Origin of the sequence: Paraburkholderia sp. RL17-373-BIF-A, assembly GCF_046030175.1 — a bacterium.
In the GTDB taxonomy this organism is placed as follows: Bacteria; Pseudomonadota; Gammaproteobacteria; order Burkholderiales; family Burkholderiaceae; genus Paraburkholderia.
Map to the genome: position 1 here is coordinate 280910 of NZ_JARESO010000005.1, position 51312 is coordinate 332221.

47 protein-coding genes, 1 tRNA gene and 1 pseudogene (1 of these 49 running past the window's edge) are annotated in these 51312 nt (G+C 63.7%); 22 read left to right on the top strand and 27 right to left on the bottom strand.

The annotated features are described in order from the left end of the window. The 9 genes in view from P0D80_RS08840 to P0D80_RS08880 are tightly spaced (at most 29 nt apart) and all read left to right on the top strand, a layout consistent with a single transcriptional unit that may run on beyond the window. Positions 1-255, top strand: the final stretch of a protein-coding gene (locus P0D80_RS08840; protein WP_408282936.1) for a hypothetical protein. 774 nt of this gene lie to the left of the window's left edge; only the last 255 of its 1029 coding nucleotides appear in the window; the start codon falls outside the window, past its left edge; its stop codon occupies positions 253-255. After that, on the top strand, positions 252-860 hold the full coding sequence (locus P0D80_RS08845) for a hypothetical protein (protein ID WP_408282939.1): 609 nt from the start codon (positions 252-254) through the stop codon (positions 858-860). Before P0D80_RS08840 ends, P0D80_RS08845 begins: the two co-directional genes overlap by 4 nt. Further along, the gene (locus P0D80_RS08850) at positions 826-1644 is read left to right on the top strand and encodes a hypothetical protein (protein WP_408282941.1); all 819 of its coding nucleotides are present in this window, start codon (positions 826-828) and stop codon (positions 1642-1644) included. The genes P0D80_RS08845 and P0D80_RS08850 overlap by 35 nt, the downstream gene beginning before the upstream one ends. Beyond that, positions 1644-2138, top strand: coding sequence for a hypothetical protein (locus P0D80_RS08855; RefSeq protein ID WP_408282943.1), 495 nt, complete (start codon positions 1644-1646; stop codon positions 2136-2138). The genes P0D80_RS08850 and P0D80_RS08855 overlap by 1 nt, the downstream gene beginning before the upstream one ends. Before the next feature lie 29 nt (positions 2139-2167). Further along, a complete protein-coding gene (locus P0D80_RS08860; RefSeq protein WP_408282945.1) occupies positions 2168-2971 on the top strand; it encodes a hypothetical protein in 804 nt (267 codons plus the stop codon). Beyond that, the gene (locus P0D80_RS08865) at positions 2935-3816 is read left to right on the top strand and encodes a hypothetical protein (RefSeq protein ID WP_408282947.1); all 882 of its coding nucleotides are present in this window, start codon (positions 2935-2937) and stop codon (positions 3814-3816) included. The genes P0D80_RS08860 and P0D80_RS08865 overlap by 37 nt, the downstream gene beginning before the upstream one ends. Beyond that, positions 3813-4340, top strand: coding sequence for a hypothetical protein (locus P0D80_RS08870; RefSeq protein WP_408282949.1), 528 nt, complete (start codon positions 3813-3815; stop codon positions 4338-4340). The genes P0D80_RS08865 and P0D80_RS08870 overlap by 4 nt, the downstream gene beginning before the upstream one ends. Continuing rightward, positions 4337-4540 (top strand): hypothetical protein, encoded by a 204-nt coding sequence (locus tag P0D80_RS08875; RefSeq protein ID WP_408282950.1) that lies wholly within the window; start codon positions 4337-4339, stop codon positions 4538-4540. Before P0D80_RS08870 ends, P0D80_RS08875 begins: the two co-directional genes overlap by 4 nt. 5 nt (positions 4541-4545) lie before the next feature. After that, the gene (locus P0D80_RS08880) at positions 4546-4905 is read left to right on the top strand and encodes a hypothetical protein (RefSeq protein WP_408282952.1); all 360 of its coding nucleotides are present in this window, start codon (positions 4546-4548) and stop codon (positions 4903-4905) included. A gap of 7 nt (positions 4906-4912) precedes the next feature. Here P0D80_RS08880 and P0D80_RS08885 read toward each other — a convergent pair whose 3' ends face one another. Further along, positions 4913-5317 (bottom strand): hypothetical protein, encoded by a 405-nt coding sequence (locus P0D80_RS08885; RefSeq protein WP_408282954.1) that lies wholly within the window; start codon positions 5315-5317, stop codon positions 4913-4915. A gap of 30 nt (positions 5318-5347) precedes the next feature. Here P0D80_RS08885 and P0D80_RS08890 point away from each other — a divergent pair, with 30 nt between their 5' ends. Both P0D80_RS08890 and P0D80_RS08895 read left to right on the top strand, forming a co-directional pair. After that, complete coding sequence (locus P0D80_RS08890) at positions 5348-6001, top strand: hypothetical protein (RefSeq protein WP_408282956.1); 654 nt, start codon at positions 5348-5350, stop codon at positions 5999-6001. A gap of 52 nt (positions 6002-6053) precedes the next feature. After that, complete coding sequence (locus P0D80_RS08895) at positions 6054-6239, top strand: helix-turn-helix transcriptional regulator (RefSeq protein WP_408282958.1); 186 nt, start codon at positions 6054-6056, stop codon at positions 6237-6239. A gap of 37 nt (positions 6240-6276) precedes the next feature. Here the strand turns inward: P0D80_RS08895 and P0D80_RS08900 are convergent, their stop codons facing one another. Further along, the gene (locus P0D80_RS08900) at positions 6277-6777 is read right to left on the bottom strand and encodes a hypothetical protein (RefSeq protein ID WP_408282960.1); all 501 of its coding nucleotides are present in this window, start codon (positions 6775-6777) and stop codon (positions 6277-6279) included. Between the two features lie 216 nt (positions 6778-6993). Between P0D80_RS08900 and xth the strand changes: the two genes are divergently transcribed. Beyond that, on the top strand, positions 6994-7770 hold the full coding sequence (gene xth, locus P0D80_RS08905) for an exodeoxyribonuclease III (protein WP_408175836.1): 777 nt from the start codon (positions 6994-6996) through the stop codon (positions 7768-7770). A 15-nt stretch (positions 7771-7785) separates the two neighbouring features. Here the strand turns inward: xth and P0D80_RS08910 are convergent, their stop codons facing one another. The 4 genes from P0D80_RS08910 to glnA all read right to left on the bottom strand — a co-directional run bounded on the left by P0D80_RS08910 (position 7786) and on the right by glnA (position 14377). Continuing rightward, the gene (locus P0D80_RS08910; protein ID WP_408282963.1) at positions 7786-9882 is read right to left on the bottom strand and encodes a prolyl oligopeptidase family serine peptidase; all 2097 of its coding nucleotides are present in this window, start codon (positions 9880-9882) and stop codon (positions 7786-7788) included. 113 nt (positions 9883-9995) lie between these two features. Beyond that, positions 9996-11510 carry a nitrogen regulation protein NR(I) gene (ntrC, locus tag P0D80_RS08915; protein WP_132373809.1) on the bottom strand — a complete coding sequence of 505 codons (1515 nt, stop codon included), beginning with the start codon at positions 11508-11510 and terminating at the stop codon, positions 9996-9998. Positions 11511-11624: 114 nt separating this feature from the next. Beyond that, a complete protein-coding gene (gene glnL, locus P0D80_RS08920) occupies positions 11625-12767 on the bottom strand; it encodes a nitrogen regulation protein NR(II) (protein WP_342960366.1) in 1143 nt (380 codons plus the stop codon). Positions 12768-12961: 194 nt separating this feature from the next. After that, on the bottom strand, positions 12962-14377 hold the full coding sequence (glnA, locus tag P0D80_RS08925; RefSeq protein ID WP_073427532.1) for a type I glutamate--ammonia ligase: 1416 nt from the start codon (positions 14375-14377) through the stop codon (positions 12962-12964). 441 nt (positions 14378-14818) lie between these two features. Between glnA and P0D80_RS08930 the strand changes: the two genes are divergently transcribed. Beyond that, positions 14819-15283 (top strand): rhodanese-like domain-containing protein, encoded by a 465-nt coding sequence (locus P0D80_RS08930; RefSeq protein WP_012433603.1) that lies wholly within the window; start codon positions 14819-14821, stop codon positions 15281-15283. A 283-nt stretch (positions 15284-15566) separates the two neighbouring features. On the opposite strand, the gene P0D80_RS08935 is transcribed toward P0D80_RS08930, so the two are convergent. The 4 genes from P0D80_RS08935 to P0D80_RS08950 all read right to left on the bottom strand — a co-directional run bounded on the left by P0D80_RS08935 (position 15567) and on the right by P0D80_RS08950 (position 19494). Then, on the bottom strand, positions 15567-16403 hold the full coding sequence (locus P0D80_RS08935) for a competence/damage-inducible protein A (protein WP_408175832.1): 837 nt from the start codon (positions 16401-16403) through the stop codon (positions 15567-15569). Positions 16404-16435: 32 nt separating this feature from the next. Further along, on the bottom strand, positions 16436-17269 hold the full coding sequence (locus P0D80_RS08940) for an EI24 domain-containing protein (protein WP_408255895.1): 834 nt from the start codon (positions 17267-17269) through the stop codon (positions 16436-16438). Between the two features lie 147 nt (positions 17270-17416). After that, entirely contained in the window at positions 17417-18415 is a 999-nt protein-coding gene (locus tag P0D80_RS08945) for a sterol desaturase family protein (protein ID WP_132373806.1), read from the bottom strand. A gap of 59 nt (positions 18416-18474) precedes the next feature. Further along, the gene (locus P0D80_RS08950) at positions 18475-19494 is read right to left on the bottom strand and encodes a YVTN family beta-propeller repeat protein (RefSeq protein WP_408282966.1); all 1020 of its coding nucleotides are present in this window, start codon (positions 19492-19494) and stop codon (positions 18475-18477) included. 600 nt (positions 19495-20094) lie between these two features. Here P0D80_RS08950 and P0D80_RS08955 point away from each other — a divergent pair. Further along, positions 20095-22959: a YadA-like family protein gene (locus tag P0D80_RS08955; protein WP_408282969.1), complete on the top strand. Its 2865-nt coding sequence runs from the start codon at positions 20095-20097 to the stop codon at positions 22957-22959. A 240-nt stretch (positions 22960-23199) separates the two neighbouring features. On the opposite strand, the gene hrpA is transcribed toward P0D80_RS08955, so the two are convergent. Then, positions 23200-27726, bottom strand: a complete 4527-nt coding sequence (gene hrpA, locus P0D80_RS08960; RefSeq protein ID WP_408282971.1) for an ATP-dependent RNA helicase HrpA — start codon at positions 27724-27726, stop codon at positions 23200-23202. Between the two features lie 23 nt (positions 27727-27749). Between hrpA and argA the strand changes: the two genes are divergently transcribed. From argA to proP, 3 genes are all read left to right on the top strand, one after another. Continuing rightward, on the top strand, positions 27750-29138 hold the full coding sequence (gene argA / locus P0D80_RS08965; protein WP_132373802.1) for an amino-acid N-acetyltransferase: 1389 nt from the start codon (positions 27750-27752) through the stop codon (positions 29136-29138). Positions 29139-29204: 66 nt separating this feature from the next. Continuing rightward, entirely contained in the window at positions 29205-29477 is a 273-nt protein-coding gene (locus tag P0D80_RS08970) for an oxidative damage protection protein (protein WP_007181244.1), read from the top strand. A 722-nt stretch (positions 29478-30199) separates the two neighbouring features. Further along, a complete protein-coding gene (gene proP / locus P0D80_RS08975) occupies positions 30200-31702 on the top strand; it encodes a glycine betaine/L-proline transporter ProP (RefSeq protein WP_408283004.1) in 1503 nt (500 codons plus the stop codon). A 67-nt stretch (positions 31703-31769) separates the two neighbouring features. Here proP and P0D80_RS08980 read toward each other — a convergent pair whose 3' ends face one another. The 8 genes from P0D80_RS08980 to P0D80_RS09015 form a co-directional block, all read right to left on the bottom strand. Then, positions 31770-32258: a metallophosphoesterase family protein gene (locus P0D80_RS08980; RefSeq protein WP_408282973.1), complete on the bottom strand. Its 489-nt coding sequence runs from the start codon at positions 32256-32258 to the stop codon at positions 31770-31772. Between the two features lie 94 nt (positions 32259-32352). After that, positions 32353-33159, bottom strand: coding sequence for a hypothetical protein (locus P0D80_RS08985; RefSeq protein ID WP_408176171.1), 807 nt, complete (start codon positions 33157-33159; stop codon positions 32353-32355). 5 nt (positions 33160-33164) lie between these two features. After that, a complete protein-coding gene (locus P0D80_RS08990) occupies positions 33165-33740 on the bottom strand; it encodes a TMEM175 family protein (protein WP_408175825.1) in 576 nt (191 codons plus the stop codon). 136 nt (positions 33741-33876) lie between these two features. Beyond that, on the bottom strand, positions 33877-34227 hold the full coding sequence (locus tag P0D80_RS08995) for a cupin domain-containing protein (RefSeq protein ID WP_408282976.1): 351 nt from the start codon (positions 34225-34227) through the stop codon (positions 33877-33879). 27 nt (positions 34228-34254) lie between these two features. Beyond that, on the bottom strand, positions 34255-35655 hold the full coding sequence (locus P0D80_RS09000; protein WP_132373797.1) for an FAD-containing oxidoreductase: 1401 nt from the start codon (positions 35653-35655) through the stop codon (positions 34255-34257). A gap of 126 nt (positions 35656-35781) precedes the next feature. Further along, positions 35782-35970, bottom strand: a complete 189-nt coding sequence (locus P0D80_RS09005; protein WP_012433618.1) for a hypothetical protein — start codon at positions 35968-35970, stop codon at positions 35782-35784. A 222-nt stretch (positions 35971-36192) separates the two neighbouring features. Beyond that, the gene (locus P0D80_RS09010) at positions 36193-38499 is read right to left on the bottom strand and encodes a putative bifunctional diguanylate cyclase/phosphodiesterase (protein ID WP_408282978.1); all 2307 of its coding nucleotides are present in this window, start codon (positions 38497-38499) and stop codon (positions 36193-36195) included. Between the two features lie 277 nt (positions 38500-38776). Then, positions 38777-39610, bottom strand: coding sequence for an SH3 domain-containing protein (locus tag P0D80_RS09015; protein ID WP_408282980.1), 834 nt, complete (start codon positions 39608-39610; stop codon positions 38777-38779). A 309-nt stretch (positions 39611-39919) separates the two neighbouring features. Here P0D80_RS09015 and P0D80_RS09020 point away from each other — a divergent pair, with 309 nt between their 5' ends. Then, the gene (locus P0D80_RS09020; protein WP_408282982.1) at positions 39920-40498 is read left to right on the top strand and encodes a lysozyme inhibitor LprI family protein; all 579 of its coding nucleotides are present in this window, start codon (positions 39920-39922) and stop codon (positions 40496-40498) included. 86 nt (positions 40499-40584) lie between these two features. Here the strand turns inward: P0D80_RS09020 and P0D80_RS09025 are convergent, their stop codons facing one another. Together P0D80_RS09025 and P0D80_RS09030 are read right to left on the bottom strand one after the other, a co-directional pair. Then, complete coding sequence (locus P0D80_RS09025) at positions 40585-41127, bottom strand: nucleoside deaminase (protein ID WP_408175816.1); 543 nt, start codon at positions 41125-41127, stop codon at positions 40585-40587. 43 nt (positions 41128-41170) lie between these two features. Beyond that, a complete protein-coding gene (locus P0D80_RS09030) occupies positions 41171-42310 on the bottom strand; it encodes a BMP family ABC transporter substrate-binding protein (protein WP_408175815.1) in 1140 nt (379 codons plus the stop codon). A 267-nt stretch (positions 42311-42577) separates the two neighbouring features. Between P0D80_RS09030 and P0D80_RS09035 the strand changes: the two genes are divergently transcribed. Continuing rightward, a complete protein-coding gene (locus P0D80_RS09035) occupies positions 42578-43327 on the top strand; it encodes an SDR family oxidoreductase (protein ID WP_132373792.1) in 750 nt (249 codons plus the stop codon). A 65-nt stretch (positions 43328-43392) separates the two neighbouring features. Here P0D80_RS09035 and P0D80_RS09040 read toward each other — a convergent pair whose 3' ends face one another. Both P0D80_RS09040 and P0D80_RS09045 read right to left on the bottom strand, forming a co-directional pair. Further along, on the bottom strand, positions 43393-43701 hold the full coding sequence (locus P0D80_RS09040) for a winged helix-turn-helix domain-containing protein (protein WP_132373791.1): 309 nt from the start codon (positions 43699-43701) through the stop codon (positions 43393-43395). Between the two features lie 21 nt (positions 43702-43722). Further along, positions 43723-45156, bottom strand: a complete 1434-nt coding sequence (locus P0D80_RS09045) for an aminotransferase-like domain-containing protein (protein ID WP_132373790.1) — start codon at positions 45154-45156, stop codon at positions 43723-43725. 170 nt (positions 45157-45326) lie between these two features. On the opposite strand from P0D80_RS09045, the gene P0D80_RS09050 reads away from it, so the two are divergent. Next, entirely contained in the window at positions 45327-47642 is a 2316-nt protein-coding gene (locus tag P0D80_RS09050) for an FdhF/YdeP family oxidoreductase (protein WP_408282987.1), read from the top strand. Between the two features lie 10 nt (positions 47643-47652). On the opposite strand, the gene P0D80_RS09055 is transcribed toward P0D80_RS09050, so the two are convergent. The 3 genes from P0D80_RS09055 to P0D80_RS09065 are packed head-to-tail and all read right to left on the bottom strand — an operon-like array spanning position 47653 to position 49462. After that, positions 47653-48156 carry a YgjP-like metallopeptidase domain-containing protein gene (locus P0D80_RS09055; RefSeq protein ID WP_408175812.1) on the bottom strand — a complete coding sequence of 168 codons (504 nt, stop codon included), beginning with the start codon at positions 48154-48156 and terminating at the stop codon, positions 47653-47655. Positions 48157-48175: 19 nt separating this feature from the next. Next, entirely contained in the window at positions 48176-49117 is a 942-nt protein-coding gene (locus tag P0D80_RS09060) for a hypothetical protein (protein ID WP_408282989.1), read from the bottom strand. Between the two features lie 36 nt (positions 49118-49153). Beyond that, on the bottom strand, positions 49154-49462 hold the full coding sequence (locus tag P0D80_RS09065) for a hypothetical protein (RefSeq protein WP_132373785.1): 309 nt from the start codon (positions 49460-49462) through the stop codon (positions 49154-49156). 77 nt (positions 49463-49539) lie between these two features. On the opposite strand from P0D80_RS09065, the gene P0D80_RS09070 reads away from it, so the two are divergent. Next, the gene (locus tag P0D80_RS09070) at positions 49540-50043 is read left to right on the top strand and encodes a DUF1643 domain-containing protein (protein WP_408282991.1); all 504 of its coding nucleotides are present in this window, start codon (positions 49540-49542) and stop codon (positions 50041-50043) included. A 170-nt stretch (positions 50044-50213) separates the two neighbouring features. Here P0D80_RS09070 and P0D80_RS09075 read toward each other — a convergent pair. After that, a tRNA-Leu gene (locus tag P0D80_RS09075) sits at positions 50214-50298 on the bottom strand. A gap of 183 nt (positions 50299-50481) precedes the next feature. On the opposite strand from P0D80_RS09075, the pseudogene P0D80_RS09080 reads away from it, so the two are divergent. Further along, positions 50482-51270: pseudogene (locus tag P0D80_RS09080) on the top strand (LacI family DNA-binding transcriptional regulator); the annotation flags it as partial. Positions 51271-51312: the final 42 nt, after the last annotated feature.

Below are 51312 nucleotides of genomic sequence, written 5' to 3' on the forward strand. Positions count from 1 at the left end.
CCTACGCAACAGGCCCAGCCGAAAACGCAACAACAACCGCGCACGCGTGCAGCGCGCATGGAATCGGAAAACTTCGAAGATCCGCCGGCCACGCCGATCAGCGACAGCGTGCTGCGCGTGCTCAAGACCAAGATGGAACAGAACGCGGTCAATGAGTCGGACCTCAAGAAGCATTTCGGTTTTGACCTCGACGGCGTTACCACGGCCAATTACAACGCCGTGGTCGAGTTCGTCGAAAACCCGGTAGGCCAATGATGACGCTGCTGTTCGATCCGGTCGAGCACGTCTACACGGTAGGCACGCAGCGCGTGCCGAGCGTGACGCAGACCCTCGCGCCACTCGTCGACTATTCGCAGGTGCCGCCGGCGGCGCTCAAGCGCGCGCAGGAACTCGGCACGGCCGTGCATCGCATGACCGAGCTGCACGACCTCGACGACCTCGACACGGACAGCCTCTCGCAAGAGTTGCTGCCCTACCTCACGGCGTGGATGCGTTTTCGCGCCGAGACGGGATTCGTGCCCGAACTGATCGAACACCGGTTTCACCATCCGGCGCTCGGCTTCGCTGGGACGCTCGACCGCACCGGTGTCATCGGCGGCCGGCGCGCCGTCGTCGACATCAAGAAGATGCTACGCCTCGGTCCGGTGATCGGTGTGCAGCTGGCCGCCTACAAAGAGCTTTGCATCAAGAACGGTGTGCACGTCGAGGACCGCTATGGCCTCGGTCTGCGTGCAGATGGGACGTATCGGCTCGTCCCTTTTAAAGATCCGCACGACTGGCCGGTATTCCTGTCGCTGCTCACCCTCCGCAACTTCAAGGACAAACATGGACTCGCAAACCCAATCGCAACCGCTGGTTGATCTGAACATCTCGCATCCGGACAAGGCGCTGTTCAAGTCGGCAATCAATGCGTTGAACACCGCCAAGGCCTACGAGATCGACAGCGCAGACATGCGCGACCTCGCCGCGCGCGAGCTCACGAAGATCAAGACGCTGCAGAAGGACGTCGACGGCAAGCGCAAGAGCATCACGCAACCGATCGACGCCGCGAAGAAAGCCGTGATGGCGCTGTTCGCTGCACCGACCGACTACCTCGAACAGGCCGAAGTGATCCTCAAGGGCGCGATCCAGCGCTTCGACCGCGCCGAAGAACAGAAGCGGCTCGCCGCGCAGGCCGCGCTCGAGGAAGCCGCGCGGCAGGAACGTGCGCGCCTGGCACAGGAGGCCGCAGCGCGCGAAGCGGCGGCGCAGGCTGAAGCCGACGAGATCCAGCGCAAGGCAGACGAAGCCGCTGCCGCTGGCCGCGCGGAAGAAGCCGCGCGTCTCGCGTCCGAAGCATCCAGCCGCGTCGAACAGGGTGCCGCGGAGGTGACGATGCTCCAGCAGACCGCGACGCTCGTCACGGCTCCGATGACGGCCGCGCCGCGCAAGACCGCTGGCGTGTCGACCCGCATGGTCTGGAAGGCCGAGGTCAACGACAAGCTCGCGCTGATCCGCTACGTGGCCGAGCACCCGGAATACGTCGATCTGCTCGACGCGAACATGCCGGCCGTCAACAAGATCGCGCTGGCTCTGAAGGCGAACTGCCCGCTCGCCGGCGTGCGCGTGTTCGAAGACGCCGTGATCGCCGCGAGGGCTGCGTGATGCGCGTTATCGCAATCGAAATCCACGGTCCGAACGACTTCACGGTGCGCGAGCGGGATCGCTACTGCGACAGGCTGTGCTGGGATGAAATGCTCGGCAGCGTCGCCGAGCTGACACACCCGCGCATTGGCGAAGCGCGCTACCGGATGCAAACGCGCGAGGAACACGCTGAACGGGAATCCAAGTGGCGGGCCGTCCAGCATCCGGTGTACGCCAAACCGCCATTGTTGGAAGCGCCCGGACCGAACACGAAAATCCCCGAACTCGAGCTCGGCGCAGACGGCACGATCCGGACGAAATATCCGACGATGTCCCGCGAATGGGTTGCTTCTGTAGCCGACTCGCACGCATCGTTGGCGCCGATTTTCGTCGCCGCACCCTCCTATCGCACTGCGCTCGAGCAGATCGCCGCCGGCGCGACCGGCTATCTCGACAACGATACGACGCTCGCGAACATCGCGAAGCGCGCGCTCGGCATTGCCGTCGACGAATAACTGCCCACCACCACCCAGGAGCACGTCCCATGTATGTCGAAATAGATCAGGCCATGGCAAAGATCACTTCGGTGACGCCGATCATGGAAAAGCACGGCAAGAAGAAAAAGCGCCCCGCGCACTCGATCATCTTCGAGTTCGCGATGAGCAACACGGTGCTCGACAAGATCGACAACAACGGCCTGCGCGACGCGTTCTATCGCGTGCCGACGTCGCCGAGCGTCGACAAGGGCGGCCAGACGAAGATCGACACGTCGAGTGTCACCGACGGCGTCTCGCAGATCCGCTTCCCGTGGTGGTCGCAGTGGATCGACATTCCCGGCGATCTGGTCGGCTGGGTGCTGACGCTCCACACCGGCAACACAGACCGGTCGCACATTGTGCTTGAGGAAGCAAAGATCAGTTCGTTTCAGGTCCTTCCCAAGGATCTCGCGATCACGCTTCTCAAATGCAAGGCGATCGTGCATCCGACCGCGCATGAGAAGGGAAAGATCGACGAGTTGCTGCAGACGGACGTGAAGGTTTCCATCATGCCGCCGGATTCGATGGAGCAGGCCGACATGATCGGCCACGGCCAGCAGGCCGACCCCGATCCGGATGCGGACGACGATGAGAACGACGAAGAGCAAACCGGCAAGGACGAGCAGGAACAGGCGCCCGAAACGTCCAGCGACGCGCCCAAGGAAGATCCGTTCGCGGGCACTGACCTCGCGCGCGGCGTCGTCAAAAGCGACGCAAAGGTGACGACGAAGAAGAAGCGAAGCGCTGGACAACCCGACGAGCCGCGCAATGAAGCGTGGCCCTTCCCGTCCGGCGTTCCCAGCCACCACTAACAGTCCGTTACGGGCACCGCCAATCCCGGCGGGGCGCGTTTGAAGGAGCGGCCTGTTCGGCGCTCCGTTTTTTCCTACAAGACATGATCCACTACCACGGCACCCCGATTACCCCTGCGACGGCTGCGGCGCGTGCCGTCTCAAGCGGCCATGCGTTCGTCTCGTTCCAGCATCCGGAGCAATTGGGGCTGGTCATCGAAGTGGCTCAGTCGTTCGCGGTCGACAACGGCGCGTTCTCCGCATGGCGTGCCGGTGCACCCGTCGAAGACTGGGGGCGCTATTACGAATGGGTGGCTGAGTTGCATCGCTATCCTTCGTTTGACTTTGCTGTGATCCCTGACGTGATCGACGGCGACGAAGATGCCAACGATGCATTGATCGGCGAATGGCCGTGGCGCACGCGCGCGCCATGGGTCGGCGCGCCGGTTTGGCATCTCCACGAAAGCCTCTCGCGTCTTGAACGGCTTGCGCTCACATGGCCGCGCGTTTGCCTTGGCAGCTCGGGCGAGTTTTCGACCGTCGGCACACCGATCTGGTACACGCGCATGGCCGAAGCAATGGACATCGTTTGCGATCGAGACGGGCGACCGGTCTGCAAGTTGCACGGCCTTCGGATGCTAAACCCGGACGTCTTCACCCGCTTCCCATTCGCCAGCGCCGACAGCACGAACATCGCACGCAACATCGGCATGGACGGCGCGTGGCGCGGCCCGTACACGCCACCAACGAAAGAGAGCCGTGCGCAGGTGATGCGCGACCGGATCGAAGCCCATCAATCACAGACATTCTGGGTGCGCGAGCACGCCCACATTCAGAGCGCATTCGAACTGGAGCTTCAAGCATGAACAGCGCCGACCGCCACGCACTCGCCCTTTCCATCGTCCACCGCGAGGCTGCGCGCACGCTCTCGAAGGCTGATTTCGACCTGTGCATGCGCATCGCAAAGCGGGCTCTCGGATATCCGCTAGACGAATATATGGCGAATATTCGCGATACAGATAATCCGGCGATGCTTGCGCGAGACGTCGCAGGCGATCTGTGGGACGCCTCTATCCGCTGTGATTTCGACGCGTTCAAGGCCGAGGTAGCCAACGCTCTTGCGAGCACGGCGCGCGTGTTACCCGACCAGCTGACGCCACCGGTTCAAGACGTCCTCGGGCTGATGCTCTGGAAGACCACGCCGCTCGCGCACGCGTTGCGCGCCGGCGGATTCACGATCGAACGCAAGACCGAAACCGAGCAGGCCGTCGCGCTGCATTGGCTGCTCGGCTTCGCACTCAAGGACGGTGACGACTGGCAGAAGACCGCGGCCGTCGCACTGCGGCAACTGACCGACGCCGCCAAACAACCGGGGGATACACAACCATGAGCACCATCGTCAACAAACGCAATCTCGGCCAGTCCGTGCAAACGCTCATCAAGAAGAGCGATCCGGACATCGGCGATCTGATCAACGTGTGCGAAGCGCTCGGCGCGGTCATGACCGACATCGTCGGCGCCGAGTGCCGCGTCGCGTTCCGCTGCAGCGCGGACGCACTTGAAAAAGCCATGGCTGGGCGGGAGGCCTGATGCAAATGAATCGCCCTCGCCTGAACGACTCCCTGGCCCCCGACAACGTGCTCTCGCGCATGGTGCCGGGCAAGACCTACGGCGCATACGCGCTCGCAGCCAAGTTTCACGTGCGGACCGCGAAGATGCGGCCCGTGCTCGAGAAGATGGTCACCGGCGGGATGCTCGAGCTGAGCACGTCGCAGCCGGGCACGCTCGGCTTTCGCCGCGCGAAGGAAACGGCACAGCCGGTCGAGCAGGAACCTGTGCTCACGACCGTTGCGACGCCGCCGGTGCTTGTGCGTCTCGACGGGACATTGACCGGCTATGACAACGAAATCGCGCGGCGCGTGGCGCTTTGCATGTTGGTGCGGGGTGGGCGATGAACGGCTTCTACTTCTTGGAAATCAACGGAATGACAAGCGCTGCAATTGCGGTAACCGCAGACAAAGCGGCAATGACCCACGCAATCCGCGCGTGTTTCGCGGAATCTTTTGCTGCTGCGGCCGAGTCAACTGCAGCCTTTGCTGAAACCTCGGCTGCGTCCGCAGAGCGCTTCGCTTCGACTGCCTGCGCCTCCGATGCAGTCGCGGCGCGGAGAGCGATCTCGTTTGCCTCAGCAGCGCGCCGGTCCTCTGCCTGCGCCTGCTGCGCACGGTCGTATCCAGCAAGCCATTGCCGGACAAAGGGCCTCCGGTTTTCGGCTAGCCGGGTGCCGGCGACCATATCGCGTAATGCCTCGATCCCCTCTGCGTCGACAAACGCCTGTACGCCCTCTCGCGTGTGGAATTCCCACATATGCACCCCCGATTTTCGAGGAATCCTAGCATGAGAGACCTGCCGATCCTGATGAACAGCGCCATGGTGCGCGCGCTGCTGCGTGATGAGAACCCGAAGACGCAGACGCGGCGCGTCGTCAAAGGCATGGCGCTCGACTGGCTTCAGCCCGGCATGTTCAGCCCCGAATATGTTGCGTCGGCAGACAGTCTTCTGAGTCCGTACGGTTTCGCTGGCGACCTTCTCTGGGTGCGCGAGACGTTCATCGCGTTCGGCCGCTGGGAAACACGCTTCAGCGAGAAGAAGGGCCGCGACGAATGGCACTTCGTCGACATGACGCTTGAGACCGGCCGCGAGTATCGGTTCGGTGGCGAGTTGCCAAATGCAAAGCGGGCCGGCGCGACACCAGCATGGTGGAAACGCCCTTCGATCCACATGCCGCGCGCCGCATCGCGCATCACGCTTGAAGTCACCGACGTGCGCATCGAGCGCCTGCAGGACATCAGCGAGACGGATGCGCGAGCCGAGGGTTGCCCGTTCACGTGGGACGGCAAGCAGTACGACCCACCACCGCCAGAGGTTGATAGCTGGCAAGGCTACGGCCGGGCGTCATTCAGTCTGCTCTGGACGCAAATCAACGGGCCGGATTCTTGGTACGCCAACCCCTTCGTCTGGGTCGTGGAATTTAAACGGATTGAAGCATGACCAAAGAAGCAACCCGAATCATCGAAACGACCAGAACCGCATGGAGTATCAAATGAACGAACCGACTCCTAAGCTGTACCGTATTCCCGCCGTGATGGCTCAACTCAGCGTCTCGCGCGCGACGATCTATCGGATGGTGGCCGACGGCAAGTTGCGCCTCGTGAAGATAGGGGCACGGTCGAGCGGCATCACAGCGGAAAGTATCGAAAAATTGCTAAACGCTACGCACTCAAATTGAAAATCGGCCGGCTTTCTGCAGCCGGCCGAGGCCCCACTTAGCGGCTGCCAAGCTTTTCGAAATTCAATCGGTCTTCGATTCGATTACAGATTGCTTCGTACGCTGCTTCATACGCATATGCATTCCCGACCCGCTCGCACTCGAAACTCGTATCGAGCTCGGTCAGGAGCACTTCCATGCGATCCCCGATTTCACGCAAGCCAACCTTGATCTGGAAATGCTGCAGGGGAAACGTGTTCGGTCCGCGCTGAAGGCTAATCGCCACACCAAACCAAATGATCAGGTCGTTCTTGGTCTTATAAAGATCTGCCGGACTGTCGATGTCCTCCCAGTCGTCGATGTCTCCTTTAAGAAGACGAACGTATTCTCGGCTGGCGTGGGCATCACTAATCTTAGGAATGTAGCCATCAGGCGCGCCAATGTACTCGGCTAGGCCGTTCTTGAATAAATACGCTTGCTCTCCCATGCGCCTGAAAAATTCGAGCTTGTTCGATTCGAATCGCGCGAACGCATCGCACAGGTCTTGGTATCTCGACATATGGTCCCTCGGTGTTATTAATTCGGCGCTTATCGTAGCAGGCTTCATTGGCTCGGAGCGATCGGCAGGCGGCGGGGCGCTTTATTTCGTAGAATGCTGCTCGGCACCCGGCGAGTTTCCACCCCAGAGACTATGGGTAGCTAGGTGGGTAGCTATCAGCGAAAAATCCCACCTTACTCCCGTCAAAGCCCCACCCCACAAGCCTGAGATTTTTTCGTGAAGATTGCCACCTGGAACGTCAACTCCCTCAAAGTCCGCCAACAGCATGTGGTCGACTGGCTCGAAACCAGCGGCACCGATGTACTGTGCCTCCAGGAACTGAAGCTGCCGGACGAAAAATTCCCGCGCGCCGAACTCGAAGAGAAAGGCTACCGCAGCTGGTTCGCCGGCCAGAAGACTTATAACGGCGTCGGCATTCTGGTGCGCGGCGGCCTGACGGTCGACGAAGGCAGCATCGTGCGGAATATTCCGGGCTTTGAAGATCCGCAGCAACGCGTGATTGCCGCGACCATCGAAGGCGTGCGCATCATCTCCGCGTATTTCCCCAACGGCCAGGCGCCGGGCACCGACAAGTTCGCGTACAAACTGCGCTGGCTTGCTGCGCTGCACGACTGGATCGCGAGCGAGATGGCTGTACATCCGAAGCTTGCACTGCTCGGCGACTACAACATCGCGCCGGAAGACCGCGACGTGCACGATCCGAAAGCGTGGGAAGGCCAGAATCTGGTGTCGCCCGAAGAACGCGCGGAGTTCGTGCGGCTGGTCGAACTCGGTCTCGTCGATGCATTCCGCCAGTTCGAGCAGCCGGAAAAGATCTACTCGTGGTGGGACTACCGGATGATGGCGTTCCGTCGCAACGCGGGGCTGCGCATCGACCATATCCTGCTGTCGAAGGCGCTGGCTGACGTATGTTCGTCGTGCGACGTCGACAAGGCGCCGCGCAAGTGGGACCAGCCGTCGGACCACGCGCCGGTCGTCGCGCAGCTCGGCTGATCTTTCCTCACGACGTCAGGCCTGCGTCGAACGGCTCAACGTACGCCACAGGAACTCGAACACCATCGCATCGTGCTCGGCCTGCTCCAACTCGTCGGAGCCGCCATGCCCGCCTTCCGTGTTCTCCCGATACCAGACGTGGTCGGCACCCAGCGCCTGCATGCGCGCGGCCATCTTGCGCGCGTGGCCGGGATGCACACGGTCGTCGGCCGTCGATGTGGTGAACAGCACAGGCGGATACGCAACGTTCGCCGACACGCGGTGATACGGCGAGTAAGCGGCCAGCATGCCCGCTTCATCGGGTTCGTCGGGATCGCCGTATTCGTCGATCCATGACGCGCCCGCGTGCAGCAAGTGATAGCGGCTCATGTCGAGCAAGGGCACCTCGCACACCACGGCGCCGAACAGCTCGGGTCGCTGCACCATGCACGCCGCCACCAGCAAACCGCCATTGCTGCCACCCTGAATACCGAGTTGCGCGGCGCTCGTCACGCCCGTCTCGATGAGCGCTTCGGCCACCGCGATGAAATCGTCGAACGCGCGTTGGCGATGCTCGCCTTGCGCCGCCGTATGCCAGCGCGTGCCGAACTCGCCGCCGCCGCGAATATGCGCGACCACGTACACGCCACCGCGCGCCAGCCAGCCGATGCCCTGCCCCGTCAGGTAGCTCGGCAGCAAGGGAATTGCAAAACCGCCGTAGCCGTTGAGCAGGCATGGACGCGCGTGTTGTTGCTCGGCGCGCGGGCCGATCACCGTGTACGGCACGCGCGTGCCGTCCGCGGAAACTGCGTGGCCACGCGTGACGCCGAACTGCGTTGCGTCGAATTGCGTCGGCCAGCGGTCGAGCAACTCCCATTCGCTCAGATCGTCACGGGCGAGATCGGCGAGCCAGTACGCAGGCGGCTGCAGATAGTCGTCGGTATCGACGAACACTTCGTCGTCGAGCGTCGGCTCCACCGGCGAGACGTCGGCTTGCGCATCCTCGCGCGTTGGAAAGACGCGTTGCTGCCAATGCCACGCCTGATCGTCGCCTTGCGACGGCGTCAACAGCAAGGTCTTGCTCTGCACGTCCTCCAGGTACGACACGATCAGGTGGTTGCGCGTATGCGTCCACTCGCAGGCCGAAGTTTGCGGCGTCGGCGTGAATAGCGGCTGCACGTCGCGCTCGCCGCGCAGGAACGCGTCTTCGCGGATCGCCAGCAAGGCGCCGCCCGGATAGGACACGCCATTGCAATCCCAGTCGAGCCGCGGTTCGAACAACAGCCAGTCTTGCCAGCCGCTCACCGCGACATGCGACGGCACCTCGTAGCGGCGCCAGGCGTCGACGGCACCATCGGCATCATCGAGGTAGTACGTGTGCGAATCGAAAAAATCGACGCTGCTCACCACCGTGTGCCGTTGCTCGACCGGATCGTAGTGCCCCTCCACGCCGATGTCGCCGAACGCGCCCTTGAACACCACCGGCGCGTCGGCGAGCGCGGTGCCGCACGTCCAGCGTCGCACTTCGCGGGGATAACCGGAGCGCGTCAACGTCTTGCGGCCGTTATCCCAGCCGACGTAAAGTGTGTCCCGATCGATCCACGACGCCGTGTGCTTGCCGGCCTTCGCGATCACGAAGCCGTCGTCGACAAAACGTCGCGCGTCGATGTCGAACTCGCGCACCACGAGCGCATCCGAACCACCGGGCGACAGTGTGATCAGCGCGCGGTCGCCATCGGGATAGAGAATGTCGAGTTCGACACAGACCCAAGGCGTGCCCTCGGCAGCACCGAGCGCGTCGAAGTCGAGCAGGTTCTGCCACTCCGGTTTGCCGCCGCGCCATGCCGCCCACGTCGTGCGCCGCCAGATGCCCTTGGGATTGCGCTCGTCCTGCCACAGGTCGTAAGCCCACTCCTTCCAGCGATCGGGAATCACCGGACGCTCGCGCGGCAGATAGGCGTCGGCAAGCCGTTGCCTGAGCGACTCGAATTCCGCGCTGTTGCACCACGCGGCGCGCGTGCGGGCGTTCTGCTGTTCGACCCACGCGAGCGCGTCAGGGTCGTGGAGCGCTTCGAGCGACAGGAAGGGATCGGGAGAAAGCGGCCAGGAGAAAGGAGCGGGAGAAGCGGGCATCGTCAGCTGTCGAATGAAAACAGCGTCGATTATGCCTTGTGGGAGCCCGTGACTCGTTTTACAGGCGAATGAGCGGAGCGACGCGCGCGCCGCCCCGCTCTACAACGCGATACTCAGGGCTCGAGGTTGAGTTCCTGAATCTTGCGCGTAATCGTATTACGGCCAATGCCGAGACGCTCCGCTGCTTCGACCTTGCGTCCACGCGTGAAGTCGAGCGCTTCGCGAATCACGGCGGCTTCGAACCGGCGCGCGAGTTCGTCCATGACGTCCGCCGCATTCTCGCGCAACATCCGCGCGACTTCGGTGCGCAAGCCGCCTTCCCAGGCGCTGACGGTGTTCGCGACCGGCATGCCGCCCGCCGCGGCCGGATGCGCCGCGGCGCTCGTGCCGTTGACCGGCACGCCGCCTGCGAGCCCCGCATCTCCTGTCCCAATCGCACCGCCACCGCCGGCCAGATCGGTCACGCCGGCTTGCGCGGGGCCGAGATCAGGCGGCAAGTCCTTGATCTCGATGGTCTGCGCCGGCGCCATCACCGTGAGCCAGTTGGCGAGGTTCTCCAACTGACGCACATTGCCCGGAAACGGCAACGACGCGAGATAAGCCAGCGCTTCTTCAGACACGCGCTTCGGCTCGACACCAAGGTCGCGCGCACTCTTTTGCAGGAAGTGCCGCGTGAGCAGCGGAATGTCCTCACTGCGCTCGCGCAAGGCCGGCAAGCGCAGGCGGATCACATTGAGCCGGTGATACAAGTCCTCGCGGAACAGACCCTGACGCACGCGCGATTCGAGATTCTGGTGCGTCGCCGCGATCACGCGCACATTGGCGCGCAACGGATTGTGGCCACCGACGCGATAGAACTGCCCGTCCGACAGCACGCGCAACAGACGCGTCTGCAAATCGAACGGCATGTCGCCGATTTCGTCGAGAAACAGCGTGCCGTTCTCGGCCTGTTCGAAGCGGCCCTGGCGCATGGCCTGCGCGCCGGTAAACGCACCCCGCTCGTGGCCGAACAATTCGGATTCCAACAGATCCTTCGGAATCGCCGCGGTGTTCAGCGCGATGAAGGGACCGTTCGCGCGTGGGCTATGTCGGTGCAACGCACGCGCGACCAGTTCCTTCCCGGTGCCTGATTCGCCGGTAATGAGCACGGTTGCCGCGGAATGGGACAAGCGGCCGATCGCGCGGAACATGTCCTGCATCGCCGGCGCCTGGCCGAGCATTTCCGGTGCTTCGGTAACGCGCTCGTCCCACGTCTGTTCGCCGCGCATGCTTTCGTCCACGGCACGGCGAATCAGTTCGACCGCCTTGTCGACGTCGAACGGTTTGGCGAGGTATTCGAACGCGCCGCCCTGGAATGCGGCGACCGCGCTATCCAGATCCGAGAACGCCGTCATGATGATGACGGGCAAGCCCGGCACCTTGTCACGTACGGTTTGCAGCAGTTCGAGGCCGGAGCCGCCGGGCATCCTGATGTCGGACACCAGCACCTGCGGGCTGTCGTGGTCGAGCGCGGCCGACGCCTCGCGCACGTTCGCGAAGCTGCGGGTCGCGAAGTTTTCGCGGGCCAGTGCTTTTTCGAGCACCCAGCGAATCGATTGATCGTCGTCTACTATCCAGATCGGCTTCATATGGGTCGGTTAGAAGTCTCAAGAGTGCCCCCAAACCTGTCGCTTCGCGGCAGGCCCCCCGAAGGGGAGTGAGAAAACGTGGGCGGCCCGGCGTTTTCTCACGAGGCATTGGTGTTAGCAGTCGAGCGGCAGCAGAATCTGAAACTCGGTGTGGCCCGGGCGGCTATCTACTTCGATCAAACCGTCGTGCTGTTGCACGAAAGTCTGCGCGAGCGTCAGTCCGAGACCACTACCGTCCTCGCGCCCCGACACGAGCGGATAGAAAATGCGGTCACGGATTTCTTCGGGAATGCCTGGGCCGTTGTCAGTGATATGCAAGTCCAGTGCCAGCTTACATAAGCGTTTCGACACCGTAATCTTGCGCGCAATGCGAGTGCGCAATTCGATCCGCGCATCGCCTTGAGAAATACGTTCGCGCAACGCTTCAGCCGCGTTGCGCACGATGTTCAGGAGCGCCTGGATCAACTGCTCCTTGTCGCCGCGCAGGTCCGGCACGCTCACGTCGTAATCGCGTTCGATGGTGAGGCCGCGCGGAAACTCCGCGAGAATCACCTGGCGCACGCGCTCGCACACTTCGTGGATATTCACGTCGCCGACGATATGCGGATGGCGGTGCGGCTCGAGCAGCCGGTCGACCAGCGTTTGCAGCCGGTCCGATTCCTTGATGATGACCTGCGTGTACTCGCGCAACTCGTCGCGCTGACGCTCGCCGAGTTCGAACTCGAGCAGTTGCGCCGCGCCGCGAATCCCGCCGAGCGGATTCTTGATCTCGTGCGCGAGATTGCGGATCAGTTGCTTGTTGACCGCCGTGAGGTCGTTGATGCGCTCCTCGCGGTCGGTGCGTAAATGCCGCTCGTTTTCGAACAGTTCGAGCAGCACATAGTCTTGCGCGCCTTCCAGGAAGCCGACGATCGCATGCACATGCAGCGGCTCGTGGCCCGGACGTTCGAGCACGGCGTCCAGATGCGTCGCGTGAAAACGGTGGGCGGCGATCGCGGAAATGGTCGCGACCAGTTCGTCGGCATTCGAGAAGATGTCCGGCCATGCCATCTGCGTCAGTTGCCGGCGCGAGAGGTCCAGCATCGACTCCGCCGACGGGTTCGCAAACGCGACGCGCAGCGTGCGCTTTTCGAGCACCAGCACGACCGTCGGCAACGCCTCGAAGCCCGGCAGTAAACCGGAACTGACGAGCTGAGCGTCGTCCGAGAGCGCCTGCTCGTGCCCTTTCCTTGCCTTGATCAGATTCTTGAGAACCATCTTGCAGTCTGGCCGATAGGAGATGGTGATAAACCGGTGATGCGCTTTTTGTGTTGCTCTTTGCCCATTGCCCGCGAGCCGCAAACGTTGTGCGCGGTCTAACGAAAAAGGGACGGCGCCGCCGTCCCTTCGTGACCGATCGCGAGCGTCGGGCAGAGCACTTCGCCGTGTGAAGGGCGAAGCGCCATTGCCGCTTACAGCGAGTAGTACATTTCGAATTCGATCGGGTGCACCGACTGACGATAGCGTTGCAGCTCGCCCGTCTTCAGTTCGATGTACGCGTCGAGCATCGAATCCGTGAACACGCCACCGCGCGTCAGGAATTCGCGGTCAGCGTCCAGCGCGTCCAGAGCCTGGTCGAGGCCGGCGCACACGGTCGGGATCTTTGCATCCTCTTCCGGCGGCAGGTCGTACAGGTTCTTGTCGGCAGCTTCGCCCGGGTGAATCTTGTTCTGCACGCCGTCCAGACCCGCCATCATCAGCGCGGAGAAGCACAGGTACGGATTCGCCATCGGATCCGGGAAGCGCGTTTCGATACGGCGGCCCTTCGGATTCGACACGTGCGGAATACGGATCGATGCCGAACGGTTGCGAGCCGAGTAAGCCAGCTTGACCGGTGCTTCGAAGTGCGGCACGAGGCGCTTGTACGAGTTCGTCGACGGGTTCGTGATCGCGTTCAGCGCGCGAGCATGCTTGATGATGCCGCCGATGTAGAACAGCGCGAATTCCGACAAACCTGCGTAACCGTTGCCTGCGAACAGGTTCGTGCCGTCTTTCCAGATCGACTGGTGAACGTGCATGCCCGAGCCGTTATCGCCGACCACCGGCTTCGGCATGAACGTTGCCGTCTTGCCGTACGTGTGCGCGACGTTGTGGATGATGTACTTCATTTGCTGCAGCCAGTCGGCGCGTTGCACCAGCGTCGAGAACTTGGTGCCGATCTCGTTCTGGCCTTGGCCCGCGACTTCGTGGTGGTGCACTTCGACCGGAATGCCGATCTGTTCGAGCAACAGACACATTTCCGAACGGATGTCCTGGAACGTGTCGACCGGTGCGACTGGGAAATAGCCGCCCTTCGTGCCCGGACGGTGGCCGGTGTTGCCGCCTTCGAATTCCTTCGCCGACGACCACGGTGCTTCTTCCGAACCGATCTTGATGAAGCAGCCCGATTGATCCGTGTTCCACTGGACCGAATCGAAAATGAAGAATTCCGGTTCCGGACCGAAGAATGCCGTGTCGCCGAGGCCCGTGCTCTTCAGGTAGGCTTCAGCGCGCTTTGCCAGCGAGCGCGGGTCGCGCTCGTAGCCCTTGCCGTCCGCCGGTTCGACGACGTCGCAGGTCAGCACGAGGGTGGATTCTTCGTAGAACGGGTCGATGAAGGCCGTGTTCGCATCCGGGACCAGCAACATGTCCGAGGCTTCGATGCCCTTCCAGCCGGCAATCGAAGAACCGTCAAACGCATGGCCGCTTTCGAACTTGTCTTCATCGAATGCCGACACCGGCACCGAAACGTGTTGCTCTTTGCCGCGCGTGTCGGTGAAACGAAAGTCGACAAACTTGACGTCTTCGTCTTTGACGAGTTGCACGACGTCGGCCACGGATTTACTCATAACCTTTTCTCCTGATTAACGAATTCGGCGGATTCAGCCGCCGCCCAATCTAGCTGACCCGTCCCGGCGCGTCCACCCTCAATCGTTGAGGAGGAACATAAAAGTCTGCCTGGACAAATCGATCGGCACCAATAAAGCAGCTTCTGTGCCACGTATGCGCCAACCCGGAGCAGAACCACAGTGCGCGCGCGTTTGCGGGGAATGGGCGCACCGAACGGCATGCAGCCCCGAAATCTTTGGACGATACGTCGCACCAAATACGTGCATTCGCCAAATCGGCAACGGCCAACATTTCTATTTTGGTGCATTTCACGAAACTTGCACCATGTTTGCGCATTCGCCGGATCGCGGCGCACGCCCGTTCGCCGCCGTTCGCGCCACACGTGCGCGCCTCGCGCCGCGCGCTAGAATGATCATTTGGTCCGAAGGAGATTTGCGCTCATGAGCACGCTCGAACAGTTGTACGCCAGCGCGGACAAACGCCGCACCGAGAATCAGTTGCCGTACGCGGGCGCGATATCGCCCGCCGAAGCGTTCGAACTGCTGCAGCTCGATCCGCGCACGCGTCTCGTGGATGTGCGCACCCGCGCCGAACTCGATTGGGTCGGCCGGCCGGTGATCGGCGACGGACAATACGCGCACGTGGAATGGACGCGCTATCCGGGCGCGGTGCCGAATCAGGAATTTCTCGCGCAGTTGAAGCAGGTCGCCACGCCGGATACGCCCGTGCTGTTCCTGTGCCGCAGCGCCGCGCGCTCGAAGCTCGCCGCGATCGCCGCCACGCAGGCCGGTTTCACGAAGGCGTATGACCTGCTGGAAGGCTTCGAAGGCGACAAGGACGGCCAAGGGCATCGGAAGACGGTGTCGGGCTGGTGCTTTCGCGGGTTGCCGTGGATCGGCGCGTGAGTGCGGCGGTTGTGCGGCGCGCGGTTGCCTTGCGGTTGCCTTTCGGTTGCCTTGCGGTTGCCTGATCGCTGCGCGACCGCTGCGTGATATTTGCTTGTCGCCGCGGCTCGTCGACGCCGCCTCAAAACCGCCCATTGAGGCGCGCACGTGAGGACAGGCACATCGTCGGCGCCGAATGTGACAGGCCGATGATCCGCCTCTGCCGCGCTCGGAATCGGCGACGAGCGCGATGAAAAACGGGCGCCGCAGCGCCCGAACCCAGGATAAACGTGCGCCGCGCGAATCAGCCGCGCGGCTTCGCCGCCGCAGCCGCCGCCTCGGGCTCGACGATATCGCCGCCCAGCAGGTGCACGCCTTCCCGCAGCTTGACGAAGGCCGCCGCCACCGCTTCGGGCTCGCCCTTCACGCCCAGATCGATGTGATGCCGCGCGTACACGCCACCGCGTTCCGCATCGCCCACGCTCGGCAGACTGAAGACCCGCACGCCCGGAAAATCGCGTTCGATCTTTTCCATCAGCGGCGTGAGGCGCGACTCCGGCAACTCGAACACCAGCAGCGACTTCTCAGCGTGCGGCATGGCGTGATGCAGATGCGCGTATTGCGTATCCAGCACCCACTCGATCATCGGCCACGCCATCACCGGGAAACCCGGCACGAAGTGATGCTGCCTGATCGAAAAGCCCGGAATCTTGTTGTAGCCGTTCGGAATGATCGACGCGCCCTGCGGATAGGTGCCCATATTCAGGCGATGCCGGTTCTCCGGCGACTCCAGATCGAGCGGCGTGGCCGCGTTCGCCGGATGCATGTCGCGGATGCGCTCCTGAATCAGCTTCGCGGCTTCCGGATGCAGTTCGAGCGGCACGCCGAGCGCGGCCGCCGCGCATTGGCGCGTGTGGTCGTCCGGCGTCGCGCCGATGCCGCCCGTGGAGAACACGATGTCGCCCGAGGCGAACGTGCGCCGCAGCGTCGCGGTGATGCGCTCCGGATCGTCGCCGATATACTCCGCCCAGCCGAGCGACAGCCCACGCGCGCCCAGCAATTCGATGACCTTCGGCAGATGCTTGTCGATACGCCTGCCCGACAGGATTTCATCGCCGATGATGATGACGCCAAATGCCATTGCCGCCTCTTTTTCGCTTAGTCAGTAATTCATCAGTAGGGAACCGGCGCCGCGTGCCGCACGCCGCCGTGCTCATCCGCGCGCATGCGTTGCAGCGCGCGCAAACAGTAGTAGCCGAACCATAACGCCGAGAACACGAGGATGAACGCATAGATCCAGATCGTCACGGCCGTGACCACCGGGAACAGCACGATCAGCCAGACCGACGACGCCCACAACAGCGTGGGCAGCGAACCCAGCAAGCCGCTCGCGATGCCGATCAACAGCAACGGCAAACGGAAACGCCGCACCAGCGCGCGCCGCTCGTCACGTGTGGCATGCAGCGCGAGCGCGTCGTAGCTCATCACACGATACGTCAGCCAGCCCCACAGCAGCGGCGGAATCAGCGCGAAGAACGGCGGCACGAGCCAGAGCGGCAACGTGACGATCAGCAGCACCAGACACACCAGCGTGGTCCACAACGCCTGTCCGAGGCTACCGTACCACGTTCCGCCGCGGCGCATTTCCAGGCTCGGGAATTGCCGTGCCGACAGGAAGCGGATCACCGCGGGCATCGACAGCGTGGCGATCAGCAGCAGCACCGTGACGACGATCAGCGGAATCGTCATCGCGATCACCATAAACGGCGCGATCGCCGCATGCAGCGCTGAAAAACCGAGCCAGTCGAACAGATGATAAAGCGTGAGCGTGAACGACCAGCCCTCGAGCCAGCTGCGCGTCGCACCGATCAGCGTCTGCCAGGAAAACCACAGGATCACGCCCCACCCGACCGTTGCCGCGAGAAACGGCATGAAGGTCAGCCAGAGCATGCGCGGGTGGAGCGCGCTTGTGAGCGCGCGCCCGAACGAGCGCAACAGATCATTCATGCGAGCCAGTGCCGGTGAGCGAAACGATGGAATGGAGTGAAGCGCGCGACAAACCCGCCGGGCAGCCCGGCGAAGGATCGCAAACGTGAACAGGATAAACCACGTGACGCGGCGCCGGGGAAACCGGCGGCGTGGGAGGAAGCGCGCTCAAACGGCGGCGGCGTCGTTGCTTTCGGTGCGGCGTTTCGGCGAAAGACGCCCGGCGATACGCACGAAAGCAAGCCAGTGCTGCGCCCAGAAACCGTCGCCGTAACGGCGGCCTTCGAGTTGATCGCTGATGCCGGTCGGCTCCATTTCCCGGCTCCAGGACACGCTGCGAAACAGCATGTCCCACCACGGAAACAGCACGCCGAAGTTGCAACCGTATTTCAGCCCTTCGTGGCCATAACCAATGGCGTGGTGACGGCGATGGAAGGTCGGGCTGACCAGCAGGCGCTCGCCCAGCCAGCCGAAGTACAGGCGGATGTTCGCGTGCTGGACACTCTGCGCGAGATTCGTGATGGCGACCAGCACGACGAACTGCGACGGCGGCACGCCGATCACCAGCGCGATCACCGCGAAGAACGAGGCTTGCAGCAGATCGTCGAGCAGATGGTTGCGGTCGTCGGACCAGAGCGACATCTGCTGCTGGCTGTGATGCACCGCGTGCAGTTCCCACCACACGCCGATCCGATGTTCCCAGCGGTGATACCAGTAACCGGCGAAATCAAGCACCAGCAGATACATCACGAACGTGACGAGCGGCTGCGTGGTCACGCCCGGCCACAGATTGTCGAACTCGATATTCGAAATGTTGTGCAGTCGCAGCCACGCCTGCACGGTGTCGAAGAATGGCTGGAGCGCGAAGAAAAAGAACAGGTTCAGAATGCCGAGCTTGGCGATCCACGTGTAGATCACGTCGACGCGCACCGCCTTGCGGGTCTCCCACTTCTCTACCGGACGCAGCGCTTCGAGCGGGCGCAGAACCGCGTACATGGCCAGTACTTCGACGACGCCCACGATCACCCAGTACAGGCTGTCGTAGGTGTCTTCGTCGTAATCCATCAGATCGAAGCGGAACAGCAGCGGCTGCACCACGTCGACATACAACAACGTCTGCACGGCGGAGACGAAGTTGTCGAGGGAAGAAAAAATCAGATGGAACATGGTGCTGGTCTGGTTACTTCATCCGTGACGGTTCGCGTGGTGCGGCATGGGCCCCTGCATCAAGCGCCGTTCGGCGCCGTGACCGGCGCGCGATTGAAGAAATAGATGCCGTGCGGCGAACGGCCGACAGCGATCGTCTGGATCAGCTTACGCGTTGTCAGGTCGATGATGCCGACGTGCTTCGCGAAGCGGAACGTAACCCACAGATAGCGTTTGTCGGCGGAAAGTTCCATGTCGTCCGGTCCCGGCATCAAACCGGTGATGTCGCCGACGTTGGTGAGCGTGTCCTCGTCGATGATGCTGATCGTGCTCGCCACGCGGTTCGACACCGCGACGTGCTTGCCGTCGGCCAGCGAACGGAAGTTGTGCGCGCCGTTGCCGGTGTGGATCGTCTTGACGATCTTCTGGTTGCGCCAGTCGACCACTGCGACGTAGTCGGCGCCGGTCATGCCGACCAGCAGGTATTTCTCGCCCGGCGTCATCCACAGGCCCGCCGGCACCTTGCCAACCTTCATCTTCCACTTGACGGTTTGCGTGGCCAGGTCGATCGCGGCCAGTTCGCCCGACACCTGCAGCGTGACGAATACCGTCTTGCTGTCGTTCGTGAACGCCATGTGGCTCGGCATGACCGCGAGCGGCAAGCGCGAGGCCAGCGTCATCTGGTTCTTCTGGCCGTCGTAGTGATAGATGTCCAGACGGTCCAGACGCAGGCCGGTGGTGACCAGCCATTTGCGGTCAGGCGAAAAACCGATCTGGTACGGATCTTCGATGTTCTCGACCCAGCGCTGCACCTGCCCCGTTTTCGGGTCGACGAACATCAGATTGTTCGACACCGAATTCGCGACGATCAACGACGAATTGTCCGGCGTGGCCATCAGGTGGTGCGGTTCCTTGCCCGTGGGCACCGTGCCGACGACCTGGCGGGTCGCTTCGTCGATCAGGCTCAGCGTGGCTTCGCCGGAATTGAGCACGATCACGTTGTTGGCGTGGACCGCCGGAGAAAAAAAGCCTGTGGCGGCGACCAGCAGCGCGCCCGCAGCGACCGTGGCAGTCAAGCCGGGAAGAAAAAATTTACGCATGAAAACTCACTTCGGAGAACAACCATCATTGTAGAACGTTTGCCGGGGCCAGCGGTTGACGCAGATCGGTCTGCGGGGCAGGAGAAATGAGGGACACGATGGGCCGTGGCGGCTGGATGGCGAGCCGCGGGGGCAACGTGCGATCACCTCTTTTTTGAAACGCCGGCGATATGTATCACGCTTGACATGTCGAATCTCACTGAAAGCTCATAGATACAAGAACACACTCAGATTAAATGATTCATTTTCAGAAAAATCTGCGAATGTTATTTATTTAATTCTATTTACGCTCCTGCAAACTAAGACACGCCCACATAAAATGATTTTTCCACACTCGCTGCAGATTTAACTGATATCCCCGTCCCGCCGCCAGATCGGACAATCCTGCCGCCTCATCGCCCACCTATCAATCTTGTGGGTGAACGGGCATGACGCGGGTGTTTCGCACGAGCAAAAAAAGACCGCCAAGGCGCTAACGCAGCTAAACCAAAGGCTGCCGACTTTCATTTTTGCGCAATTTATCAGGGCGATGAAATCCTTGCCGGCTTACCCGCGCTCATGCACCGTCCACGCACGCAATACCGCGGAGTTTCTAAAACAATGAAAAGCAATAACCCATTGGTTTGGTGTGAAACGCCGGAAACCTGGCTGGCATCGCCGACGACGGCAAGATCAACGACAAAGCGCACGACGACTCGCAAGAAAGCCATCGCCCAAGCGGTACTGGTTCTGGCGGCATTGGCCGGGGGGGTGTCGGTGGCACACGCCACCGTATTTTTTGCGGGAGCCCCGGTTAATCCCGGCTTGGACGCGGATGCGCTCGCCACGGGCGTTGGCTCGATTGCAGCAGGCATCGCGGCACAAGCGGCGGGCCCCTATTCAATTGCGCTCGGCATGCAAGCGAACGCGGTAGGCCTGTATTCCATGGCGTTGGGCAAGCAATCAGGCGCGCTCAGCGATGGCGCCATTGCGACGGGCTTTCAGGCAACGGCGTCAGGCACGTTTTCGATTGCGACGGGCGTGCAATCGACCGCGCAAAAATACGGCTCGATTGCAACGGGCGTGCAAGCGAGCGCGCTGGGCAATAGCTCGACCGCGATTGGCGTCAGTTCCTATGCGAAGGGCGACAACTCAGTGGCCGCAGGCGCGCAAGCGAAAGCGGCCGGTACGAATGCTGCCGCGATCGGTCATCAGTCTGCCGCAGGCGGCACGGGCTCTTTCGCTGGCGGCGATTCAGCTCTGGCGGCGGCCGACTACAGTATCGCGATCGGCAATCAGGCCGCTGCCAGCGAGGTGGGGGCGATGGCATTCGGCGGAATCGCGCAGGCGACCGGCGTCAATGCCACTGCTCTTGGCTACGCAGCAACGGCCGGCGCGGCGGGCGCTGTGGCGCTCGGCAACAATGCGGCTGCCACCTCGGCCAACAGCGTCGCATTGGGCGCGAATTCCTCCACCGCAGCGGACCTGTCCCAGACAGCTTTTGCACCGGCTGGATCGGGCGCAACGGCGATCGCGGCGTCCACCCCGGCGGGCGAAGTGTCGCTCGGTTCAGCGAACCAGGAGCGCCGTCTGACGAACGTGGCAGCGGGCGCGGCGGCGACCGATGCGGTCAACGTGAGCCAGTTGCGTGCGGTCGATGGCAAGGTCGACACCATTGCGCAGAGCGGCACCCAGCACTACTTCAAGGCCGATGGCGTCGCCGACGGTTCTGACGATGCCGTGGCAAGCGGCACACATGCGGTCGCGGCTGGCGTTGGCGCAAGCGCGACCGGTGCCGATGCGGTCGCACTCGGCTCGAACGCCGCCGCCCGCAGCGTCGGTTCTACAGCACTCGGCGCGAGCGCTGCGGCCAACGCACCGGGCTCGACCTCGATCGGCGGCTCGTCCGTTGCCAGCAGCGTCGGCGCCACGACGGTCGGTGCGTATTCGAGCGTGACGGGCGTCGGCAGCGTCGCGCTCGGCTACATGGCCACAGCGAGTTCGGATGGCTCCGTGGCCCTCGGCCAGAATTCGGTGGCCGACCGCGTGAACACGGTGTCGGTCGGCTCGGCGGGGCAGGAACGGCAGATCACGAATGTCGCAGCCGGTACCAACGCGACCGACGCCGTCAATCTCAGTCAGTTGCAAGCCGCCAGCGCGAACGCCTCGCGCTATTTCAAGGCGAACGGACTCAACGACGGCACCGACGACGCGTCGGCCACCGGTAGCAACGCGGTGGCCATCGGCAGTTCAGCGCTCGCTGCGGGGCAAGCCGGATTTGCCGCCGGCACGAGTTCGCAGGCGAACGGCAATTTCGGCACGGCAGTCGGCAGCTTCGCAACCGCTGAAGGTGACGGTTCAACCGCTCTCGGCTACCTGGCCAGCGCAGCGGGCGCGAATTCGACCGCGCTCGGATATCAAGCCAGCGCTGCAGCCGCCAACTCCGTCGCACTCGGCCAAGGCTCGGTCGCGGACCGGGCGAATACCGTCTCGATCGGCTCCGCCGGCAACGAACGCCAGATCACGAACGTCGCGGCCGGCACCGCCGACACCGACGCCGTCAACGTCGCGCAGTTGAAAGCCGTGAGCGACCAGGGCGCCGCCAATGCCGCGAAGCTCGACGGTGCGGTCATGTATGACCAGAACGCCGACGGCACCATCAACAAGAACAGCGTCACACTCGGCGGCGACGCGGCGAACGGCGGCACGGTCATCCACAACGTCGCGGCAGGCGTGGACGCAACCGACGCGGTCAACGTCGCTCAACTGAACGCCGCCATCGACGGCGCGGTCAGCAACGTCGTGGTCAATACCGCCAATCCGTTCTTCAGCGCGGAAGGCAACCGCGATAGCGAAGGCGCCGTGTCCTCCGGCACCCACTCCGTCGCGGCGGGCGCCAACGCGCAGGCCACCGGCGCCAACGCAGTCGCGATCGGCGCAAATTCGCTGGCGAGCGGCGCAAACGCCACGTCACTCGGCGCAAACTCCGTCGCCAGCGGCGCCAACGCCACCGCGCTCGGCGCAGCAGCAAACGCCAGCGCTGACAATTCCGTCGCATTAGGCCAAGGCTCGATCGCGGACCGGGCGAACAGCGTATCCGTCGGCGCAGCGGGCCAGGAACGCCAGATCACCAACGTCGCAGCCGGCGTGCAAGGCACCGATGCCGTCAACGTCAACCAGTTGCAGCAAAGCGTCAGCGGAGCAGTGAGCCAGGCGAACAGCTATACGGACGACCAGATCCGCTCAGCCCGTCGCGACAGCTACGGCGGCACGGCATCCGCAATGGCAATGGCCGGTTTGCCGCAGGCAGTCCTGCCGGGTCACGGCATGGTCGCAATGGCCGGTGGCACGTACGCCGGCCAGTCGGCGTTGGCCATCGGCGTATCGCAGCTTTCGGAAACGGGTAAGTGGGTCTACAAGCTGCAAGGCACCACGGATTCGCGCGGCCAGTTCGGCGCGTCGATCGGCGCCGGCATGCACTGGTAGGCGGAACTGGCAGGGCAGGCCGGGCCAAGCCGAGTCACGAGCAATCGCCTGGCCATCGACGTTGCAGGTGCGACGAGCGCGGGACCGACAAACGCCCCGCGCCGTTCTGCGCGCGCCGTCATTCCCACAAGGCATGGCGGCGCGCGCGTTTTTATCCGCGCCGCGAAAGGCAGCCGGGCCATAACCGAAGCCACCCGCATGAGGCGGCAGCGCACAGCGCGCCCTCGCCCCTCACGTCGATCAGCGCTGCATCGACTCCCACACCTTGTAAAGCCGCTTCACCGAAACGGGCATCGGCGTACGCAACTCCTGCGCAAACAGCGAGATCCGCAACTCCTCCAGCAGCCAGCGGAACTCCGACAAGCGCGGATCGAGCACGCCGCCGCGTTGCGCCACCGCGCGCTGATAGTTCTGCAGCAGCGGCTGGAATTCGGCGAACTGCCGCGCGTCGCGCGCGGGGTCCGCCTTCAGCTTGTCGATGCGCAGCGCGATCCCTTTCAGATAGCGCGGGAAATGCGCCAGTTGCGCGTACGGCGTGTCGACCACGAAGCGCTTGCCGATCAGTCCGTCCAGCTGGTTCTGCAGATCGGCGTGCGCCGCCGTGAACGACTTCGCCTGCACCAGCTTCTTCGCGACCGTCGCGTATTCGCTCAGAATTTGCCCGACCAGCCGGGCAATTTCCTGAGCCAGTAAGGTCAGGCGGCTACGGCCTTCGTCGCGGCGCGTGTGGAAACTGGCGTCGTCGTCGGGCAACGGGTCTTGCAGACAGGCGCGGTCGAGCGCGGTGTCGATCAGTTGGTCGCGCAACTCTTCCTGCGTGCCCCGCGGCATGAACTGCATCGCCATTTCGCGCAAGCCCGGCAGATTCTTTTCCAGATACTTGATCGGCTCCTTCAACTGCAACGCGAACAGCCGGCGCAATCCCGCGCGATGAATCCGCGCGGCTTCGTCCGGTGAATCGAACACTTCGACATCGCAGTGCGTGCCGCGATCCACCAGCGCCGGATAACCAAACAGCGTCTGCCCGCCCCGACGGATTTCAAGCAACTCGGGGAGCTTGCCGAAGTTCCACGTCGTCAGCTTTTCATACAGCGCCGTGCCTTGAGTGCCGGCTTGCGGCGCGGTCTGCGGACCTGGCGCGGCAGCGCCCTTGCCTCGCTGCGCCGCTCCACCTGCCGCACCGGACGCTTGCGACGGCGTCGCGACACCGCCGCCGCCCGCGTCCGCCAACGCTGCGCCCGCCGCACTCGACGCGATCTTCTGAAAATGCTGCTGCGCCTGGCCGCCGAGTTCGGCGCGCAGTTGCGACAGATTGCGGCCCATCGCTAGCTGACGCCCATGCTCGTCGACGACCTTGAAGTTCATGAACAGGTGCGGCGGCAAGGTCTCGAGCTTGAAGTCCGACTGCTTCATCGCGACCTGGGTCTGCTCGCGAATATCGGCGATCAGCGACTCGAGCAAACCGCCCGCGCCGAAACGCGGACCGCCGTGCCGGTCGACGAAACCCGCCGCGTACTCGGGCAGCGGCACACAATGACGGCGCAGCTTCTGCGGCAAGGACTTCAAGAGCAGTTGCGTCTTCTCTTTCAGCATGCCGGGCACGAGCCATTCGCAGCGCCGCGCGTCGACCTGATTCAGCGCATACAGCGGCACCGCGAGCGTCACGCCGTCGCGCGGCGAACCCGGCTCGAAGTGATAGGTAAGCGCCATTTCGACGCCCGCCATCGTCATCCGTTTCGGGAACAGATCGGTGGTCACGCCGGCGGCTTCGTGCCGCATCAAATCATCACGCGACAGATACAGCAGGCGCAGCTTGTCTTCCGGCTGGCCGCTCTTTTTCACCTCTTCGCGATACCAGCGTTCGAACGACGCGCCGGTGTAAATGCCCTTCGGCAGCGCCTGATCGTAGTAGGCAAAAATCAGCTCGTCGTCGACCAGCACGTCCTGGCGGCGCGACTTGTGTTCGAGCTGCTCGATATCGGCGAGCAGCTTGCGGTTGTGAGCGAAGAACGCGAGCTTCGTATCGAACTCGCCTTCCACCAGCGCGCCGCGAATGAACAGCTCGCGGGCGCGCGCCGGATCCTGTTTGCCGAAGCTCACGCGCCGCCGGTGATAGATCGGCAGCCCGTACAGCACCGCGCGTTCGAACGCCGAGACCTGCGCCGCGCGCTTTTCCCAATGCGGCTCGGAAAGCGACTTCTTCAACAGATGCGCGCCGATCTTCTCGATCCACTCCGGCTCGATCTTCGCGATGCAACGCGCGTACAGGCGGCTCGTCTCGACCAGTTCGGCGGCCATCGCCCACTTGCCGGCTTTCTTCACCAGCGCCGAGCCCGGCCACAAATAGAACTTGATGCCGCGCGCGCCGAGGTAATACGGCTCGTCGTCGGCCTTGAGACCGATATTGCCGAGCAAGCCCGTCAGCAGCGCAAGATGGATCTGCTCGAAAGTCGCTTCCGCTTCGTTCAACCGCCAGCCGTGCTCGCGCACCACCGTCAGCAGTTGCGAGTGCACGTCGCGCCATTCGCGCAGGCGCAGTTGCGACAGGAAGTTCTTGCGGCACTCCTCGTGCAACTGCTTGTTCGACTTCTTGTGCGCGATCGCTTCTTCGAACCAGTTCCAGATTTTCAGCCACTGCAGGAATTCGGAGCGCTCGTCGGCGAAACGGCGATGCGCCTGATCGGCCTGCTCCTGCGCTTCGATCGGCCGGTCGCGCGGATCCTGCACGGACAACGCGCTCGCGATGATCAGCACTTCCTTCAGCGCCTGCTGGTCGCGCGCAGCCAGAATCATCCGGCCGACGCGCGGGTCGAGCGGCAGGCGTGCGAGTTCGCGGCCGAGCGGCGTGAGCTGGTTGTCGTCGTCGACGGCGCCCAGTTCGTTGAGCAGTTGATAGCCGTCGGCGATCGCGCGGCCCGGCGGCGGCTCGATGAACGGGAAGGTCTCGATCGCCGTCAGATGCAGCGACTTCATGCGCAGAATCACCGACGCCAGCGACGAGCGCAGAATTTCCGGATCGGTAAAACGCACGCGGCCCTGGTAGTCGCTTTCCTCGTACAGGCGAATGCAGATGCCATCGGCGACGCGCCCGCAACGCCCGGCCCGCTGATTCGCGGCGGCCTGCGAGATCGACTCGACCTGCAACTGCTCGACCTTGTTGCGATACGAGTAGCGCTTTACGCGCGCGAGGCCGGTGTCGACCACGTAGCGAATGCCCGGCACCGTCAGCGAGGTTTCGGCAACGTTGGTGGCCAGCACGATCCGGCGCGCGTTCGAGGTGCGGAACACGCGCTCCTGTTCGGCCGCGGAAAGACGCGCGAACAGCGGCAGGATTTCCGTGTGCGGCGGATGATGCTTGCGCAGCGCCTCGGCGGCGTCGCGGATTTCGCGCTCGCCGGGCAGGAACACGAGCACGTCGCCGGGGCCTTCGCGGCAGAGTTCGTCGACGGCGTCGACGATCGCGTCCATCAGATCGCGATCGGTTTCGCGCTGGCTTTTCGGCCGGTCGCCACGCGGCGCGGACGACGTATTGCCTTCCGCGGCCTTCACGGCGGGGCTGTCTTCCGCGACCGGCCGGTAGCGCACCTCGACCGGATAAAGCCGCCCGCTCACCTCGATCACCGGCGCGGGCTTTTCTTCGCTGCCGAAGTGGCGCGCGAAACGGTCCGCGTCGATCGTCGCCGAGGTCACGATCAGCTTCAGATCGGGGCGCTTGACGAGAATTTCCTTCAGGTAGCCGAGCAGAAAGTCGATGTTCAGGCTGCGCTCGTGCGCCTCGTCGATGATCAGCGTGTCGTACGCTTTCAGCAGAGGATCGGTCTGCGTTTCGGCGAGCAGGATACCGTCGGTCATCAGCTTGACGGAGGCGCCCGGCGACAGATTGTCGGTGAAGCGCACCTTGTAGCCGACCACTTCGCCGAACGGCGTGCCGAGTTCCTCGGCGATGCGGCGGCCCGTCGCCGACGCGGCGATCCGGCGCGGCTGCGTGTGGCCGATCAGACCGGAGCCGCCCGCGCCGAGCCCGCGCCCGAGTTCGAGGCAGATTTTCGGCAGCTGGGTGGTTTTACCGGAGCCCGTCTCGCCGCAGACGATCACCACCTGATTCTGGGCGATGGCTTTGGCGATTTCCTCGCGACGGCCCGACACGGGCAGCGCTTCAGGATAGGTGATCGGCGGAATCGGATTGGGCTCGACCACGCGTGGAGCGCGCGGCGGCCGTGCTTCGCGCGGCGGCTGCTGCTCGCGGCGGCCGGCGCTGCGCTCGGCTTCGCTCGCCGCTGGCGATTTTTGCGCGGGCGCGCCGCCGGACTCGCGGCGCGACTCCGCGCCTTGCGCCGATGCGTGCCGCGGCTGATCGCCACGACCGCCGCCTTTCTGCTGATTCGCGCCCGGCACATTCGCGGGCTGAGCACGCCGATCGCCACTTCGCTGCGTCTGCTGGCCGTGCGGCGCATTCTGTTTCTGCGGACGCCCCGGGTTGTGGCCCGGGCCTCGACCTTCCTTGCCGTGAGGCGGCTGCGACTCGCCACTTCCGGCGTGTTTCGCCACGTCGCCACTTTCCTGACCGCGGGCTTCACGGCCCGGATTATTTCTCTGCGCCGACGCCTGCGCATTTTCCGCGGCGCGCCGCGGCTCGCGCGCCGTGTGCGGCGCGTTGCGTTCGGCGTCCTGCGCATCGCGGCGCTTCGCGTCGCTGGCCTTCACCTGATCGGCGGCCGGCGCCGGATTCTCGTTCGCCGCAGCGGGACTTTTGGGTACATTCGACATGGGGGCGCATTATAATCCCCGGCATGAATTCCCAAACCGACCTCGTCCCCGCGCCCGCGAGCGCTCCGGCCCCCGCCGGAGCAACGGAAGATCTCGCCCAGCACGCGCAATTCGTCGACTGGATGCGCTCAGTCGCCCCTTACATCCATGCATTCCGTAACAAGACGTTCGTCGTCGGGTTCGGCGGCGAGGTGGTGCATCAGGGGCTCCTGAACGCGCTCGTGTCCGACATCGCGCTCTTGCAGGCCATGGGCATCCAGATCGTTCTGGTGCACGGCTCGCGTCCGCAGGTCGAGGAGCAGATGAGCCTGCACGGCGTGGAGTCCGAGTTTTCGCACGGCATGCGAATTACGGATGCGCGCGCGCTCGAGTCCGCGAAAGAAGCGGCCGGCGAAGTGCGTCTGGATATCGAGGCCGCCATCAGCCAGGGTTTGCCGAATACGCCGATGGCGCACGCGCACATCAGCGTGGTGTCGGGCAACTTCGTGACGGCGCGGCCGGTCGGCATTCTCGACGGGGTCGATTTCGCTCACACCGGCGTGGTGCGCAAGATCGACGCCGATTCGATCCGCCACTCGCTCGCGAGCCGCAAGCTGGTACTGCTCTCGCCGCTCGGCTTCTCGCCCACCGGCGAGGCCTTCAATCTGGCCATGGAAGACGTGGCGTCCGCCGCCGCGATCGCGCTGCGCGCCGACAAGATCGTGTTCCTGACCGAAACGCCGGGCCTGATGGAAGCCGGCGAAAACGGCCCCGAACTGGTGCGCGAACTGTCGCTCGACGACGCCTACAAGCTGCACGAAAGCGGCGAGGTCACCGGCGACGCGGGCTTCTATCTGAAGCACTCGATCCGCGCCTGCCGCGGCGGCGTGGCGCGGGCGCACATCATCCCCTACGCGCTCGACGGCAGCCTGCTGCTCGAACTGTTCCTGCACGATGGCGTGGGCACGATGATCTCGTACGAGAACCTCGAGAGCCTGCGCGAAGCCACGCCGGACGACGTCGGCGGCATTCTCGCGCTGATCGAGCCGCTCGAATCGGACGGCACGCTGGTGCGGCGCGGCCGTCACCAGATCGAACGCGACATCGACCACTTCTCGGTGATCGAGCACGATGGCGTGCTGTTCGGTTGCGCGGCGCTGTATCCGTACACGCAGGAGCGCATCGGCGAAATGGCGTGCCTGACGGTCGCCCCCGAAGCGCAAGGCACCGGCGACGGCGAGCGACTGTTGAAGCGCATCGAGCAGCGCGCGCGGGCGCGCGGCCTGACGCGCATTTTCGTGCTCACCACGCGTACCGAACACTGGTTCCTCAAGCGCGGCTTCGTCAAAGTCACGGTCGACGACCTGCCGGAAGACCGCCGCAGACTCTATAACTGGCAGCGCAAGTCGCTCGTGCTGATGAAACAGCTCTGAGCGGCCCTATATATATATATATATAGCGACTGCCCGCCCCCACACCGATTTTAGGAGAAGCACAGCATGACTCGTATGGTTCAATGCGCGAAGCTCGGCAAGGAAGCCGAAGGCCTCGATTTCCCGCCGCTGCCGGGCGAACTCGGCAAGCGGATCTACGAAAGCATCTCGAAGGAAGCCTGGCAGGCCTGGTTGAAGCAGCAGACCATGCTGATCAACGAAAACCGCCTGAACATGGCTGATCCGCGCGCACGCCAATACCTGATGAAGCAGACCGAAAAGTTCTTCTTCGGCGAAGGCGCGGACACCGCGCAGGGTTATGTGCCGCCGTCGGCTTAACTGAACGCTTTCGCGCTTCACGCTGCATCACCGAAATCCGCGCCGCGTGCGCGGATTTTTTTCGCCTCTATGCGCCGCCAGATTGACCGGGGCGACGCTGCCAGATTCGCGGCCCCGGCAGCGCGGAAAGAATTCTCCAAACGGTACATTTTCGTGCCGTTTTAAGCCCCTTTTCCAGACCGCCAGGATCCGCTCAATCCCCCGCCCCGCAAGGGATTGAGCGCCCCCGCCAAGGCCCCCGCCGAACACGGGGTTTGCACGATCCTCTGCTATCGTGCTATCATGTGCCTCGTTCCAACAGCATTTCACCTTCATTCACGTTCTCTTCAATCTGGCGCGCAGTGCGTGTGCCATCCCGAACTGAACAGTTTTTATACAAGAAGGCTCGTCGGTCGCTTCCCCGTGTCATGCGCCCCCTCGTGGGCCACATGAGCGGCGAATAAAAGCACCGGCCTTTTTCGTTTCAAGCCTTCCAGCGGCGCATGGGCCCAGCTTTCAGCCACCCCAGCGTCCTCATGCACCTGCCCCCCTTCCACGGCCACGCAGGCGCAACAGTCAGCACAATCTAGACGAGTGTTTTTTCGCGACCTGTCTCGCGAGGCACGGGCGTCCTGCTTTCCATCGCGCCCAGCTCCATCGCCCTCAGCGGCGACGGAGACGCTTTTCGCATGGCTCGCGAAACTGCACTTCCCAGCAACCGTGGCGGAACGTTCATGCGCATCATGAGTTTCGTCGCAGTCATTGGAGTTTTCACCTTGACCGCTTCCAGCAACGGCTTCTGGCGACACCACAAAGAAGAACAACGCCTCTCTCTCGACGACATCACCGTCGTCGACAAATCTCTCCTCAAGCGAGCCGTCGGCGCCATGGCGCTCGGCAACGCAATGGAATGGTTCGATTTCGGCGTGTACAGCTACATCGCTGTCACGCTCGGCAAAGTGTTCTTTCCGTCGGCCAGTCCGGCTGCGCAGTTGATCGCCACGTTCGGCACGTTTGCCGCGGCGTTCCTCGTGCGGCCGGTCGGCGGCATGGTGTTCGGGCCGCTCGGCGACCGTATCGGCCGACAGCGCGTGCTCGCCATGACCATGATCATGATGGCGCTTGGCACCTTCGCGATCGGTCTGATCCCGAGCTACACGACGATCGGCATTTTCGCGCCGGTGCTGCTGCTGGTTGCGCGTCTGGTGCAAGGTTTCTCGACTGGCGGCGAGTACGGCGGCGCGGCGACCTTCATCGCCGAATTCTCGACCGACAAGCGCCGCGGCTTCATGGGCAGCTTCCTCGAATTCGGCACGCTGATCGGCTATGTGCTCGGCGCGGGTACGGTGGCCGTGCTGACCGCGACGCTCTCGAACGACGCGCTGCTTTCGTGGGGCTGGCGTGTGCCGTTCCTGATCGCCGGCCCGCTGGGTCTGGTGGGTCTGTACATCCGGATGAAGCTCGAAGAAACACCCGCGTTCAAGAAGCAGGCCGAGCAACGCGAAGCTGAAGACAAGGCCGTGCCGAAGCAGTCGTTCCGCGAGTTGCTCATGCAGCAATGGAAGCCGCTCTTGCTGTGCGTCGGCCTCGTGCTGATCTTCAACGTCACCGACTACATGGCGCTCTCGTATCTGCCGAGCTATCTGTCGGCCACGCTGCACTTCAACGAAACGCACGGCCTGTTCCTCGTACTGCTCGTAATGGTGCTGATGATGCCGATGACGCTCGCGGCCGGCCGTCTGTCCGACACGATCGGCCGCAAGCCCGTGATGCTGTTCGGTTGCGTGGGTCTGTTCGCGCTGTCGATTCCCGCCCTGCTGCTGATCCGCATGGGCACGGTGCTGCCGGTGTTCGGCGGCCTGATGATGCTCGGCGTGCTGCTGTCGTGCTTCACCGGCGTGATGCCGTCGGCGCTGCCTGCGCTGTTCCCGACCAGGATCCGCTACGGCGCGCTCGCGATCGGCTTCAATATTTCGGTATCGCTGTTCGGCGGTACGACGCCGCTCGTGACGGCATGGCTGGTCGACCGTACCGGCAATCTGATGATGCCCGCGTACTACCTGATGGGCGCATCGCTGATCGGTATCGTCTCGGTGATGGCGCTGCGCGAAACCGCCCGCAAGCCGCTGCTCGGCTCGGGCCCGTGCGTGGCCACGCGCGCGGAAGCGCATGCCGTGCTGCGCGGCGAGCGTGAAGCCGAGGAGATGGACGAAGGCTATGCGGCAACGGCTACGGCGCGCGCCTAAGGGCGAGTTGTTCGACTGTTAGTGCGAGTTGTTAGAGAACGGGCCGGCAAAATTGCCGGCCCGTTTTTTATGGCACCAGCGAATCGAAGCTCGCGCTGGCGTGAGCGCCTTCGACGATCAAGATGCCCGCCGAAATCGGCAGCTTGAAGCGCCGTGGCCCGGCGCTGCCAGGATTGACGAACAGCACGCCGTCGCGCTCGCTGATCAATGGCTTGTGCGAATGGCCCGTCACCACCACGTTGATCCCCTGGCTGCGCGGATCGGCGCCCACGTCGGCGATGTCGTGCACGACGAGAATCGTCACTTGCTGCACGGTCAGCGTGGTGTGTGTCGGCAGCGACGCGGCCCAGTCGCCGGTGTCGTTGTTGCCGCGCACTGCCGTGAGCGGTGCAATCCGCCTGAGCGCTTCGAGCACCGCCTCGTTGCAGATATCGCCCGCGTGAATGATCGCGTCGCAACCGGCGAGGTACTGCAAGGCCTCGGGACGCACGAGATTGTGCGTGTCGGAGATCAGGCCGATTCGGGTGTGTGTGGATTGTGGGGTGCGCAAAGTCATGTTGGAAGTATCGGGCAAATGAGCGGACGGCGTGCGCTGTCGTTTCGCATGAGCAAGTGTTCCGCGTGCTTCGAACTGCGTTGAACCGGTGCGCTCAATCCGCCGACTGCTGCTCCGCGAGCTCATGCGGCACGCGCTGCACCGGCCGCTCCGCGTTGAGCATCCGCCGCGTCGCGCCCTGCACGACGATCGAGACCAGTGCCGCGCATGCGAAGCTCAGCCACACGCCATACCGCGGCAGCATCGTCGCGGTCACGGCGAAGAACGCTGCGAACGAGGCGCGGCCGATCACCATGCCGCGCATCAGCAAAGCGACGAAGTCCGCGCCGTGCGCGCGCTGCGCCGACACCGCGAGCACGATGCCGAGCAAGGGAAACACCGACAGCAGTCCGCTCCAGGTCGCGCCCAGCGAAGCGGACAGCGTGGTCACCGCGACCGTCAGCAATGCGCCGGCGAGCATGCGCACGGCGAGGTCACCGAGTCCGAGGCGCGCCGCCGGCACGTGACCAGTCACGCGCGGCAAGCCGCTTTGCGACACCGCCACGGCGGCACAGGCCGCCGCCACCGCCCATGCAAGTCCGGCCGGAAGCTGCGTGAGCAGAATGGCCACGCCGACCCAGCCCACCATGCCGACGACCAGCGCGAGCGGCCACGCGACACGCCGGCAAGCCCACGCATACGCAAAATTGAAGGCTTCCGACGCGGCAATCGCCGCGATCGAGGCCACCGACGCCTGCGCCGCGAACGACGGACCACGCTCCAGCGCGAGCAGCAACACGATCGGCCCGGCGACTACCGGCAGCCCCGCGAGCCACCCCGCCACCGACGGCCCCCACACGCGCCCCGCCACGGTCAGCGCAGCGAGAAACGCGGGCACCAGTACGACTTTGAGCGCGAGCAGCAAGCTTACGATTCCAGCAGGTGTTCGATGCGCCGGTCCGGCACCAGCCACCACGCGGCAGCCAGCGTATAGAGCGCCGCCGAAACCCACGGCACGACAAACGCCAGCGCAATGCCCGCCAGATAGATCACGACCGAGACCTTGCCCTTGAAGTCGTTGCCGACCGCTTTGGCGAGGGTCGAGTCCCCGCCGTGCTCGCGGACCAGCACGCCCGTCAGAATGAAATACGCGATCGACGACATGAACAGCACCACGCCGTACATCGCGGTCGGCCAGGAGGCCAGATGGTTTTCGCCGGCCCAATGCGTGACGGCCGGCAGCAGCGACAGCCAGAACAGCAGATGCAGATTGGCCCACAGCACCGCGCCGTTGACCTTCTGCACGGCATGGAACATGTGATGATGATTGTTCCAGTAGATGCCGACGTAGATGAAGCTCAGCACGTACGCGCAGAACACGGGGAGCACCGGACGCAGCGCGGCGAGATCGAAGCCTTCCGGCACCTTCAACTCGAGCACCATGATCGTGATGATGATGGCGATCACGCCATCGCTGAAGGCTTCGACACGTCCCTTGCCCATCGGTTGGATTCCTGATGATGAATGCAGTTGCGCGCACCGTTCGCCCGCATTCCGCAGACGACCCGCGCCGTTGCCGATTATCCGCGATGGCCCGACGCTTTGTCGATGCGCCTGATCGATCGGCAGCGTGCCGCGCTCAGGCTGAAGCGCCGTCCGGGTAGTAGACGGCGAGCCACACGCTGGGCTCCTGATCGCTCGTCCATGCCACCCGATGCCGGCAATGCGCGTCGATCAGCACGTGATCGCCGGCCTTCATCCGATGCGGCTCGGCCTCGCCTTCGAATTCGAGCGCCGCCGCGCCGCTCAGCAGCACGACCCACTCGGCGCGCGGACTGTCGTACCAGAAGCCCGGCGGGCTGGCATGCCCCATCGAGACGATCCGCTCGATGCTCACGCCGCCCTGCTCCACGAACGTGTCGACCTGCTCGTCCGCACCCGCTGATGCCCGGTCGTCGAACAGATTGCCGCTTCTGATTGCGCGCTGCACCGTGTGTGCTCCGCTTGTGTGCGCCGCTCACTTCATGGGCTTGAGTCCATCGAGCAAGGTCGGCACCAGTTCGCTGATGGTCGGGTGGATATGCATCGCATACTCCAGCGTCGGATACGGCGCGCCCGCCGTCATGATGTCGATGAACGTGTGCAGCGCCTCATCGCCTTCAATGCCGTGAATCGCCGCCCCGAGAATCTGCTTGCTCTCCTTGTCGACCATCACCTTCATGAAGCCGTCGGTCTCGCCGCGTTCGCGCGCGCGGCCCACTCGCGTCATCGGCATGGTGGCGATCAGCGCGTCGCGGCCCGCCTTGCGCACCTCGGCCTCCGAGGCGCCGACACGTGCGAGCGGCGGATCGACGAATACCGCATACGTCATGATCCGCGTATCGACGCTGCGCGAGCCGCCGTCGAGCAGATTGGCCGCGACGATCTGATAGTCGTCGTAGGAGGTGTGGGTGAACGCGCCGCGCCCGTTGACGTCGCCGATCGCCCAGACGCCCGGCACGTTGGTGCGCAACTGGCCATCGACCGGAATCGTGCCGTGTTTGTCCGTCGTGATGCCGGCGGCCGCGAGGCCGAGGTCGTCGGTATTCGGCTCGCGGCCGGTCGCGAACAGCAGGTGCGACGCTTCGAGCGCGGGGATGTTCTGCTCGAAGCCGATGCACACTTCGTTCTCGCGATGCGGATGCGGCTCGACCCGTGAAGGCTGCACGCCGAAGCGGAACTCCACGCCCTCGCGGGCCAGCACCTTGTGCACGGAATCGGCGAAATCGGCGTCCTCGCGGGTGAGCAGACGCTCGCCGCGCACCAGCACGGTCACCTGGCTGCCGAAGCGACGAAAAATCTGCGCGAATTCGAGCGCGATATAACTCGCGCCGACGATCACCAGATGACTCGGCAATTCGGTCAGGTCGAGCAGGTTGGAGTTGGTGTAGTAGCGAATCCGCTCGAGCCCGTCGAGCGGCGGCACGACGGCGCGCGTGCCTGTATTGATGAAGATTTCGTCGGCGCTGATCTCGTCGAGCAGGTTACCGTCCGGTCCGCTGATAGCGAGCGCATGCGGTCCGGTGAAGCGCGCGTGGCCTTTGAACACGCTCACGTTCTTCGTGCCGCGCAGCCATTTCTCGACGCCGTCGCGCGACTGCCCGATGATCTCGTCCTTGCGCGCCTTGACCGCGGCCAGGTCGACGCTGATCGCGCCGCCCACCTGCACGCCGAGTTCCGCGCAATGACGCGCGACATGCGCCGCGCGGGCGCTCGCCACATAGGATTTGGTCGGCGTGCAGCCGACGTTGACACAGGTGCCGCCAAAGGCAGCCCGTTCAATGACCGCGGTTTTGCGGCCGCTTTGACCGAGACGCACGGCGAGCGGTGAGCCGCCTTGTCCCGTACCGATCACAACTGCGTCGAAGTGCTGTGGCATGGCAACTCTCCCGAGGCTGGGGTGCTGGTCGTAGCATCTTACCCTTCGCCCTTGGAATCACCATGTTGTGCCGCTCACTACTGCCGCGGATTGTTGCGGATGACTGCTGTTTTCCGTCTGTTTTGCTCAGGCGTGGCAATGCACGGCGCAGATCAATTCGCGCGAACGTTGCAGCGCGGCCTGCGCGCCCCGGGACGCCATTACCCAGCCGACCTGGCCGAGATTGAAATCCTGCGACACCATCACCTGCATGAGGGCGACCATCGGTAAGACCACCGACGGCCGGTAAAGCTGGTCTCTGATTAAAGCTGGCATGACAACTCCCATCGCACGATGACGATTCGGCATCGCACTCAATTTACCTTTCGATGGGAGCATTTTAGGGAGACCGACCTCGCGGATAAATACCGGGAACGCGAAGTCACTTGTTTGTCAAACCGAACAATCGAATCCGGCTGCCCACGGCCGCACCCGGCGAAAGCCCGCATTCGCAGGCCCGGCAAGGCGTCCGGGCTTGCATGCGGGTCGCAGCCGGATTCAGGAGGCGTCGGCCACGTTGAGTTGCGCGTCCCACAAAGCGCGGGCATACGCGCTTGCCCCGACCGGACGGCTGTAAAGATAGCCCTGCTGCTTGTCGCAATCGATCGCGCGCAGGAACGCCGCCTGTTCGGCGGTTTCCACCCCTTCGGCAGTGACGTTCATGCCGAGGGAGTGCGCCATCGCCACCACCGCCTGCGTAATCGCAATCGAATCGCGATGATCCGGCAGCCCCGCGACAAACGAGCGGTCGATTTTCAGGTTATGCAGCGGGAAGCGCTTCAGATACGACAACGATGAATAGCCGGTGCCGAAATCGTCGACGGAAATGCGCACGCCCATGGCGTTCAGCGCGCTCAGCATCGGCAGGACGGTTTCGCTGTCGCTCATCAGCAGCCGTTCCGTGATCTCCAGCTCCAGCGCCGTCGGTTCGAGTCCGGACTGCGCGAGACAGCGTTCGATCCGCTCCACCAGGCCGTCGTTGAACTGCCGCGGCGACAGATTCACCGCGACGATCAGCTCCGGCGCCAGCGTGCGGCGCCATTGCGCCACCTGCTCGCAGGCCCGCGCCAGCACGAAGTCGCCGATCTCGACGATCAGCCCGGCATCTTCGGCCACCGGGATGAATTCCCCCGGCGACACGTTGCCCAGCTCGCTGTTGTACCAGCGCAGGAGCGCCTCCGCGCCGATCGTGCGGCCGTCGTGGCTATCGACGATCGGCTGGTACACGAGGCTCAGTTCGTTGGCGGCGAGCGCGCGCCGCAGCGATTGCTCGATCGTGAAGCGGCGCTGCAGATGCTGATTCAGCTCGGCGGTGAAGAACTGGAAGTTGTTGCGGCCGCGCTGCTTGGCGTGATACATCGCCGAATCGGCGTTGCGCATGAGCGTGGCGACGTCCTGGCCGTCTTCGGGAAAGCGGCTGATGCCGATCGACGCGCCCAGGTAGTACTCGTTGTCCGCCACCGCGAACGGCACCGCGATCATGTCGAGGATGCGGCGCGCGAGGCCGATCAGATGCCCGGTGTTTTCATACGCGCTGACCACGATCACGAACTCGTCGCCGCCCACGCGCGCGAGCGTGTCCTCGGCCGAGATGCACGCCGAGAGGCGCTCCGCCACGCTGCACAGGAGCGAGTCGCCGGCCTCGTGACCGGCGGTGTCGTTGACTTTCTTGAAGCCGTCCAGATCGACGAACAGCACGGCGACGCTCGCCAGCTCGCCCATGCCGGACGACATGTCCGGCGTGAACAGATCACGCATCCGCTCGGTGAGATAGGCGCGGTTGTAGAGGCCGGTGAGCGAATCGCGGGTGGCGAGGAACTTGAGTTGGCGCTGCGCCTCGCGCACAGGTCCGATGTCGGTGAACGAAATCAGCACCGAGCTGGGTTCGCTCTCGCCCGGCTTGATGATCGGCACGACGTTCTCGGTGATCCAGACGATGTCGCCGCCGATCAGCTCCACGCCGATCGTGACGCCGAGCACGGGTTTGCCGGTTGCCAGCACCTGGGCGGTCGGGCGAGCCGTATCGGCGACGAGCGAGCCGTCCTCGTGATACGCGCGCACCATCACCGTATGAATACTGCGGCCGACGATCTGCGGGGTCGCGCGCAAAATGCGCTGCGCGCTCGGATTGCAGGCGAGCACGATGCCCCCGCGCGACTGCACCACAATCCCTTCGATCAGGTGATCGACCACCAGCCGGTGATGCTCCTCGCTGTGCGCGAGGCGCTGAACCATGGTGTCCTGATGCACGGCGAGACCGACGCTGTGACCGATGTCGCGCAGCATCGCCTCTTCCTCGGCGCTCGGACGGCGCGGCACGCGGTAGTACACCGCGAAGGCGCCGAGCACCACGCCGGAATCGTTTTCAAAGGGCACCGACCAGCAGGCCCGCAGGCCGAGCGGCAACGCGAGGTGCCGGAAGTCGGCCCACAGCGGATCGGTTTCGATATCCTCGACGACGACGAGACGCCGCTCGTACATCGCGGTGCCGCACGAGCCCACCCGTGGGCCGATCGCGGCGCCGTCGATCGCCGCGCTGAAGTGCGCCGGCAGCGACGGCGCGCCGCCCACTCTGGTGTGCACGCCGTCGGGGTCGAGCAACAGGATTGAACAGGACGCGCCTTCCCCCAGCAGCGCTTCCGCGCGGCGGCATACTTCGTCAAGCAATTCCGGCAGCGGCGTGTTGCGGGTGATCAACCGCAACACCGTGCGCTCCGACGCCAGCACCCCTTCGGCGAGATTCGATCCATAGCGGCCTTCAGGCGCTGCTCCCAGCGTGTTTTCTGATGTCGCTTCGCAAGTCATATGTGCGCCCCCTAACCCGACATCGGCAAGTTAGTGTACGCGGCACACGGGGGTTTACGCGAGGCCGGCGAATTTAATTCGTCGCGTGTCGCAGACGGGTTGGCTAATTGGGCCGGTCGATCGCTGGGTCAAACGGCGCAATGGCCATGCTGGAGCGGGTGATGACGCCGTAGGCGGGCGCCGCGCGGGCCGGGTTTCGGGCTCCGCTGCCGCCTGTGGCGCAGGCGGAATCCGAATCGCGCTGGAACACGCTGCGGCGACTTGCGCATGAGCGCGATCAGCTATGCTGATCCGGTGGACGGCCGCCGCCTCCGCCTCCTCCGCCGCCGCCTCCGCCGTGTCCTCCGCCACCGTTACCGCCGTTACCACCGCCCGGCGGCCTCTCTCCGCCACCTTGAGAATGACCGCTTTGAGGCCGGCCACCGGCATTGCCCTGCGGTTGACCACCCGGTGGCCGCCCGCCAACATTCCCCGGCGGCTGACCACCCGATGGCTTTCCTCCGCCATGCCCCGGCGGCTGACCACCCGATGGCCTTCCTCCGCCATGCCCCGGTGGCGACCCGCCCGGCGGTCTTCCTCCGTCGTGCCCCGGTGGCGGTCCGCCCGGCGGTCTTCCTCCGCCGTGCCCGGGTGGCGATCCGCCGGGTGGCCTTCCTCCGCCGTGCCCTGGTGGCCGTCCCGCGCCGGGTCGCGGCGGGGGCGGCGGCGGATGATGCGCCCAGCGCGATTGCTGGCCGTACCAGGGCCGGCCGCGATAATAGTTGCCCCAGTACGTACCGATCGAGAACGTCACGATCGGCAGCCCGATCACCGTGCCGTAGTTCATCACCGGTACGTTGGCGCCCTGGTAGGCATAACTGAGCGACCCTGCATAGGCCCAGCCGCGCAAGTTCGGCGCGGCGACATCGCACCATTGATAGTTGCTGATGCAGCCCATGACGCTCAATGGCACACCGCGCGGCAGTTGCGCCACGACCGGATAATCCGGCGCCGGACCCGCGCGGACGTTGACGGTAGTGTTGGTATAAGCCTGCGACTGCGCGCCAGCTACAGCGGGTAAGGCAAGCACGCCGGCCGCCGCATACAGACAACGAACGAGGTGTTGTTTCATTCTTTCTCCCGTTTCAAGGGCCGCGTTGGTGTTGCCAGGTGTTGGCGGCCTGTCCTGCTTGTGGTGAGTCCTGCTTCCGGTCCCTGCACCGCACGCCGCATTGCCATGCGCGGTGCGTCGACTCACAGGCGAGTTGCACTGCACATGCCTGAAAGCGTTTGGTCAACCTCTCGCGTCGATTCCTGCCGTCCCCGTGAGGCAAGATTTGGTAACCACCCACGTGAACTCACGCGTTTTTCGGGCGTCCGTATTCCGGCGACTCGGCTGATCATCCATTGCATGAAAAAGCCATGCACTGCCGGGACCGCCATGACAAGAATCCGCCCACTTCTGATCGCCGCACTGATGTTCGCGCATCCATTCGCCCACGCCACCAGCTTCGACTGCAACAGGGGGCGCTCGCTAACGGAGAAGATGATCTGCAACGACCCCGCGCTCTCGAAGCTCGACGACACGCTGGGGCAACTGTACTGGAAAGCGCGTCGGCGGGTCACCAACCGGCGGGCCTTTCTCACCGACAGCGACAGCAAGTGGGCATGGCGTGAAGCGAACTGCCGCGATGCGGCGTGTCTGGGGACGTGGTACGCGACGCGTATCGAAGAACTGCGGAAACTGATCGACAGCATGCAAGCCGGAACGCCGCCGCCGTCCGCTACGCCGGTTGAACCGGACACGCGGCGCAGGCCGCTCATGGCGCCCGCGCAGCCCACCGAGGTGGCGATGCGTCAGTGCACGGCAGCGAATCCGGGGATCGTGGTGAACGAGCAGTGTTCCACCGTGCTCAGGGAGACCAGCGGTCAGTGGAAACATCAAGCGCGTGGCGGCGACTGGTTCTGCGGCGTCGCGATGCTCGCACCGGCGGAGATGCAGGCGGACGCCGCGCAATGAGAAAGGTGATGCGCATGCTGGCGGAGCGCCGCCACGCCAGCATGCGTGCAAGGTGGTCGTTCTCCCGCGAAGGGGGAAAAGCACTGCTACCGGCCGCTCCAGAATCTGCGCTGAACTTCCATCACCTCGGCTTCCACCTCGGGCACCGGCCCGACCACCTCGACCGGTTTCTGGCAATGATCGAACACATACCGGCAGTCCACGCTCATGGTCGGATTCTCGGCGTGATCGCCGGTTGCTTCCAGCAAGCGCTTCTCGGTCATGCCGAACACGACCCGGCCGATGTTGGCCCAATACATCGTCCCGGCGCACATGCAGCAAGGTTCGACCGACGTGTACAGTGTGCAACTCCACAAATACTCCGGCGTGAAGTTCAACGCCGCCACGCGCGCCAGCACCGACTCGGCGTGATTCACCGTGTCGACGTTGCCCTGCTCCATCAGCACGGTCTCCTGGTCCGGCCCGACCAGCACTGCGCCGAACGGATGATGTCCTAGCAGCGTCGCCCGCTCGGCCACCCGGCTCGAATGCCGCAGATGCCGCACGATCTGTTCGTGCGTGGGCGTCAAACCCTGCGGCGGATAGTTCGCGGCCGCGGCGGCGGCCTCCGTCGAAACGGTCAGACTCACGGGCGATCTCCTTGAATAATAGTTAGATTAGCGAAGTAAATTTCTACTTGGGCAGCGAGCCATCCACGCCTTGCACGAACCAGTTCAAACGCAGCAGTTCCGGATCGCTCAGCGACTTGCCCGCGGCGACCTTCACCGCGCCGGACTGATCCATGATCGGACCGGCAAACGGATTGAACTTGCCGGCAACGATGTCGTCGCGCTTCTGGCTCAAGGCCTTTTGCGCGGCCGGCGATACGGCGTCGGTGTTGATGTCGGCGAGATCGATCGCTTTCTCTTTCAGGCCCCACCACACCGGCGAGTTGTTCCATGTGCCCGCCATCACCTGATCCACCAGATGCGTGTAGTACACGCCCCAGTTGCTCACGCATGCGCCGAGTTGCGCGTTCGGCCCGAACTTCTTCATATCCGAGTCCCAGCCGAACGCATGCACCTTCTTCTGCTCGGCGGTCTGCATGGTCGCCGTCGAATCGGTGTTCTGGATCAGCACGTCGGCGCCCTGGCCGATCAGCGTTTCGGCAGCCTGCTTTTCGCGGCCCGGATCGAACCAGCTGTTGATCCATACCACCTTCACGCGCGCATTCGGATTGACCGAGCGTGCGCCCATCGTGAACGCGTTGATGTTGCGCACGACTTCGGGCACCGGCACGGAGCCGACAAAGCCGAGTGTATTCGACTTGGTCGTATAGCCCGCGACGAGACCTGCCAGGTAAGCGCTCTGATAGGTGCGCACGTCATAGGTGGCGAAGTTGGCGGCCTTCTTGTAGCCGGTGGCATGTTCGAACACGGCGTCCGGGAAGTCCTTCGCGACCTTCAGCTCGAAATCCTGGAAGCCGAAGCTCGAACCCACCACGATCTTGTTGCCCTTGGACGCCAGATCGCGGAACACGCGCTCCGAATCCGCCGACTCCGGCACGTTCTCGACGCGCGTCACCTTGACCTTGTCGCCGAATTTCGCCTCGAGCGCTTTCACGCCCTGTTCGTGCGCGTAGGTCCAGCCGGCGTCGCCGGGATTGCCGAGATAGACGAAGGCAATGCCGATCGGCTGCGTGGCGGCGGCCGACGCCCCCGCGGCACTGAATGCCAGGCTCGCGCCAAGCGTCGCTGAAATGAGCGTGCGGACGGTTCGGACGGTTTTGATGCGCAGTGAATGATGCAGCGCTCGCGCCAGCGTTGTTTTCATGGATTCTCCGAAGATGGTTGAAGGTGCCTGCCCCAGCGCTCGGGATAACCCGGGCAAGGCTCCAGCATAGGGGGCCATATTCGAAGGTCAATTTCAGCGGAAAAATTATTATTCGTTATCTCGTCTATAACGAATCCAGTATTCTGGGTGCCCAGGAAACATGTTCGATGACTTCGAACGAGTGCATCGGAGAAGTGGTACGGCAAGCATCTCGCACAGGCGCACTATGACTCTCACCAACCCGCAACACTCTTTCGGAGATTCAAAATGACTCGCTTCCAAGGTAAGTCGGTTCTCGTCACCGGCGGCAGCAGCGGCATCGGCTTCGCAGCCGCCAAGGCATTCGCCCACGAAGGCGCCCGTGTGGTCATCACCGGCCGCGACGCCGATGCGCTCGAAACGGCCAGACTGGCGCTCGGCGCCGACGCCGTCGCGGTGCGCAACGACGCCGGCTCGGTGGCGTCGGCGCGTGAACTGGCCGCCGCGATCAGCGCCGCCGGCATCCGCCTCGACGCGGTGTTCGTCAACGCCGGCACCGCGAAATTCGCGCCGTTCCCGGATGTCGACGAAGCCTTCTGGGACGCGATGTTCAACACCAACGTCAAGGGCGCCTACTTCCAGATTCAGGCACTGTTGCCGTTGCTCAATCGCGGCGCGTCGATCGTGATCAACGGATCGATCAATGCGCATATCGGTATGCCGGCGTCGTCCGTGTATGCGGCGAGCAAGGCCGCCGTGATTTCGCTGGCGAAGACGCTGTCGTCGGAATTGCTGCCGCAAGGCGTGCGCGTCAATGTGGTGAGCCCCGGCCCGGTACAAACGCCGCTGTACGGCAAGCTCGGCCTCGACGCCGCCGCGCTCGAAGCCACCGCCGCGCAGATTCTCGGCCAGGTGCCGGTCGGCCGCTTCGGCACGCCGGAAGAAATCGCCTCGACCGTGCTGCATCTTTCGGCGCCGGAATCGGCGTTCATCGTCGGCACGGAAATCATCGCCGATGGCGGTATGAGCCAGCTTTAAGCTCGCGCTCAGGCGAGCCGCGCACGCGGCTCGCCGATCTGTCGCCCAGTCACGCGCGACGCGCTTCAGTGAAGCTTCGGCGACGGATCCGCCTCGTCGTCATCGGGCAACTCGCCATCGCCGAACAAGTCGGCACATAGACTTTCGCCGAGTTCACTCAGGCGCGCCGTGCCTGTACCTTCCTCGTTGAAGGTGGTGTCCACCAGACCGCCGTCGACGAGCGCCGTCAAGTGCCGCCGCAAGCCGCTCATCGGCACGCCCGCCTGCTTCGACAGTTTGGCGAGCGACCACGCGCCGCCCGGCGTTTCCCGATGCGCGCGCCACAGTTGCGTCAGCACGGCGGCCAGCACCGGATCGAGTTCGTCGTCTTCCATGGTGAATGTCTCCTCGTTCTCTTATGCCATCTGTGTGACCAGTTCACCCAACGTCTTCAAAGCCGCTTCGGTCTGCGCCGTCCACGGATAGCTGTAGTTGAGCCGGATGAAGTGGCGGAAATCGTTGCGCGTCGAAAACATCATGCCCGGCCCGACCGTGATGCTGCGCGCAAGCGCCGCCTGGTAAAGCCGCATCGAATCGACGCGCTCGGGCAGTTCCACCCACAGCACGTATCCGCCCTGCGGCGTCGACATACGCGTGCCGACCGGAAAAAACCGCTGCACCATCGCCATCATGATGCTCGCCTGCTGCCGGTAGACCTTGCGCACGTGCCGCAGATGCCGGTCGTAGCCGTCCTGCCGCAAATAATCGGCGACCGCGACTTGCGGCACCGACGGCGTGGTCAGCGTATTGAGAAACTTCAGCTTCTCGACCTGCGCGCGATAGCGTCCCGGCAGCGCCCAACCGATCCGGTACGACGCGGTCAGGCTCTTCGAAAACGACGCGCAGTGCAGCACCAGCCCTTTCTTGTCGAAGTTCTTCAAGGTCGACGGCCGCGTCTCGCCGAAGTACAGCTCCTGATAGACATCGTTTTCGATCACGGGTATCTCGTGCGCGGCGAGCAGTTCGACCAGTTGCCGCTTGCGCGTGTCGGGCATCTGGAAACCGAGCGGATTCTGGAAGTTCGGCATCACCATGCACGCCGCGATTTTCTGTTCGGCGATCACTTGAGCCAACGCCTCGATATCGATGCCGTGCACCGGATGCGTGGACACCTCGATCGCGCGCATGCCCAGACGCTCGATGGCATGCAGCATCGCGTAATAAGTCGGCGATTCGACGGCCACCGTGTCGCCGGGTTTGGCGACCGCCTGCAGGCTCAGGTTGATCGCTTCGGTCGCGCCGAGCGTGATGACGATTTCGTCGGGATCGACCGGCACGCCGTTCTCGGCGTAGCGCCGGGCGATCTGCCGGATCAGTTCGGGGTTGCCCGGCGGCAGGTCGTCAATCAGGTTCCAGCTCGCGTGGCGTCGCGCGATCGCGTTCGCGTACTGGTTGATGCGCCGCCACGGGAACAGCGACGGATCCGGATACGGCGAGCCGAACGGCACGGCGTCGTGCGCGCGGATGCTGCGCAACGTCGACAGCACGAGGCGGCTCACGTCCACCGCGGCGGCCACCGGCGGCGTCTGCGGTGTTGACAGGCGGCCGGGCCGCGGTTCGTCGAGCGCTACTGCCCGCGCTGCGGCGTCGCGCACGAAATAGCCCGACTGCGGACGGGTCTCGACAATCCCACGGCTTTCCAGCAACGCGTATGCGTGCAACACCGTCTTGATGCTGACGCCGTGCTGCTGGCTCGCCTGGCGCACCGACGGAATCCGCTCGCCCGCCGCGAACACCCCGCGGCGCACGGCTTCGGTCATTTCATCGGCGAGTTTTTCGTACAGTTTCAAGGACCTGAGTCAAATCGAAGCGTGGACTGGAACGCCAGTCTATGACAAAAGTCTCGCAACTGTATCCCTTCTCTTTCCAATTTTCTGTATGCTGCGCCATTTTTGGAACACAGTAGGCTTGCACCTATCGGCTCAACAGCCTCGTTCAAGCCCGATCCGGCGGCAACATCATGAAGAAACCCGAAGCTCGCATCGAACCCTATACGCACCCTGCCGCAGGCTGGGGCGCGCTCAAGTACGTCGCCATCAACCTGATCAAGGAAAAGGTGACGGGCGGCGACTACCGCATGCTGTTCAAGCAGAATCAGCCGGACGGCTTCGACTGCCCCGGCTGCGCGTGGCCGGATCGCGAGCATGCATCCACCTTCGAGTTCTGTGAAAACGGCGTGAAGGCCGTGGCCGCCGAAGCGACCAGCAAGCGCGTGACGCCGGCGTTCTTCGAGCAACACACCATTGCCGAACTGATGACGCAATCGGACTTCGAACTCGAACAGCACGGCCGCCTGACCGACCCGCTCGTCTACGACGCCGTGCGCGACCGCTACGTGCCGATCGGCTGGGACGAAGCGTTCGACCTGATCGCCGACCACCTGAAGCGCCTCGACGATCCGGACCGCGCCGCCTTCTACACCTCGGGCCGCGCCAGCAACGAAGCCGCGTTCCTGTACCAGCTGTTCGTGCGCATGTACGGCACCAACAACTTCCCCGACTGCTCGAACATGTGCCACGAGGCGACCAGCCGCGGCTTGCCGCATACGGTCGGCATCGGCAAAGGCACGGTGACGCTCGACGACTTCGAACACGCCGATACGCTCCTGATCTTCGGCCAGAATCCGGCCACCAACCATCCGCGGATGCTCGGCGAATTGCGCGAGTGCGCCAAACGCGGCGCGACCATCGTGTCGATCAATCCGCTGAAGGAACGCGGCCTCGAGCGCTTTGCGAGCCCGCAGCATCCGGTGGAAATGCTGACGATGGGCAGCACCAAGATCAGCTCCGTGTTCATCCGGCCGAAGGTCGGCGGCGATTTCGCGCTGATCAAGGGCGTCGCCAAGCGCGTGATCGAACTCGACGATGAGGCTGTGGCGTCGGGTCTTGAGCGCGTGCTCGACGTCGCGTTCATCGCCGAACATACCGTGGGCTTCGAGGCGTTCGCCGATGACCTGCGCGCCGAAAACTGGGACACGATCGTCGCCGAAGCGGGCGTGCCGTTCGAAGACGTGCTGAAGCTCGCCGACATCTACGTGAAGGGGCGCGCCGTGATCTCGACGTGGGGCATGGGCCTCACGCAGCACAAGAATTCGGTGCCGACGGTGCAGATCCTGTCGAACCTGATGATGATGCGCGGCAACATCGGCCGGCGCGGCGCGGGCCTGTGCCCGGTGCGCGGGCACTCGAACGTGCAAGGCGACCGCACGGTCGGCATTGAAGAAAGGCCGACCCAGGCGTTTCTCGACCAGCTCGGCGAAGTCTACGATTTCGAGCCGCCGCGCGAACACGGACTCGACGTCGTCAATACGATTCAGGCGATGCTCGACGGCAAGGTGAAAGTGTTCATCGGCCTCGGCGGCAATTTCTCGATCGCGACGCCCGATACGCCGCGCACATGGGAAGCGATGCGTTCGTGCGACCTCACCGTGCACATCACGACCAAGCTGAATCGCAGCCACCTCGTGCATGGACGCGACGCGCTGATTCTGCCGACGCTCGGCCGCACCGAGATCGACTTGCAGAACGGCGTGGCGCAAGGCGTGAGCGTCGAGGATTCGATGAGCATGGTGCATATCTCGTACGGCATGAACAAACCGGCGTCGGAGAATCTGCTGTCGGAAATCGCGATCGTGGCGCGCATGGCGCATGCGACGCTCGGCAGCGAGAAAGTGGATTGGCTCGCGCAGGCCGCGGACTACTCGCTGATCCGCGACGGCATCGCGCAGGTGATCGAGGGCTTCACGGACTACAACGAGCGGTTGAAGAATCCTGGCGGCTTCCACCTCGGCGTGGCGTCGCGCGAGCGGATCTGGAAGACGCCGAGCGGCAAGGCGCAGTTCCTGGTGCACGCGATCGATATGGCTACGCCGATTCATCAAGCGCGCAAAGAACACGGCGAGCGGCTGATGACGTTGATGACGACGCGCTCGCACGATCAGTACAACACGACGATCTACGGTCTGGACGACCGCTATCGCGGTGTGTATGGGCAGCGTCGCGTGTTGTTCGCCAACAAGGACGACCTCGCGATGCTCGGCTTCGTGGCGGGACAGCGCGTGGATATCACGAGCGTGTGGGCCGACGGCATCGAGCGTCACGCGGAAGGTTTTCTGCTCGTGGAGTACGACATTCCGCGCGGTTGTCTCGGCGCTTATTATCCGGAGACGAATCCGCTCGTGCCGCTGTCGTCGGTCGCCGATGGCGCGGGAACGCCGACGTCTAAGTCGATTCCGGTTTTGTTGAAGGCTTCCGAGATTGAAGCGGTTGCCGCGTGACGCGTGACGATCAGGTCTGGCTTTTCGCCAATGCGCGATGCGTCAGGTAAAGACGCAAGTCGAATTCGATCTGGTGGTAACCCGGTTGCATGAACTCGCAGAGTCGGTAAAAGGCCTTGTTGTGCTCGCTTTCCTTCAGATGAGCGAGTTCGTGCACCACGATCATTTTCAGAAATTCCGGCGCCGCCGATTTGAACAGCGAGGCGATGCGGATTTCCTTCTTCGCCTTCAGCTTGCCGCCTTGCACGCGGGAAATGCTCGTATGCAGACCTAGTGCGTGGCGTACGACGTCGAGTTTGCTGTCGTAGGTGACCTTGTCGATCTGGTCCGCGCTGCGCAGGTGCTCGCGTTTCAGGTCGGCGCAGTAGGCGTACAGCGCTCTGTCTGTTTGCACGTCGTGCGTTTTGGGATAGCGCGCCGTGAGATAGGAGCCGAGTTGATCTTCGGCGATCAGCTTCTTGACTTTCTCTTGCAGCGCGGGCGGGTAGCCGCTCAGGTATTTCAGGTGGGACATGGTTCTGGTCGGCACCTACTCAAACGCCGCGGCGATTGTCTTCGCAATCTTCCCAATACCGAAGCGGATCGCGATGATCCGGGTATTCCTTGTCCAGCCAGTCGGACAGGATCTTCCACTGAGGATGGTTCGGGCCACTGCGCGTATCCCAGAACGAATCCTTCAGGACGCTGTTGTTACGGCCGCGATCCCGCACGACGATCCGGCAATGGTCGTTCGCCTCGTGGAATTCCGCCTTCAGGTAGTAGCGCGGAAGGATCTGCAATGCGGCGCCCTCCACGATGCGGCCCTGCGCACGAACGACGCCCGCCGATTCGATTCGCAGAACACCGTCCACCGACTTGTCCGCGCGCCAACCCACTGGCAGTCTGACCACGCATTCGTCTTTCCCGACCTTGATCCAGTCCATGCGCCAGATGCGGGCGAGCGCATCGCGCATGGCCGCCGCGTCTTCATAGCCGGGCGGCAGTTCGAACTGGGCCGGCAGCACGACGAGTTCGTTCCCTGTCGGCGTCACGCTGGCGGGATTGTCGAAGGGGTCGTTGCCGAAGGGATTCGAGGACCGGCTGGCCGTGGTGTTGCTGCTGGTCGGCAAATCCCCGAAGAGGCTTTCGGCGGCGCGGCGTGCGCGCTTCGATTTTTCATTGCCCATCATTCTTCTCCGATGGAGTTGGGTTGTTTTGGTGGGAAACGCAAGTTGGTAGACGTCGTCAGCATCGCACGTTGTCGGATGCTTGCGCCGTATCCCTATGGGCCCCCTCACGAGCGCCCTTTTGATCACGGCAATGCTGTCCTCGCCCCAAGGCTGCAGATGCCCGAGGTCAATGCGCGTATGCATGCGTTCAGCCAGCCGCGACACCTGCACGATATAGGTGATCGCATCAATGTCACCGAAATCGAACAGTGAGGCTCGCATCAGAGCCTCCCGGAAACGGGCCATTGCAGAAAAGCGCTCCTGCAATGCGCACGCTGATCGTCGATGGCCTAAGCTAGGCGGTCAAACGTGCGGCAGGTCGTCGATGCATTTTTCGACATGATCGCCGGGGACGTCAGTGTCAATCCCATCGCGGCCGTCGGTGTGGGAGACAGGCACAATTTTTGGCCCCAGAAACCGAGTGCCGCCGAGCGTAAAAAGGGACCAAACAGCGTCTCCCCGGCGGATCGCGGCGACGACTTCGGCCACCTCGACAATCGACGTGGGGGATAACCAGTCACGCGTCGACGGGTCGACGGGAGCCCAGCGCACGTGGGTGATCCTGTCGCTGGCCGGGTTGATGCGAATGGCATCGATAGCAAAAGTAGTCACATTTACCTCCATCACCCTGACAAATGGATTTCGTCATTATGCGCCGCATCTTTTGCGGTGGATCAGGAGGTGAAATCGTGAACGCCTTTATCAGCTCGTGCGGCACCTATCGCTATTGGCTGATGCGTGCTGCCGAATCGTTGTCGCCCGAGAAATCGACCGCGCTATTCGTGATGCTCAATCCGAGCACCGCTGACGCGCAGCTCGACGATCCGACCATTCGCCGATGCCGCGGCTTCGCAAAGCTCTGGGATTGTAATGGCCTGGCAGTCGCCAACCTGTACGCGCTGCGCTCGACAGATCCGGCCGCCCTTTGGTCCCATCCTGATCCGGTCGGCCCCGACAACGACGACTGCCTGTGGACCTTCGCCCGCGAGTACGGCGACGTGGTTTGCGCATGGGGCTCGAATGCCAGGCCCGAGCGGGCCGCTTGTGTCGTCAGCATCATGCGTGATGCCGGCGCGCGCCTGTGGTGTCTTGGCACGACGAAGAACGGCTCGCCGCGCCACCCGCTCTACGTGCGTGCCGATCAGCCGCTGACCGAATGGAGTCCGCAGCAATGGCAGGAAACTAGAACCTAGCCCGTCTCCGGCGTGCTGCTCGCGCGACGTGGTCTTTTTCCGCCAGACGGTGGTACAGCACAGCGAATGGATACAGGTAATGCCCTGGAATCCGGCCTAAGGCAGAAAAACCCACACCCTAAGGATTTGTGGCCAAGCCACGAACAGGCCGAAACCCTTGCGGGGACTGCTGGTGCCGGGGACCGGACTTGAACCGGCAAGCCGTTAGGCGGCGGATTTTAAGTCCGCTATGTTTACCAATTTCATCACCCCGGCAGGGGTCGAACCGCGTGTGGACGCGAATTCTACCATTGCCCGCCGGGCGTACCAAACCGCCCAGGCGCCGCCCCGCACACTCCCATTCCACAAGCCGCATCGGCAAATACCGGCGTCATCCGTAAGTCACAAACCTTCCCGATAATCCGCTCACGAAAACGTTTACAACCCGAGCGCAAACCCATGATCCCTACGATCAAAGATGTCGCTGCCCACGCCGGCTTCTCCATCGCCACGGTGTCGCGCGCAATCAACGCGCCGCACACCGTCAACCCGGTCACGCTCGACAAGGTGCGTCAGTCCATCGACGCCCTGAACTTCCGCCCCAGCCCGCTCGGGCGGCAATTGCGCGGCGAACGCACGCGCCTGATCGGCGTGATCCTGCCGACGCTCGCCAATCCGGTGTTCGCCGAGTGCCTGCAAGGCATCGACGAACTCGCCTCGGCGCAAGGCTACCGGCTCATGCTGATGACCACGCAGTACGACGCCGACCGCGAACGCCACGCCATCGAAACGCTGCGCGAACACCGCGTGGAAGGCCTGATCCTGACGGTCGCCGATGCCGACACGCACCCGCTGCTCGACGAACTCGACCGCGCGGGACTGCTCTATGTGCTGATGCATAACGACACGGTGCGTCGTCCGTCGGTCTCGGTGGACAATCGTTTGGCCGCCTACGACGGCGTGCGCATGCTGATCGCCCACGGCCATCGCCGCATCCTCATGCTGGCCGGCACGCTGGCCGCGTCCGACCGCGCCCGTCAGCGGCATCTCGGCTATTCACAGGCGATGCAGCAAGCCGGCCTCACGCCGGCGCCCGCGCTCGAGGTCGATTTCAACGCCGAGGAACTGTCGCCCTCGGTGCTCGCCCATCTGACGAGCGGCCCAAACCGCCCCAGCGCCCTCTTCTGCAGCAACGACCTGCTGGCGATGGTGGTCATGCGCGGCCGGCGCCGCCCACGTCTGCAGATTACCCACCACAAGTAGATTATAGGCTTAGATGGCCAACCCAAT

Bases quoted from the DNA above. Each gene is read 5' to 3' on its own strand.
- P0D80_RS09000 (WP_132373797.1), bottom strand. From the start codon at position 35,655: ATGCCACAGCACTTCGACGCAGTTGTGATCGGTACGGGACAAGGCGGC.
- P0D80_RS08930 (WP_012433603.1), top strand. From the start codon at position 14,819: ATGAGCACGCTCGAACAGTTGTACGCCAGCGCGGACAAACGCCGCACC.
- P0D80_RS08970 (WP_007181244.1), top strand. From the start codon at position 29,205: ATGACTCGTATGGTTCAATGCGCGAAGCTCGGCAAGGAAGCCGAAGGC.
- P0D80_RS09040 (WP_132373791.1), bottom strand. From the start codon at position 43,701: ATGGAAGACGACGAACTCGATCCGGTGCTGGCCGCCGTGCTGACGCAA.
- P0D80_RS09010 (WP_408282978.1), bottom strand. From the start codon at position 38,499: ATGACTTGCGAAGCGACATCAGAAAACACGCTGGGAGCAGCGCCTGAA.
- hrpA (WP_408282971.1), bottom strand. From the start codon at position 27,726: ATGTCGAATGTACCCAAAAGTCCCGCTGCGGCGAACGAGAATCCGGCG.
- P0D80_RS08955 (WP_408282969.1), top strand. From the start codon at position 20,095: ATGAAAAGCAATAACCCATTGGTTTGGTGTGAAACGCCGGAAACCTGG.
- P0D80_RS08885 (WP_408282954.1), bottom strand. From the start codon at position 5,317: ATGTGGGAATTCCACACGCGAGAGGGCGTACAGGCGTTTGTCGACGCA.
- argA (WP_132373802.1), top strand. From the start codon at position 27,750: ATGAATTCCCAAACCGACCTCGTCCCCGCGCCCGCGAGCGCTCCGGCC.
- P0D80_RS08850 (WP_408282941.1), top strand. From the start codon at position 826: ATGGACTCGCAAACCCAATCGCAACCGCTGGTTGATCTGAACATCTCG.
- glnA (WP_073427532.1), bottom strand. From the start codon at position 14,377: ATGAGTAAATCCGTGGCCGACGTCGTGCAACTCGTCAAAGACGAAGAC.
- P0D80_RS08870 (WP_408282949.1), top strand. From the start codon at position 3,813: ATGAACAGCGCCGACCGCCACGCACTCGCCCTTTCCATCGTCCACCGC.
- P0D80_RS08890 (WP_408282956.1), top strand. From the start codon at position 5,348: ATGAGAGACCTGCCGATCCTGATGAACAGCGCCATGGTGCGCGCGCTG.
- proP (WP_408283004.1), top strand. From the start codon at position 30,200: ATGAGTTTCGTCGCAGTCATTGGAGTTTTCACCTTGACCGCTTCCAGC.
- P0D80_RS08940 (WP_408255895.1), bottom strand. From the start codon at position 17,269: ATGAATGATCTGTTGCGCTCGTTCGGGCGCGCGCTCACAAGCGCGCTC.
- P0D80_RS08950 (WP_408282966.1), bottom strand. From the start codon at position 19,494: ATGCGTAAATTTTTTCTTCCCGGCTTGACTGCCACGGTCGCTGCGGGC.
- ntrC (WP_132373809.1), bottom strand. From the start codon at position 11,510: ATGAAGCCGATCTGGATAGTAGACGACGATCAATCGATTCGCTGGGTG.
- P0D80_RS08980 (WP_408282973.1), bottom strand. From the start codon at position 32,258: ATGACTTTGCGCACCCCACAATCCACACACACCCGAATCGGCCTGATC.
- P0D80_RS09035 (WP_132373792.1), top strand. From the start codon at position 42,578: ATGACTCGCTTCCAAGGTAAGTCGGTTCTCGTCACCGGCGGCAGCAGC.
- P0D80_RS08860 (WP_408282945.1), top strand. From the start codon at position 2,168: ATGTATGTCGAAATAGATCAGGCCATGGCAAAGATCACTTCGGTGACG.
- P0D80_RS08880 (WP_408282952.1), top strand. From the start codon at position 4,546: ATGAATCGCCCTCGCCTGAACGACTCCCTGGCCCCCGACAACGTGCTC.
- glnL (WP_342960366.1), bottom strand. From the start codon at position 12,767: ATGGTTCTCAAGAATCTGATCAAGGCAAGGAAAGGGCACGAGCAGGCG.
- P0D80_RS08990 (WP_408175825.1), bottom strand. From the start codon at position 33,740: ATGGGCAAGGGACGTGTCGAAGCCTTCAGCGATGGCGTGATCGCCATC.
- P0D80_RS08875 (WP_408282950.1), top strand. From the start codon at position 4,337: ATGAGCACCATCGTCAACAAACGCAATCTCGGCCAGTCCGTGCAAACG.
- P0D80_RS08895 (WP_408282958.1), top strand. From the start codon at position 6,054: ATGAACGAACCGACTCCTAAGCTGTACCGTATTCCCGCCGTGATGGCT.
- P0D80_RS08945 (WP_132373806.1), bottom strand. From the start codon at position 18,415: ATGTTCCATCTGATTTTTTCTTCCCTCGACAACTTCGTCTCCGCCGTG.
- P0D80_RS08900 (WP_408282960.1), bottom strand. From the start codon at position 6,777: ATGTCGAGATACCAAGACCTGTGCGATGCGTTCGCGCGATTCGAATCG.
- P0D80_RS09020 (WP_408282982.1), top strand. From the start codon at position 39,920: ATGACAAGAATCCGCCCACTTCTGATCGCCGCACTGATGTTCGCGCAT.
- P0D80_RS08845 (WP_408282939.1), top strand. From the start codon at position 252: ATGATGACGCTGCTGTTCGATCCGGTCGAGCACGTCTACACGGTAGGC.
- P0D80_RS09030 (WP_408175815.1), bottom strand. From the start codon at position 42,310: ATGAAAACAACGCTGGCGCGAGCGCTGCATCATTCACTGCGCATCAAA.
- P0D80_RS08935 (WP_408175832.1), bottom strand. From the start codon at position 16,403: ATGGCATTTGGCGTCATCATCATCGGCGATGAAATCCTGTCGGGCAGG.
- P0D80_RS09050 (WP_408282987.1), top strand. From the start codon at position 45,327: ATGAAGAAACCCGAAGCTCGCATCGAACCCTATACGCACCCTGCCGCA.
- P0D80_RS09005 (WP_012433618.1), bottom strand. From the start codon at position 35,970: ATGCCAGCTTTAATCAGAGACCAGCTTTACCGGCCGTCGGTGGTCTTA.
- P0D80_RS08910 (WP_408282963.1), bottom strand. From the start codon at position 9,882: ATGCCCGCTTCTCCCGCTCCTTTCTCCTGGCCGCTTTCTCCCGATCCC.
- P0D80_RS09055 (WP_408175812.1), bottom strand. From the start codon at position 48,156: ATGTCCCACCTGAAATACCTGAGCGGCTACCCGCCCGCGCTGCAAGAG.
- P0D80_RS08855 (WP_408282943.1), top strand. From the start codon at position 1,644: ATGCGCGTTATCGCAATCGAAATCCACGGTCCGAACGACTTCACGGTG.
- P0D80_RS09015 (WP_408282980.1), bottom strand. From the start codon at position 39,610: ATGAAACAACACCTCGTTCGTTGTCTGTATGCGGCGGCCGGCGTGCTT.